We start from the raw sequence: 57,671 nt of genomic DNA, 5'->3' as shown, positions 1-57,671 counted from the left end.
TTCGCTGAAAGAAGAGATCGATTTTGTGACGAAATACATTTACCTGCAGCAAATTCGTTTTGGCGAGGCACTTCAGGTGGATATTATTGCCAACGAAAAGGTGGAAGGGAAAGTTATTCCGCTGTCGGTGCAGGCACTGGTAGAAAACGCCATTAAACACAACGAAATATCAAAAGCCAATCCGCTAAAAATTGTGGTGGCTATTTCCGACAATTACGAGCTGGTGGTAGAAAACAACCTTCAGCCAAAAACGCAGGTGGAAGATAGCAGTAAAACAGGCCTTAAAAACATGGCCGGACGTTATGAATACCTTACCGGGAAAGAAATGATCGTATCGAAGAACGGCGGTTACTTTCGGGTGAGCGTTCCGCTGATAAGGATTGAAGAAGGAAGTTAGTGAATGAGGGAATGAGGAAGTGGGTGATTTTAGATTTTAAAGTTTTCAGTCGCAGTCTCAGTTAGCAGAACGTCATCCTGAGGTGACCTGTCCCGATTGAAGCATCGGGAGTTGAAGGATGGAAGGAAATTAGGGAATGAGGGATTGAGGGATTGAGGTGGTGCGTTAATGGGTGATGAAGGATAAGCTCGCGGCTCGTAGCTCGTGACTCGTCACTGTTAGGGAATGATGATTAACGATTGTAGATTTTGAAAGTTTTCAGTCGCAGTCTCAGTTAGCAGAATGTCATCCTGAGCGGACCTGTCCCGATCGAAGCGTCGGGAGTCGAAGGATGGAAGGAAATTAGGGAATGAGTGATTGAGTTATTGAGTCATTGAGGGATTGAGGGATTGAGGTGGTGCGTTATTGGGTGATGAAGGATAAACTCGCGGCTCGAAGCTCGTGACTCGAAACTATAATGTTGGAATAACTTGAAGCTTGTAACTTGCAACTTGTAACTAAAAAGCAAATGCTTCAATACTGAAAAGAATAATGCTAAAAACAAGCTTATAGCTTGAAGCTAGCGGCTAGTAGCTAAAAGATGAAAATACTGATCGTAGAAGACGAACCATTGGCAGCGGCACAGCTGGCTGCGCACATTTCTGCCTTGCAACCCGAGGCGCAAATACTGGCGGTGTGCGATACCGTGAAAGCTACGGTTGCATGGTTGCAAAACAACGAAGCGCCTGAGTTGGCATTTTTTGATATTCAGCTGGGCGATGGACTGAGTTTTGAAATATTTGAACAAACATCGTTTAACCAGCCCGTCATTTTTACAACGGCCTATGACGATTATGCCATTCGTGCTTTTAAAGTGAACAGCGTGGATTATTTATTGAAACCCATTGAACGCACCGAGCTAAAAAAGGCACTCGATAAGTTTGAACAACTGGCTAAACCCGTAAGGTCTTCTTTTACTCCCGATATTCTGCATGAGGTTATGGCCTCGCTGAAAAAGAAAAATTACAAAGAGCGTTTTTTGGTGAAAGTGGGTACACATCTTAGGGTGATTGAAACCACCGATGTACTGTATTTCTATAGTTTCGAGAAAGGTACTTACGCCAAACTTTCGGATGGTAAGGATTACCTGCTCGACCAGAGCCTGGAGCTGGTGGAAACGATGGTTGATCCGAACCAGTTTTTCCGTATTAACCGTAAATACCTGGTGGCTTTAAAAAGTATCAGCGATGTGATTGCCTACAGTAACTCGCGTTTAAAACTAAAGGTGCAACAGGGCAATGATGATGATTTCCTGGTGGCCCGCGAGAAAGTGAAAAGCTTTAAGAGCTGGCTGGAAGGTGAAGTTTAGTTGGCAGTCACAGTTGGCAGTTTTTGTTCCTGACAATTGAAGTTTTGGAACGCTGATGACGGTGATTTTGCTGGTTACTGGATACTAGATACTGGTAGTGACTAATGACTAGCGACTAAAGACTAGTGACTAATGACTAATGACCAGTGACTGATGACTAGTGGCCAGTGGCTACAATTTTATCAATTTGTGATTTTACAATTGAACACCCGATAAAATACATAATCGAGGAAAATAGTAATTCAATTAGCATTGAGATTAGTATCATCGAACTGGCAAATAAGGCAAGCAAACCGATTACCAGTCCGACTGAGATGGATAAAAACAATAATGCATCCAACTTAACTTCCCAAACTATTCTGATTTTTGTTGTATCAACTCTTTCAATCCGGATCAATCCTTCTCTTACTAATTTCATCGCTTCGATTTTATTCTGTCCGGAATGTGTTGTATTTCTCACCATTCGTTTGAATGTTATCGTATCGTTTTGAATTTCTGATTGGGCTTCAAAGTTTCTTAATCTTTCCTGAATTTTATTCTTGAAAGAATCAATATACAGATCCAAATTTACATGAATCGTCTTTTCTGCTGTGTTCGAATATTTTAGGAAGCTCATATACTTTAGGTTTTTATGATGTTATGATATTTTTCCCATTGTTAGTGCATCCCGAAGTTTCGGGAGGCGCAAGCGAAGAATTGATATTGGAACGCTGATGACATTGATTTTACTGATTTTCGCTGATTCTTTTACCTCGTGTCACGATCTTGTCGTTGCAAACGACTGACTGTTTACCCCTTTTTACAAACGAGGGGGAGTTGAGGCAGATAGTTTTTATTACCTCTTTAGCTCATAGCTGATTAAAACCATGTGTTCAATTTTCTCTAAATTTTCATTTTTCATGTCTCGTCCAATGGCCTGGCCCCAGCAAAACCTACGAATTTTCATTCCCTGTATTTCATCTTCCCATGCCTGTCCATAAAAAAGCAGAGGTATTTTCTTATCATATTCTAATTCACCCTCCTCTATTTCCATCCAGTAATGCGCGTTTCTAAATTCAGGTGCAACATTAATCCGGTCTTTTACCTGCATTTTTGGGTGAATAAGATTTAACCAATAGGTTTGGGTAGTGTCGGAACTTACCTTTGCAATTAATTCAAACTCCTTTTCTCCGAGGTCTTTGTCCCACAAACCAAAATTGAACGGATGAGAACTCAGAAGCGAATCCTTGTTGTATTCTTCAATATAAATGGTTAGGCCGCAGTTCGGTTCAGCATCAGAAAAGTCGTACTTAAAAACTTCCACTCCTAACAATTTTAATGAGGCGCGAAGATCTTTACTGTTTAATTCGCTTATTGATTTCTGAGCAAAACTTAATGCAGGAATCAAACAAATAAAAACAATTGTAAAAATGAGTCTAAATGATTTTCTCATGATTAACGGGTTTAAAGATGTGTGATGACTAGTTTTATACTACGCGAAATCCCTGAAACTTCGGGACTCGGTAACGGAGAAGGCTATTTCGAATCCATTTTTTTGATGATTTCTTTTAGCAACTCGTTATGTTCCTGTTTTAGCTGAATAAATGTATTTACCCATTTAAAAATGAAATACAGAATAGCAACTACCAGGGCTACATAAATAAGAATTGGAAGAAAAATTAATGTTTGCATTTTTATTGTTTTTATTGTTTTTATTGTTTTTAATTTTTACTCGTTATGTTTTGTCGTTACAAACGACAGGATGTTTACCCCTCGTTACAAACGAGGGGGAGTTGGAGGATGAAATTAAGATCTATTTAATTTTATTCTCTAAAAATTGTAAGTCATTTTTTATTAATGCATTCAGGCATTCTATTACATCATTTTCTGTTTGCCCTTGGATGTCGGTTAAATAGTCGTTGTCCATCTTCTCTGTTAATCCAAAGAATTTTTTTACAAGTTTTGGTCTTTTGTAGAAGATATACCATTCGGTTCCATCGATAGCGGAAACAGAAAGTCCATTTTTATTGTCTCTATTTTCAATCTCCAATGATGGAGAATAAAAGATTTCGCTCTGTTTTGCGGTTTTCATCTTTGCCAGTAAATCTGACCATGGAATTTTATGAAAAGTCTCTAAAATTTTCTCTTGTTCTATTTTGCCTATTTCAATTATATCAGGCTTAAATGGGTCGCAGAAGGATGCTCTAAAGTTCATATTTTAGGTTTTATTCGTTATGTTTTGTCGTTACAAACGACAGCTTGTTTACCCCTCGTTACAAACGAGGGGGAGTTAGAGAATTGAATCATCATTCTCTTTTATAATCTTTCTGACGTTTAAGTTTACCGCAACATTATTATACCGACACCATAGTTTTAAATCATTTTGCAACTGTTTGTCGTATAGGTTATCAAACCGGATAAGGCTATTATCTTTTAGTTTTATCTGGTAATAATCTGAATGTTTATCCACTTCTCCTCCAATATAAGCAGCCGCTACACTAAACTCTGTTTTTATCTCGTAAACCAATTCTATACTGTCGATAGAATTCGCATTTATATTCGTTTGTTTAAATCCATTTACCATTTTCCCTAAACAGATATTGTTTCTATCGATTGAAATTGGTTTTGTTGTTTTTAGCGTCTGATAACCAAGGTATGCAAGTGTAAAAAACAGAAGTGCTAAAACTAAGTTCTTTGGAAAAGTTGAGATGCCGACAAGCATTAGAAGTCCAAATACTACCAGAACCCCGGCTACAGTAAGGTGGTTGTAGTTATTATAATACTTCAGCTGATGATATGTTTTTGAGTTGATTCTATTCATTTTAGGTTTTCCCTTGCAGTAACAATATTTTTAGAATTATACCTCATCGCTAATGCTCCATTTCCACCAGATCTTTGCTTCGCCGGTTGAAAATTCGGTATGGCGTTCGGCTTTAATTCCGGGTTTAAACTCGCTGCCAAATCGTTCGTCCATGTTTACAAAACCCATATCACGGTCTTTCATGCTACCGAGTATATTCCCGATCATGGGTATTGCCTTTTTGGCCACAACAAGCCAGGGTAATCCCGATCCCATAAGATCGGTTACAATCTCGAAAGCATCGCCGCCCAGTGTCTTCTGAAGGTTTGAGAGTGCTTCACCTACATTTCGTGTTTTATCTCTGCTTTGCCTCAGGTAAACACGGGCTTTTATTTTTTTATCGGCAGGTAATTCGCGCTCGATTACAAACATTCCGTCGGCTCCCGGACTTCCTTCAGGCTCGAAGTTGATGATATTCTCTTTGTTGGGTTTTAACCTGATATATGGATCGGGAAAAGTAGAAACAATCATTTTATCGTTATCCTCCGGATGTTCGGCAACCACGATAAAATACAGCCGCCATCTTTCTCTGTCTTTTAGAATCTGAAGTTTCGAAAATTCAAGGGTAATTGATTTCATTTGTTTTGTTGTTGGTTTTTATTCGTTGAGTTTTGTTGTTGCAAACTTAGTGGAGTTGAAATATAACGCTGATGACTTTGATTTTACTGATTATCGCTGAATCTTTTACCTCGTGTCACGATCTTGTCGTTGCAAACGACTGACTGTTTACCCCTCGTTCCAAACGAGGGGGAGTTGAGCGAGCGTTGAATCTATTTTTTTATCGCTTTTAAAATTCTTTCTTCTTTAATCAATACATCTTTCATTAACAGCTGATAAGGGAATTGTTTATGTTTAGATTCTCTGAATCCTTCAAGGATATTAACTAAAGACCCTGCCGTTATCAACGATAAATTTATTTCGAATTCTAAGTCACAATCATTTACAAAATCATCACTAAAATCTGGTGCAACAAGTAACGATTTTACAACATTTAAATCGTTCTTCTTTGCTAAATCAACATATGATTTTATCTGTCTTGATACTGAGCTAAATTTATTATATCCACTTTCTTTAATTGTTTTACATTCAACAATTATCACATCATTGTTTCCTAAATTTAAAACAAGGTCTATTTTGTTTTTCGCTGTATTCAGCTTTTTCTTTAGCGATTCATCAACATTGAACCCAAGTTGTTCGAATATTTTTTGCGTAATACATTCAAACTTTAAACCCAACTCACTTTCTTTTATCGTTATTCCATTATCCCTCAATAAATTCAGGTTCCTAAATCCAATTGCAACATAGTTTTCAATTAGTAAGTTTTCAGCATCTTTATATGCATCTAAAATGTTAAGAACGAGGTCTCCTCTTGATTTTAACTCTTTTGCTGCGATAAATGATTTCAAATCTTCAACCGGTAAAATGTCTAAAACATCTCTGGGTTTTATATTGAAGTCCAATAGCGTGGCACTATTTAAGATAGTTTCTTCGGGCATCTCAAATTCATTAAGTACCAATTTCCTAAATGATTTTAATTCATCATTTATTTCTAAAAGCAACTTCTCGTAGCCTTCCACTGAAATCCCGACTTTTTCATCAAGTTCAATTTCATTGAAATAACTTATAATATTTTCAATTTTTTCTTCAACCGTAACCCCTTTTAGATTTGAGGATATTTTTAATCCATTATTCCAAATATCATTAATTGTCTTTTTTCTATCGGTCAAGTTCGTCCCATCTTTATGTATGCCACTTTTAAGTAAAGTGAAAAATGAAATCCCTTCTTTAATTATTTGTTTGATTTTAGACTCATAATCAAGCTCTTTGGTATCAATACTGTGTTTGCGACAAACCAGATTTATTTGCGACTCTTTTAATGTTTTCAGAACACGTCGGTAATATTTATCCGCAATTTCCTTTTTCCTGATTTTTCGTAATACTCTTACAACTTCATCCGCAACATAAATCACATTATTCTTCCTTGAATAAAAGACAACTCCAATATTTTTCAAAAAGGTTGTTATATTCTCAATGTCAGATTTTTCTGGTGGAATTATCAAATAGTTTATCAGTTTTACTTCCTCCTGGGATAAATCCAATTGATTTGTCAGTGTGAGTAAAATTGATAATTCGTCATCTGTTATTTTCGATTCTCTGTTGTTCTCATAATCGTTGTTGTAAGCAGTTTCCACACATGCTTTGTAAATTATATAATCCCGTTTCCTTGTTTCAGGTATTTCGGATTTATCGGATTCCAGTTGTATTTTAAGTTCTTTGGTTCTCTTTTTAATTTTTGCTAATTCCTTTTCGTAAAGCCGCGCAAACCAGTCTTGTTTCAAAATATTGTTACCATCTTTTGTGATGATGTCTATAAGAATATCTAATTGCGAGGTTGTATTAACAAATTCAGCTTTTATAGTTTCTGCAAATTCATCTTTAATAAGATCGAAGACCTTGGCAATATTAATACTGTCAACACTCTTCAAATTATCACTACTTGCAGAAAGAATTTTGTCAATTTCCTTACTGTTTTTGGGATTACCAGACTTTATGTTGTCAATTATTTTTAGGAAAGAATTTTTCTCAAGAGAGTTAACATTATCGAGGATTTTTTCAAGTTTCATTAGTATTGATTTTTGTTAGTATTTCGGTTATTTTAGAATCAAGGTCATCAATTTTTCTTTCTAATTCATCGTTATTGTCACTAACCATTGAATCCACGAAGATGGAATTCACTATTGAAAGACCAAATATTCCTCCTGTTAGCACAACAAAAATGAAATAGAGATAAGTAAAAAAGATACCCGCTTTTGAATAATTCTTTATTATTTGTTCAGGAATTTCAAACCAACCTTCAACTGTGAAAATCTTAAATGTAGAGTACAGAGAAACCATAGGATTTTCAAAATATTCAGAATTGCTGTTTTGAAAAAGGTAAAACGAAAGTACTCCTATAATAAAAATGTAAACAGCGAAACCTAAAAACACAAAAACTGAAGCTTTTAATGCTCGTTGAACACCTGCAACCAATTCTCCAACATTTGGGATGAATTTGAAAAATCTGAAAGCCTTGAAGACCCGCATTATTCGGAATACGAGCAAAAAACTAAAATCAATGATATTTAAATTAAAAATGAAAGTTATCAATGCTGGAATCGAAAGCAAAATGAGAACAAAATCGAGTTTATTCCAATTGGATTCGAAATAACCTTTAATTCCAAATTCATTGCATTTGATAATTAATTCGATAATGAATAATGCAGTAATCGAATTGTCAATTATTGCCAAGATTTGCTTGTCACTTTCCGAGAGGAAGTATGAACCAATAAATAATATTACGGAGTTCAAAAGAATTAGTCCGAGGATAAATCTATCATTTAAGAAGAGTTTTTTAATCATTTCAATTGAGCATCATCGATTCCTATTTACTATTGGTGTAATATAATAGTCACACTCATAGCGCCTATAAATTCTCAATCCCTGGGGTGGCAAAAATCTCTCGCTGCTAATCGTTCTGGGTGTCACCGGATTATGGGGAACTAATTTAACTAAATTATTTTGTTATGAAAATGGTTGGTGGGGATTATTGTAAACATGTGTTGGGAATTGGGTAGTTCTGGGTTGATATAGCCTACCTGGATGCTGGATACTCGATTCTGGATTCTGGATGTCCCGACGCTGCGGTCGGGATTGCGCTTCGCTTAACTGGATACCCCGACGCTGCGGTCGGGATTTTCGCTTCGCTTAACTGGAAGCTTTTTCCACGCGAAAGGATTCGTGTGGGAGCGGTGAGATTGCTTCTCCCGATTCGTTTTACTCATCGGGATCGCAATGACGATTTGGTTGATAAGTATCAGCCGCGGACAAGAAGTATAAAGTGAAAACAAGTTAGTTGCCGTCCGCGGCATTCGTTACTACACACCTTGTCATCACGAGGGAGCTGTCCGGCAACCGACGGACGGGGACCGAAGTGATCTTTTAGATTACAATGCTTGATGTCCTGACGCTACGGTTGGGATTGCGCTGCGCTTAACTTGCGACCCCGACGCTGCGGTCGGGATTTGGCTTCGCTTAACTTGCGACTTGTGGCCCCGAAACTTCGGGACGGTTGTTATTCTTTATCCAGAATATAATAACCGTAAACCATGTCGATTTTTAGTTTGTCGTCGGTGAATTTGTAGATATCGGTACCATCGGCCCAGGCATCGTTTCCTAGGTAAGTGTTAACGGTATCCATATCTTCCGAACCTTTGGCTATAAGCGTAAAACCGTTATCCAAAGCGCTAACATCAAGTGTAACATTTCGTCCCCTCACCGGGCCGGTATATTTGCCGTTATAACGCTGAAGATCGCTGGCTGTGTCTGTTGCTTCCGGTTGTACTTTGTCAAGAATGTTCCAGGTCAACTTGTCGGCAAAATAGCTCGCACCTTTTGGTCCGGCGGTATTTACCAGGCAAATTACATAAAGGTCGGCATCGGGGAAATAACGGGTTTCGGATAGAAAACCATTGATCCCTCCACCGTGAGCTATCATTTCATTTCCCGACAGGCTGAAGTGATCGAGCCCCATAGCATAGCGCAATAAACTGCCGTCGTTTAATGTTCCGGGGGTGGTCATTAAACTGTATCCTTCCTCGTCGAGCACACTGCCTCCGTGAAGCGCTTCCAGCCACGTTAAAAGGTCTTCCTTTGTGCTACACAAGGAGCCCGCTGCATACGGCCAGGTGTGATCGATATACGATTTTTGCATCAAACCTTCCGGAGTGTATTCGTAGCCGTAAACTTTTCCTTTTACGGGTTCCGAAGTACTGCAATAGTAAGTATGATCCATTCCGAGCGGCTTAAAAAACGCTTCGTCGAGGTAATCTTCGTACGACATTTCGCTTACCTTTTCAATAATCAATCCCAGCAGAAAATAACCACTGTTGCTGTAGATCATTGCCTCTCCGGGTTCAAAAAGAAAATCGTGCTGTTCTACCATTCTGAGCAAGGTGTCTTTTTCGTGCTGCTCGATACTCAAGTCCCAAAATTCGGGTATCTCTGTGTAACCGGGAATTCCTGAGGTGTGATAAAGCAAATTACTGATGTTTACTTCTTTTCCTTTTGTATCGAAATCAACGTATTCGGTTAGCTCATCATTCAGCGACAGTTTGCCTTCCTGCCTTAATTTGAGAATGGCAGCGGCGGTAAACTGTTTGGTTACCGAACCAATTTCGAAAGAAGCATTAACCGGAACTGAAGCATTCAATTCGAGGCTGGCCAGACCGTATGATTTGTCCAGTAATTTGTTCCCGTGCTGAGCGATCAGTACAGAAGCTCCGGCAATAAACGAGCTGTCGATATCGGCTTTGAAAAGGGAATCAGCAAATATTTCCAGATCGGATTTTGCTGTTAGCTGTTGTTTTGGGCTGCAGGAAAAAAGAGATACCGTTACCAGGCACAAAAGGAGTATTTTTCTCATTATCGTAGAATTAGGATTTAACAATTTACGAAAATAAGACGATTTAGCTGATAAATAGTTCAATACACCCTTTAATCGCGGTAACGTTTCAAAAGATCGGTGTAGGCATCGATGCGTCGATCGCGGAGGAAAGGCCAGATACGGCGCACATCTTCGGTGCGTTTGCGGTCGATCTCCACCACTTCGATTTGCTCGTCGTGTGCCGACAGTTGTTTAATAAATTCGCCCTGAGGACCTGCAACAAATGAATTTCCCCAAAACTCGATACCGTTACCCATTCCGGTAACATCGGGTTCAAAACCGGTACGGTTAACGCTGATTACGGGCAGGCCATTGGCAACTGCATGTCCGCGTTGCGAAATGATCCATGCATCAAGCTGGCGGGCTTTTTCATCGTCGTTGTCAGCCGGATCCCAACCAATAGCTGTAGGATAAATAAGCATTTCTGCTCCGGCCAATGCCATTAAGCGTGCTCCTTCGGGATACCACTGATCCCAGCAAACCAACAATCCGAGTCGTCCAACCGAAGTATCGATGGGTTCAAAACCCATATCGCCGGGGGTGAAGTAGAATTTTTCGTAAAACCCGGGATCGTCAGGAATGTGCATTTTGCGGTATTTCCCTGCCATCGATCCGTCTTTCTCAAAAACCACAGCGGTGTTGTGGTACAGTCCGGCAGCACGTTTTTCGAAAAGCGAAGTCACCAACACAACGCCATTTTCTTTAGCTGCTGCGGCATATATTTCGGTATCTTTTCCCGGTATCGGTTCTGCCAGATCAAAAAGATCGACATCCTCTACCTGACAAAAATAAAGACTGGCATGCAGCTCCTGCAACACAACCAGTTCAGCTCCCATTTCGGCACATTTTTTAATGGCCTTTAAACTGTTTTGAGTGTTTTCGTCTTTGTTCCCCGAACGTTTCTGCTGTATGATACCTACTTTTAGTTTGCTCATGATCTTTATTCAATTTTTTTGCCGTTTCACTGACCCCCTGAATCCCCCAAAGGGGGACGGTTCCTCCCCGCCAGCTGGCGGAAGATTAGGAGGGGTTTTCGCAATGTATAAAGGCATTCAATTTTATAAGTTTACTTAACTCTTCAATTTTACCGCTTCCGGATACTGCATGGTTACGCAGTGCAGCGACCCGTGTTGCTCGATCAATACCCTGCAATTTATTGGAATTATTTCTTTTTCAGGAAAAATCCGCTGCAAAATATCGACAGCTTCGGCGTCTTGTTTTAATCCGTAAACCGGAAGCAACACCGCACCGTTGATAATGGTGAAATTTGCATAAGTTGCCGGTAAACGGTTCCCTTCGTCATCAAAACAAGGATCTGCAAACGGAAGTTCAACCAGCTTGTAAGGTGTTCCATCTTCGGTAGTAAACTGCTCCAGTTCGGCTTTCATTTTTTGCAGCGCCCCGAAATGCTCGTCTTCCGGGTTGTTACACCCCACGTAGGCAATGGTATTTTCGTTACACAGGCGGGCAATTGTATCGATATGCGAATCGGTGTCGTCGCCGGCCAGGTAACCGCTGTTAAGCCACAAAACACGTTTTGCACCAAAATTCTGTTTCAGAATATCCTCAATTTCTTGTTGAGTATACTGCGGGTTGCGGTTCTCCTCCAGCAAACAGTCGGTGGTGGTAAGAATCGTCCCTCTACCATCGCTTTCAATGGAGCCGCCTTCCAATACAAAATCGAAACTTTTTAATTCGCATTGCTGAAGAAAACCCTGATCAATCAAACTTTTAGTGATTTGATTATCCAGTCCGGCTTCGAACTTTTTTCCCCAACCGTTAAATATATAATCCTGAACAACGGCTTTCCCATTATCGAGAACAGTAATTCCACCATGGTCGCGCGCCCAGGTGTCGTTCGACGGAACTTCAACAAAATAAACATTCGAAGTATTTCGGAAATACGCACGAACACGTTTCACGTTGTCGCAAACCACCAGTACCTTCTGAAAGCGTGCGGCGGCTTCAATGATATCCACAAAACAGGCACTGGCTTCCTCTAATAGATAAGCCCAATCGCTGTCGCAATGCGGAAAGGTAAGTTGTAAAAACGACTGCGGCTCCCACTCGGCGGGCAAACGCAGACTCTGAACTGCTGAATTATTCATGCTTCTTTCTGTAAACTTTCGGCCTCAAAAATAAAACGAAATTACACAGTTTCGTCTTTTGGGTAAAAGTTTCTCCTATCTTTTAGCTGAAGCTTGCTGGAAACTGGATGCCCCGACGCTACGGTCGGGATTTTCGCTTCGCTCAACTGGATACTGGATACTAGTAGCTTGTAGCTCGATCCTATCCTATTTTCAAATGCTTATCGATGAGGCTAAATAATTTCTCTTTATTCAGTGGTTTTGAAATAAAGTCGTTACATCCGTGTTTTATAGCCAGTTGTTTGTCGGAATACCTGGAATAGGCTGTTTGGGCAATAATCGGCAAGTCGGGGAACTCTGATTTTATTTTTGCCGTTGCTTCGTGGCCGTTCATAACAGGCATTTTAATGTCCATTAACACGAGGTCGATTTTTTTGTTTTGCCTGCATAAATCCACTGCCTCCTGGCCATTTTTTGCATGAAGAATATCGAATTCTTTTCCATTTTTTGCTTCAAACAGCGCCTCTATAAACAGAAAATTTACTTCTTCATCTTCGGCAACAAGAATAGTAAAGTTTTTTGCCGGTTTACCAGATGCCCCGTCAGCTGCCCCGGTTTGCAACAGGTGTTTGGTGTTATTGGCCGGTTTAAATGGTATGGTTACATAAAAAGTAGATCCCTTCGCTTTTACCGATTCCAGTGTGATGTCGCCTCCCAATAGAATGGCATTTTCTTTTGATATGGACAGGCCTAATCCCAGTCCGCCGTGTTTTTTCGAAATTTCTTTATCTTCCTGCGAAAACCGTTCGAAAATAAGTTCGAAACTATTGCTGGAAATGCCAATTCCGGTATCCTTCACATAGAAAACGATATTGTTCTGTTCGATTTTATACCCAAATTCGATAAATCCGGAGTGCGTAAACTTAATGGCGTTTTCGAGCAGGTTACTCAGTATTTTATTCAGTTTTGATTTATCGGTACTTATTTCGCATTCATTGTCGTGCAAGGCCTTTTTTAGATAGAGTGGAACATTTCGTTCTTTTGATTTCAGACTGAAAATTGAAAATAGTTCCATTAAAAAATCATTCAGAGAGAATGTTGTTTCATTAATTTTTTTCTGCCTGGTTTCCAATGTTGAAATTTCCAGTATATCATCAATAATCCGGAGCAATTGACGGCTGCTGTTTTGGACAATTTGAGAATAATACTTTCTTTTTTCGTAAGAAAGATCCGGGTTATTAAGCATCTCGGAAAAACCGATAATCCCATTCATTGGCGTACGAATCTCATGAGACATGTTGTTAAGGAATTCGGTTTTTAACTGGTTGGCCTCTTCGGCTTTCTCCTTGGCAAAAACAAGTTCTGCTTTATATTTTTCTTCACCGAGTTTTGCGCGCAACAAAGGTGCGATGTAATTGCAAATATCTTCAAGCATATGTTTGTGGTTTTCGTTAAAACCACCCTCTTTATTTGCTACAACAATTTGCCCGATTAATTTTTCGTGAATCAGAATTGGAACTGCCAGGGCATTTTTTAACTGTATATGCCCCATCGGGAATTTCAGGTTTTCATTTCGAAAGATACTTTTCTTTTTAATCAGACTTGTGCCCCAAATTCCTGACCATACTTCTTCGGGGAATTCGATTGTTTTATGGGGCACCTGGAATTTACCCCAAACACCTTGGGTCATCGTTGGGCAAACCAATGTTTGTCCGTTTTTGTCGGAAATATATCCAAAAAATCCAAATGAGCATTTTAAGGTGTTTAGAATAATATCGAGGATTGATTTAAAGAATTTGTCTTCGTAGCCCAGAATAATGGAATTGGATATTTTGTTTTTAAGCCGGATTTCTTCTTCAGATTGTTTCAGTTGAAGTTCAGACTTTTTTAATTCGGCATATTGTTTTTCTATAAGCAATTCGTTTTGCTCAGCAATTTCTTTTGCGTTTTGCAGCGCCTGTTCGGTTTCTTTAATTTTGGTAATGTCCATATTAAAGCCATACCAGGTAATGCTTCCGTCGGGTAATCTTTCGGGTGTTGATCGGGAATAAATCCATTGAATATTTCTCCCCGGTATTTGCACCCTAAACTCACAGGTAAAATAGGTCAGATGTTCTGCCGAATATTCAATAGCGCTATTTACCCTGGCAACATCTTCCGGGTAAATCACCCTGGCTATCGGGTCAAAATTATCGACAACATCAGCCGGAGAACAACCAAATATTTGCTGTATGCCTTCTGATGCTATGGGAACACAATAGCTGCCGTCGGGTTTCCTGGTAAATTGAAACAGCAGGTCGGGAACATTTGCCGAAAGTTTTCTAAACTCGATATCTTTTTGCCGCACTTTCTCTTCCGTTAACTTTCTTTCGGTATTATCGCGGATAATCATGCTTATCCGGTTAAACCCTTCGTGATCGGCAAAAACCGACGATGAAATCTCAACAGGGAAAACTTCGTTATCCTTTCTCCGCATAAAAAGTTCACCTTTGGCCCGGCCTTTTTGCTTCTCTTCATCAAGAATCGCTGCAAATCCCGGATCATTCGGCACAACTAATCCATTTATACCTACTTTGCAAATTTCTTCTTCCGAGCGTTGAAACATTTCGCATGCTGCCTTATTCGCCGAGAGAATTGCTCCATCGGCTGTTTTAAGGATTATTGCATCCATACTGTTTTCCAGAATAAGCCGGTAACGTTCTTCGCTGGTTCGCAAGGCATCGTTCAAATCCATTAATTCCTGCTTCTGAAAAGTGATATCGCTAATCAGATTAGTCATATCGAGCAGAAATTCCATTATTGTTTTTACTTTCTCTTCATTTATAACCGGTACTTTTTTAAGTGCTTCCAGGTACTTTTCTTCATTAAACCCATATTTTTTGGCTTGCTCCTTAAAATAAACCGGGTCGGGAGATTTAAAAAAGAACTGGCCGGAAAACAAATTGGCAATGTGTTCGCCTTTAATAACTATGGGAACGGCAACATCAATCAAGCCGTTTAAACACCGGTAACAATGGTACTTTTCGCCTTTGTTCATTTGCCCTGCCAACACCGTATCGCTGATGGTGCAGTTTTGAGCAGTTTCGGGATGTACACGATGAAAGTGAGTACATATTTGCCGCCATCCTGATTTTGACAGCACATTGCCCTCGAGGTCTAATATTGCCGTTACAAAACCAGTTGATTTATTAAAACCTTCAAGCAGGGTATTAACCTTCTCAAAATCGATTAATTGCAGTATTTTACTTTTTATCATACTCTCAAGGTTCTATTTTATTGGTTTCAGCAAACAACTTGCAAACAAGCAACTTCAACATAAAGGGCATCAACCTGTCAATTCAGCATACCCAGGTACTCTTACATGGCATTTAACGTTTTTAACGTTGCTGAAAATTAACGATTTAATTCATTTCTTGTATATAATTGGGGGTTGTTTTTATTTGAGCGAAGCGAAGTGCAGAGGAATTTTACCGGCTTTTGCAGCCATTTGGCGAACCATTTTATTGCGTGGCTTTCGATATTAGTTTTTACTGTGCGTATAGATATATGCAGAAGCGGGATTCGCATAGACGGGCAGTTCGTTCGGGCCTGAAGACCGGAACAGGGGGATACAACCAGTGGAATACTTAATTCCCGGTTGTGCTGTTAATGTGTTTTAGTACCAATTGTTCGATGGCCTTTTTGTCAAAAGGTTTCATTAAATAGTCGACTATCTCGCCGTTATTGAGAGCATTTAAAATCTCCGGGCTTTCCTGGTAGCCAGAAAGGATGCTGCAGGGAATATGCGCACACCTGTTTTTAATTTTCCGTATAAACTCCAGCCCGTTCATAACCGGCATTCTCATATCGGAAATTACAAATTTTATGTCCGGATCGTTGTTAAATATCTCCATGCCTTTCACGCCGCTATCGGCAGTTAACACCTCAAAAACTTTCGAGAAGGTTAATTGAAAAACAGTGGTATTTAGTTCTTCATCGTCAACATAAAGAATTTTGGGTTTGTTGTTCATGTTTCACTCCTTTTTTGGTAACATAACTGTTACGGTTGTTCCTTTGTTTACTTCCGACTCAAATTCAAGGCTACCTCCGTGTTCTTTAATAATACCAAAGACAATTGAGAGTCCTAAACCGGTTCCTTTACCCGGATCTTTGGTGGTGTAGAACGGATCGGTGATTTTGGTTATAGCGTCCTTTTCTATGCCCTTCCCCGAGTCGGTTATTTTAATGATTAAATGGTTGTCGTTTTTTGTTGTTTTAATCCAAATTTTTCCTTTTTCGTTAATGGCCTGTTCGGCATTGGAAAGAATATTCAAAAAAACCTGATGAATATTTCCAACATTGCCAAAAGTAACAAATGATTCGTCGGAATAGTTCTTGTAAATCTGAATTCGGTTATTCAACTGGCTTTGGAGCATTACCAGGCTGTCGTCGATTATTTCATGAATGTTACATTCTTCGTTGTCTGCCGGGGTATTTCGGCTAAACTGGTTGAGGCTTTTTACAATGCCCGATACACGCTCTACACCCATTTTAATGGCATCAAGAAGAATTTTGGCCTCCTCGTCGCTACGGTGTATTTCCTTTTGTTTTAATCCTTCGTAGGCCCCAATAATATAGTTTAGCGGATTATTAATTTCGTGGGCAACTCCGGCGGTTAGTACTCCCAACGAAGCCATTTTCTCCGACTGAAACAGTTGCGCCTGCGTTTCTTTTAAGTCGATTAGGGTACTTATCAGCTTCGCGTTCTGCTCGTTAATTATGGTATTTTTTTCGTTTAAAGCTTCATTTTTTGTATGCAGCTCTTCAATGGCCGTCTTTAATTCCAATGTACGCTTATCGACAATGTCTTCCAGATTTTTTTTGTGTTTCTCCAGCTCCAGTCTCGTCAATTTTATTTCAGTAAAATCGCGCCCCTCGGCAATTAAATTAATGATATTGTTGCCCGAATCGAAAATCGGTTTTAAGGAAAGGTCGATATAATGAATTCGTCCATCCTTATCGATATTTGTGGTTTCGTATCGAACGGTTTTTCCTTGCCGGGCCTGCTCAATCGCCCCGGTTAATTTTTTCCGCTCGTCGGAAGAATGTTCCCACCATCTGGTTTCCGGGAAGAATACTTTTCTGTATTCATCGTTTTTATATCCGATAAAATCGCATGCAGTTGAATTGGCTTCTAGCAGTCGGCCCTCACCATCGAGCAAACCAACAAACGAAAACGTTTGGTTGAAAATGCCTTTAAACATTTGCTCGCTTTTTATACGCCGGCGCAGCTGTTCGCCAATAATACTTTCGTAAATAGCAAAAATTATAATGGGCAAAAACAGGATGCTTAAAATCTGTTCAAATTCTTCGGCATTGTCCCATATTGTTGTATGCTGATAGATATTGATAACCGATCCGGACAGCAGAATAATTAATGCAACACCAAATAATATTTTGTATTGAACCCGGTTGCGATAGAGCCGCACAAAAACAATTATTGCCGATATGGAAATAAAAAGTGCCGATATTATATTTACTCCAATAATATAACTTCCCATTACAGCTCCTTTTTTACGATACTAACAAATAGCAGAATACAGGCAATTAAAAAAAATGTGTGCTCGATTACATTAATTTGTGCAGAAAAAATAAGTGTTTCCAAAACACTGTTGACTTTGGAGAATAAAATAAAACCAACGCCCCAAAACCACCAGGTTTTGACGTAGCTGGTGCTCTTGCCTATTAATGATAACAAGTAGAGAAAAAGTAAGGTACTTATTGCCACGTCGAGTATCTCGCTAACATTTTGCATAAAAACCACAAAAATAAAAGCAAAGATATTAAATCTGGCATTATCGGTTTGAATTACGCCGGTTTATTGTCCGCCGGTTTTATTCAGTATCTCCATCATATTACCGGGCTTATTCAAAGGCGCAAACCCAAATTGTTTGTACAATCCGTGAGCATCATCGGTTCCCAGCCCCCAGCGGCGCAAGCCCTGCAGATTATTGTGTGTCATAATGGCTCTTATGAGCTTTTTGCCGTATCCATTTCCCTGGTATTCAGGAAGAATAAAAACATCGAGCAGCCAGGCAAAAACAGCATAGTCGGTGATTACGCGTGCAAAACCAACCTGCCTGTTTTCGAGGTATACACCAAAACAAAGTGAATTTTCTATCGAGCGTTGTACAGTTTCCAGGGTGCGCCCTTTTGCCCAATACGATTCGTTCGCCAAATAACTGTGAATAACCCGGATATCGAGCTTTTCCTTATCGGTTGAAATGTCAATCATCGTTTTCTGCTTTTGCCTGGTTTTAAAATCCCATTAACTTCCGAACCTTTTCAGCGTTCTCCTTGGTGGTTAGCAGCTCAAGCAACAATAAAGCCACATCAACGGCTGTTGAAGGATTCCACGATGTTATCAGCTGATCGTCGAGCACAATGGGCTGGTCTAACACATTTACGCCAAAATTTTGCAGGGCTTCACGTCTGACAGTACTTCGGTAAGTTGTTCCGTTTTTCCCTTTTAAAACACCACTTTTTGCTAAAGGCAATGCGCCCACACAAATGGATGCAATTACTTTATTACCTGTCCGGAATGCCCGAATCAGATCAAGGAATTTATCGCTGTAGGCATCGTTGTAAAAACCATAAACCTCAAAACCTCCGGGAAGCGCCAGAGCGTCAAAATCATTTACATCAATCTCATCAATCCGGTAATCGACCACCAAAGTCTGATCGAACGAACTTTTAACCTCTTTGGTTACCCCGCAGGTGTATAGTTTTGTGGAGTTGTCGCCTTCTTCAAGGTTCCAGCCAATTACATCGATAAATACACTTGCCTCGAAAAATTCGAATCCGTTGGCCAGTAACAGTAATACTTTCTTCATGAGTTTTAATTTTAATACGAATATATTTCAAATTAAGCATTCCATAAATTCCGTGCTGACTTTCGCTCGCTACTAATCCTCATGAAGCACACGGGCACAACTTTAAAGCAACGAATTATTTATTTGTTGCCTGATCGCTCATTTCAAATACCAGTTCGCCACCTTTTATTAAATCGAAGTGTGAGATTTTTGTGCCATCAATTTCGTTTCCGTTTAGCGTAACTTTACTGACGTAAACATTCTCCTCGCTTTGGTTATTGGCTGTTATGCTTAGCTGATTGCCATTTTCAAAAGTTACAACTGCTTTTTTTACGGCAGGACTTCCCAACTCGTAATATTCCGATCCGGGTGCCAGCGGATAAAAACCCAAACTGTTAAAGATGTACCAGGCACTCATTTGTCCGGCATCGTCGTTACCACACAAACTGTTCACTTCGGCGCCGTACATGGTTTTCATAATCATGCGAACGCGGCTTTGAGTTTTGTATGGCTCGCCGGTGTAGTTGTACAAAAACGGAATATGATGCCCTGGTTCGTTACCATGTACATAATTCCCAATCATTCCGTCGCGGGTAATATCTTCGTTCTTTTCAATGTATTTATCGTCCAGTTCCATGGTAAACAATGAGTCGAGCATTCCCGACAAACGTGACTTTCCGCCCATTAGCTGCACCATATCTTCCACCTGGTGCGGAACGTACAATCCGTAATTCCAGGCATTACCCTCAATAAATCCCTGGCCGTGTGTATCCAGCGGATCAAATTCTTTGCGAAACTCGCCATTTGATAGTTTCGGACGCATAAAACCAATAGAAGGATCGTACACTTTTTTGTAAGCATTTGAGCGTTCCAGGAACTCGTTTTCGATAGCTTCATCTCCGGTGTTTTTGGCAATCTGTGCAATACACCAGTCGTCGAAGGCATATTCCAGTGTTTTCGAAACGGAGTACGAACTTTTATCCTCGGGCACATAACCGTATTTCATATAATCGCCAATTCCATGAAAATAGGGAACTTTGGCTGTTGTAACTGCTGCATCCAGTGCCCGTTTCCTGTCGAAATCGCCCACTCCTTTTACTACAGCATCGGCCAAAACGGTGGTGGAGTGATAACCAATCATACACCAGTTTTCGTTGGCATAATGGCTCCAAACCGGTAGCATATGGTGCACACTCTGGTCGTAATGAGCCAACATCGATTTAATCATGTCGTTGTTACGCGACGGCTGAACGAGGTTAAAGAAAGGATGCAAAGCACGGTAAGTATCCCACAACGAAAAAATAGTGTAGTTGGTAAACCCTTCCGACTGGTGGATGTTCTGATCGAGGCCACGATAATTTCCATCCACATCTTCATACACAATCGGACTAAGTAAAGTATGATACAGCGCGGTGTAAAATGTGCGTTTATCCTCTTCCGAGATACTTTCTACCTCTATTTTTGCCAGTTCGTTGTTCCATTTCTGTTGTGTTTCGGCTTTTACCTTTTCAAAATCCCAGTGCGGAATTTCGGCCTCCATATTTTTTAATGCGCCTGCCATACTTACCGGCGACAAGGCAAATTTTACTTTTAGCTTTTCGTTTTCGGTAGTATCGAAATTAAAATAAGCCCTTATATTTCGTCCGGCCATTTCAGGGAAGTTTTTCTCCTGATCGAAATACCGGTAGTGCCCGTCGTAATTATTCTCGTCGTATTTTTTGTGTCCGTAACTCTTAAAAGGTTTAGAAAACTGCATGGCAAAAAACACTTTTCGCGTGCGGCCCCACCCTTTTGTCTGGCGGTAACCGGTAATCAGCGAATCGTTCTCAACGCGCAAAAATGTCCACACGTTTTTCTCATCGTAATGATAAATGTTATAAACCAGGTCGAGAATAATGTGCGCTTCATCGCTTTCGGGGAATTCATACTGGTGAAAACCCACTCGTTCTGATGCCGTAAGTTCCACATCGATATTATAATCATCAAGTTTTACGCTGTAATAACCTGGAGCTGCGTTTTCGTTATCGTGCGAGAAAACCGAATAGAACCCTTTGCTTCCGTCGTTGGTTTTTATCGGATCGAGCACTAAATCGCCGGTGGTTGGCATTACCAGAAAATCGCCCAAATCGGAGTGGCCGGTTCCACTAAAATTAGTGTGTGCGAAACCAATTATCGCAGTGTCGCGATATTGGTAACCCGCACAATATTCGTAGGTCTTTTTGTTGTAGCTGCCATCAGGATTAAAATAAGGCTGCATATCGGTTTGCGGCCCCAACTGCACCATTCCGAAAGGAGCGGTAGCTCCCGGAAAAGTATGTCCCATGGTGCTGGTTCCAACCATCGGATTTACATACTGGCTATAATCTTCAACAGCCATGGTTGAAACCGGGTCCTTATCACTTTGATTTGTACAGGAAATAGAAAGCACCAAGAATACGGCGCAATAAAATAGTGGTTTCATGAATTTAATTTTTGTGGTTTGCCAAAAACAAAAACCCGTTCCATTTTCGGCATTCATCACCGGTTAAGTGGTTTAAATAATTTTAGTTGTTGGTAAAGGCCGCTAAAATAAAAGTTTTCGGGGAGATAAACATGCCATTATTCAATTTGTGCCCTGTTTTATTAAAGCGAATCATATTTAACCGGGATTAAAAACACCATCCTTTGAAAATAAGCACAACACCACAAACCACTATAAAAGCGCTTACAAATGGGGAATGATAAGTAATTAAGAGCTGCTTAGTCCAAAAATTTTGAATAGGTGATTCGCATATCTATACCACCTTGTTTTGCTCCTTTTAATATTACCCGGTTGGCAATATCAGCACGTTGACCGGTTGTAAGGTAGAAACCCTGGTTTCCAACATAGTTAACAGTGTCAGCAGGATCGGGATAATCAATTATTCGCTGAACATGCTGCGTAATATTAAAGGTATAGGTGTAATCACTGGTATCTAAAACTCCACCGTAAAACGTAGGATTAAAGAAGTAATCAATGGGGCGGTATTCTTCTCCGTCGGGTGCCACAAAGGTAAACATCAGCTGGCTTGGCGGTGGATAATTATCGATATTGCTTGCATCCTTATCAACATGAAAGATAATCTCGGCTTTATTAATACCCATATTTGTTGAATCTTTCCAGCTTTCAAGACCGGAAATTGCAATTCGCGATTTTAATCCTCCGGTGGGCTGTACATAAATCAGGTCGCTTTCTTCGTCTTCCTGATCAAGGTCGGCTAAAAACGGTGCATCGGTGTAATCGTGTTTAAATTCGTTAACCCGCAAACTATATTTAGTTATAAGGTAGGCCTGCGATAAGGTATCGGGATCTTCATCATCTTCCAACAACACAGTGTTTTCGTCGTTGTTATAATATACCAATAACGCCGATCCCTGAAAAGTACTGGTAGATGCAGTATGCAAGGTTACCAATGAACCTTCTCCTGATACATCGGCACTTTCGAGCAAAAGGCCTTTAAAATATTGAAGGAAAACATCGTTACTGATCATATCCAGCGAATCGGCTCCGATTAGCTTTTCTCCTAATGTATTATCCAGCGGAATAGTCAGCAACTGGTAGTTTGTATCCTGAGTTGCAGAATCCAGCACCACTTTTGGTGTATAATCAAATTCGGCAAGCGGAACATCCGAAGCCATCGATTTCAAATCAATATCCTGGGTGTATTCAGCATCCGGGTCGAGGTACGTTTCCATTTCGTACACTTTAACATGCTGCGTAGTAATCGTATCGCCGTATATATTTCTATAAAACAAGTACAAACGAACAGAATCAACTACCGGATTGGTTCCAAAATCAGGAAATGAAGTTAAGCGGAACTGCGTTGCATAATTGGCTGTTGTTTTTCCAAAAACCGGATCGTTCAGGGTTCCCAACAGATTTGTTGCACCTTTATTGGTAATAATTCCATCTTCAGTAAATGTATAGGATGCAATTTTATCCGAAACAGAAATATTCCGAACATTAATCAGGTCTTCATCAGGAAGGATGCCCAGCCCCAAATCGTTTTGTTCGCTGTTGCAGGCAACCAATATGTTTACAAGAACGAATAATCCTCCAACTATTTTTAACAACTGCACTGTATTGTATTTCATGTCAATAATTCCAATTTATTTTAGGAAGCTTACCCACTGCGACCAATGCAAATTGGCCTATTTAAACAGCTTGGATTGCCTCTTCAATTTTCTGATTTCCGAAAAATTACACAAACATAAAAAATAACCACGAGAGCGTTTCTGAAATCGAAGTAAAATTGAACTTTTTAAATATAATTTTGATTCTTTAACACCGAAGCCTTACACTTTATCGTAAAACTCGTTGTAGGCATCAATGTATGTTTCTTTTGGTTGGAAATCCAGGAATAACTTTTCGCTATCCTTAATATAATTTTTAACGTCGGCGTTAATCGTTTCGGTTCCCTGTATAACCGCATCCGAATAATCGATAGCCATTTTGCTAACATTGGCAAAAGTTGGCTCTTCTATCATTTTTACATCGTCGGTTGTAATACCTTCAAGCAACAGTTTCTCGTTAAACCTGCTGTCGAGTGTTTGCTTAAAATCGTCGTTATAAACCGAATAAACCAGTTTTGAGTTTTTGAATAACGGATCGTTGTAATAATACTTTTTAATGTATAAAGGTACCAACGAAGTTAACCAGCCGTGGCAATGAATGATATCGGGTGCCCAGCGTAACTTAATTACAGTTTCGAGCACACCACGGGCAAAAAATACTGCACGTTCGTCGTTATCTTCAAACTCTTTCCCATCGTCATCGTGTAATACGGCCTTGCGTTGAAAATAATCTTCATTATCGATAAAATATACCTGCATACGGGCAGCTTGTATCGATGCCACTTTTATGATAAGTGGGTGATCCGCATCATTAATCACAAGGTTCATACCCGATAAACGGATTACCTCGTGCAACTGATTTCTACGTTCGTTTACACAGCCATAACGCGGCATAAAAGTTCTAATCTCTCTCCCTTTCTCCTGAACGCCCTGTGGCAGGTAACGTCCAATCTCCGACATTTCGCTTTCTGGTAAATAAGGGGTAATCTCCTGTGAAATATAAAGGATTCTTTTCTTTTCCATGAACCTATAAGTGCAGTTAAAAAACAGTTTGCAAAAGTAATAAAAATATGCGAATAGTCAAGTTAAGTTCGTTAGTTTCAGTCACTATACTTCTTTTTTATGCTGTTTTACCAATTAAAATTACTTACTTTGCAGCCGCAATTTTTAAGCTATGAAACTGGTTAGCACAGTACAAGAGTTACAGTCTGAAATACAGCACCTTGCCCAAGGTAGAACAGTGGGTTTTGTACCCACTATGGGGGCACTACATCAAGGCCATATTTCGTTGGTAAAACAGGCCGTTTCGGAAAATCCGGTTGTGGTGGTAAGTATTTTTGTAAATCCAACACAATTTAACGATCCGGCCGATTTGGAACGTTATCCGCGCACACTCGAAAACGATATGAAATTATTGGAACCAACAGGTTGTTCAATCGTTTTTGCACCCAATGCAAAGGAGGTTTACCCCGAACCGGATAAACGTAAATTTAACTTTGGAAAATTAGAAGAGGTAATGGAAGGCAAACATCGCCCGGGACACTTTAACGGTGTGGCACAGGTGGTTAGCCGACTTTTCGACATGGTAAAACCTACCAAATCGTACTTCGGATTGAAGGATTTTCAGCAACTGGCCATTGTTAAAAATATGGTGAAACAACTGCAACTTCCTGTGGAAATTGTACCTTGCGCCATTATTCGCGAAGAAAGTGGTTTGGCCATGAGCTCGCGAAACGAATTATTGACGGAAGAACAGCGGAAAAATGCAGCCGTAATTTCGGAGACTTTGTTTAAAGCCAAAGAACTTAAGGGGCAGAAATCCGTACAAGAAATCACGGATTGGGTAACAGAAACGATAAACAAGAACCCATTCCTGGATGTTGAATATTTTGAGATAGTTGACGACGAACAGCTGCAACCGGTAAAAAACTGGGACGAAAAATCGACAAAAGTTGGATGTGTTGCTGTTTTTTGTGGAAAGATCAGGTTAATTGACAATATAGTTTTTTAAGACCGAAATAAGCATAGTTATGCAAATTGAAGTTTGTAAATCGAAAATACACAAGGTTACCGTTACCGAGGCGAACCTGCAATATGTTGGAAGTATTACCATCGACGAAGATTTGATGGACGCGGCAAACCTTATTGAGAACGAAAAAGTACAGGTTGTTAATATTAACAACGGCGAGCGTTTAGAGACTTATGTTATCAGGGGTGAGCGCGGATCGGGAACCATTTGTTTGAACGGACCTGCCGCACGTAAAGTGGCGGTTGGCGATGTGGTAATTATCATTTCGTACGCTTTAATGGATTTTGAGGAAGCCAAAACATTTAAGCCAAGTTTGATATTCCCTGATATCGAGACGAATACTGTAGTATAAAATACATTTACAATATAATTGTGAACCTCGTAGTTTTAACTGCGAGGTTTTTTTATTTGGAAGTTTTTGTCTATCAATGAAACGTTTCTTATAAGGCCTATCTATTCTTTCCTAAAGGAACACCCAAACGAATACCGATTTGCAAAAACTCTGTGTCACCTGAATAATCTTCAAAAACTCCGGTTTCAGCGATGGGCAAGTCATTTAAACTTCTTCCCAAATCAACCTTCTCCCAACCCACATAAAACCACACGGAAAGATCTTCTGCAATAACTTTAAACCCTATATGAAATCCCGGATACCATTTAAAAGAAGACTTTGAACTACCAAGATATTTTTCTTCCTCGGTCTCTTCGTTTCCAAATGTGGCGTTACTTTTTGAGCTCTCAAATCCCAAATTCACATCAGCAAAAAAGAAAATAATATCTGATAATTCCTGGTAAAACCGAGGACACAGGCTGAGCGTATAATAACTGGCTTCGGTAAATAATATATAATCGTTACCATACGGAACGATTTCACCACCGATAGGCTTTTCTTTTTCATGAGAATTCATACCGGCTTGTCCTTTCAACTCAAATGCAAACTTTCTCGACAGGAAATGTTCATATCCGGCCCCGAAATAAAATCCAAAGTCATCATTATCAAGCACAAATGCGTTTGTACCTAAATCGAAATTTAAATGAGCCGGGAATTTTTCGTCTTGTGCATTACTCGCTAAAGGATTGAGCATTTCCGTAAAAACCCAAAATATGATTAAAATAGAAGTGTTGAATATTGAAAATATTTTAGTCATTTGGAATACTATTCAATATAAAAGAAACTGTGCCCAATTTGGACACAGTTAATAAGATCATTTTCTAAGATTATAACCGATGTTAAGCTGGAACATTGGCAAAAATCCATACTCCCCTTTCATGTCAAAATAAACATATGGCCCAACATCAAATAAAACATAAAATTGATTAAAAGCGCGCTGTATTCCCCATGTTGGTCCAAATGCATAATCCAATTCTGAGGTTCTTGAGAAACTGGAAGCTATCTCGGGTCCTCGAACAAGAAGTCTTACTCCAAAGTAATTAGATGAGTTATACTTTACATTTTTACCGGCACTATTTCTTTTCGTTATGTTGTAGTAATTGCGATACTGCATATCGTAAAACGGTGATAACAAATACATAAATCCATCTCCGCTGGTTTTTAGATCTTTGTATGAACCACCATAACCGATGCCAAGATTTAAAGCGAAAGTTGATTTTTCTGACAACTTAAATTCATATTCCATTCCCGGGTTTAAGAAAGTAAGTTTTAATCCACTTTTAGTTAACTGACTCTCCTCTTGTCCGAATGAAATTTTCACAAAAAGAATTAATAGAAATACGAGCGTAATTTTTCTCATTTGAATATGTTTAATTGTTTTCTGAAGTTATACCTAAGTTCTTTTTTACAACTTTTATTTCCTTCACCCTAAAACACCACTGTGTTTTATTTCCAACCTCACTTTATACTATCCTTTTACTGAAAATTTGTGTCGAAGAACAGGGGTTCCTTTAACGACGGCTTAAATTTAATTCAACAAATTCTCTTTTTCAAAATATAATATGTTAAAAATTGGTTTGGGAGGGATTTAGAATGAATAAAAATAATTCACACATCCTTTAAAATGCAATAGTGATACTTCAATTTAATAGTTATTTTTGACAATTATGAATCTCATGTTTAAATCAAAGATTTTTAAGGATTTTGAATCGCTACGTCCCCTGCTTGAAATATGGAAAGGAAGTAACAACACCATCGTTTTTACCAACGGTTGTTTCGACCTTATTCATAACGGACACGTTGATTCACTGCACAAATCGGCAGCATATGGCACCAAATTGATTGTTGGGCTTAACTCCGATATTTCGGTAAAATTATTAAAAGGCGATAAGCGCCCTATTATAAATGAGCAGGCGCGTGCAGAAGTGCTGGCGGCCTTTGGATGTGTTGATGCGGTAATTCTTTTCAATGAAGAAACACCGGCCGACATAATTGCTAAGATCATCCCCGACGTTTTGATAAAAGGTGCCCAATACGAAATTCATGAAATTGCCGGTCACGATACCGTATTAAATAACGGCGGAAAAGTGGAAACGCTGGAATTGATTGATGGAATTTCAACCAGCGAAATTATTGAACGAATAAAAAACCTTTAACAACTCCGTGTAAACCTCAGCGTTCTCTTTGGAACCATTTTTTACCATTGAGATAACAGAGAACCGCACAGAGTAACACAGAAAAGAATGGCACAAACAAAAACCATATACACCTGCCAGAGCTGCGGCGCCCAATCGCCCAAATGGCTCGGGAAATGCTCCGCCTGCAACGAGTGGAACACCTACGTGGAAGAGATTGTAGAGAAAAAACAATCTACCGGAAAACTTTCGGTACAGATTTCGGGCAACCAACCCATTACACTCGAAAATATCGAGATGGCCAGAACACAGCGTATTTCGGTGGGGATTGAAGAATTTAACCGTGTTTTGGGTGGCGGAATCGTTCCCGGCTCACTGATACTTTTGGGTGGTGATCCAGGAATTGGGAAATCAACACTGGCACTTCAGCTGGCGTTGGGATTAAACGGGAAAAAAATACTTTACATTTCGGGCGAAGAAAGCCTGCAACAGATAAAACTACGTGCCGAACGTTTGAGCAATGCAAAAAGTAACTGCCTGTTTTTAAGCGAAACATCGCTGGAACATATTATCGCACAAAGTGAACAGGCAAAACCGGAGCTGCTGATCATCGATTCAATACAAACCATTTCAACAGAATTGATCGAGTCATCGCCGGGTTCGGTTGGGCAGGTTCGCGAGTGTACTTCGGCTATTTTAAAATTCGCCAAAAAGAATCATGTTGCGGTTGTGTTAATCGGTCACATTACCAAAGAAGGCAGCCTTGCCGGGCCAAAAGTACTGGAGCACATGGTCGACACTGTTTTGCAGTTTGAAGGCGATACCAATTACATGTACCGCATTCTACGCTCGAACAAAAACCGCTTTGGCTCCACTAACGAGCTTGGCATTTTTGAAATGCGCAGCGATGGCTTACGTGAAATCACTAATCCATCGGAGCAGTTGATATCAAAAGTAAATGTCGATGTAAGTGGCACCGCCATTGCAGCAACCGTGGAAGGTGTACGGCCATTCCTGATCGAAATTCAGGCATTGGTAAGTTCAGCAGCTTACGGAACACCTCAGCGCTCATCCACAGGTTTTGATTTGCGCCGGCTGAACATGCTTTTGGCCGTTTTGGAAAAACGCGCCGGTTTTAAACTCATTGCAAAAGATGTTTTCCTGAATATTGCCGGCGGACTAAAAATCAATGATCCGGCAACCGATTTGGCGGTTATTTGCTCTATTCTTTCGTCGAATATCGACATTGCCATAAACCACAAAATATGTTTTGCCGGCGAGGTTGGATTAACAGGAGAAATACGCGCCGTAAGCCGCATCGAGCAACGTATTGCCGAAGCTGCCAAACTGGGATTTTCGCGCATTTATGTACCAACGCTTAACAAAGGTTTTGATGCATCGAAATTTAAAATCGATATTGTAAAAGTAAGCCGGGTAGAAGAAGTATTTAAAACCATTTTCGCATAAAAATAATTTCTCTCAGATGGCGCAGAATTACGCAGAAAAATATTTCAGCTCGCTATAAAATCAGCGGTATTTGCGAAATCTGCGAGAAACATTTTATAAAACAGCACAAATAAGCTTTTTTAACGACCTTTTTTTGAAAAACGAATGAACTATTTATAATTTGGCAGCCAAATGAAAAATGCCTTTCTTATACTAATTATTGCTGTATTCGCATTCACTGCGTGCGAAAACGAGATTATGCCCAAACCCGAGCATTTGATTAAGGAAAAGAAAATGATCAATATGCTGGTTGACGTGCACCTGGCCGAAGCGGCTTATAACCATTTTCGATACGACTCGGCCATGTTAAACAGCCAGACAGAAGATTTTTACTATTCGGTTTTGGAGAAATATGAAGTTACCGATTCGTTATTTGAGCAATCACTGGTTTTCTACGAAAGTCACCCTAAAAACTTTGAGAAAATGTACCGCAAAGTAATGAGCCGACTGAGTGAAATGGAGCAGGAACGTTCAGGGCGAAAAGAGGAATTGGAGCCATTTGAAGAAGAATAATTAAATGTAAGGTGAGAAAAATCGCCGCCACATACGTCTTCCCCGGAACAACTTCGCCAATAAAAAACGGAATTTTGGTTTGCGACGATGATGGAACAATAATCGAAATCCTGGAACGGGGCGATTCATTCCGCGAAGAAGCCGGTGTGGAGTTTTACAGCGGCATTTTAACTCCCGGATTTGTAAACGCCCATTGCCATTTAGAATTTTCGCACCTCCACAACAAAATTGAAAAGCACATCGGCTTTAGTGGTTTTCTCAAAAAGATAAACCAGTTAAGAGACGAACCGGCCGACAAAGAAAAGGCCATGCAGATTGCCGACCGAAAAATGTGGGCAGCTGGAATTGCAGCTGTTGGCGATGTTTCCAACTCCGATTTTTCGCTTTCGGTAAAACAAAAAAGCAAAATCGCCTACCACACTTTTGTTGAAGTTTTTGGCTTTCATCCGTCGCGGGCTGAGCGGGCTTTTAACAAAGCGGTTGAAGTGTTTGAATCGTTTGAAAAAGCTAATCTTTCTACCTCCATCGTTCCGCACTCACCGTATTCCGTTTCGCCAGACTTGTTCGAGAAAGTGCAGAGTCATGCACTGAAAAACGGGGGGCTGTTCTCCATTCACAACCAGGAAAGTAAAGCGGAAACGGAATTCTTTTTGTCGGGAAAAGGTGCGATTTCCAAACATTTCAGCGATAATTTAAAGCTGGAAACCCAACATTTTATACCTAGCGGAAAATCGTCGTTACAATCTATTCTCAACTATCTGCCAAAAGAAAATCAATTGCTTTTGGTACACAACACCCAAACCCGGAGAGACGATATTGAAGCATTAAAACGGTACCGCAGCCTCGCTAATACCTATTTTGTTTTGTGTCCCAACTCCAATCTTTATATCGAAAATGAGCTGCCGCCATTTAATCTTTTCCTTGAAGAAAAGCTGCAGATTTGTTTGGGAACTGATAGTTTAGCATCGAATACCGAACTTTCGATACTTCAGGAGATGCTCACCATTCAGGAAAACTTTCCAACTATTTCGCTGGAAGAGTTGTTGTCGTGGGCCTGCATAAACGGGGCAAAAGCCTTAAACATTTCAACTGCTTTTGGATCGTTTGAAAAAGGCAAAAAGCCCGGTGTAAACCTGATTACCGGCATCGATTTCAAAACGATGAAACTCACTCCAAAAGCAAAAGTTAAACGATTGATTTAGTCCAAATTCCCACCCAAATATTTTTAGCTATTTTTGCAGCAATTTCTAATGAATGATTAAGATTGGCAACATAGAACTGGAGGGCACTCCCCTTTTTCTGGCACCGATGGAAGATGTCACCTACAAGTCGTTTAGGATGATGTGCAAAAAATTTGGCGCCGATGTAATGTACACCGAGTTTGTATCGTCGGAGGCATTGGTGCGCGATGTGGAAAAAACAAAACAAAAAATGCATTTGTTTGAGTTCGACCGCCCGGTAGCCATTCAGATCTATGGACACAACATCGACTCGATGGTGCGTGCGGCGCAGGTAGCCGAAGAATTTGAACCCGATTTTATCGATATCAATTACGGTTGCCCCATGAAAAAGATCGTGCGCCACGGCGCCGGATCGGCCATGTTAAAAGACGTGGACAAAATGCAGAAAATGACTGCAGAAATTGTGAAAGCCGTTAAAATTCCGGTTACCGCAAAAACACGACTGGGCTGGTCGGCAGGCAATCAACCTATTGTTAAAGTGGCCGAACGATTGCAGGATGCCGGAATTCAGGCGCTGGCCATTCACGGTCGTACGCGCGAACAGTTGTACACCGGTGAAGCCGACTGGACATTGATCGGAGAAGTAAAAAACAATCCGAAAATTCAAATTCCCATTATCGGTAACGGCGACATCAACAGTGGAAAAAAAGCCAAACAATTGCTTGATGCAACGGGTGTAGATGCTTTGATGATCGGGCGCGGAGCAATTGGCCGCCCCTGGTTATTTCGCGAGGTAAAACATTACCTTCAAACCGGAGAAGAATTAGCACAGCCAACGGTTAACGAAGTGGTGGAAGTATTAAAAGAACAGATGCGGCTAAATCTGGAGTGGCGCGACAATGAACGATCGGGGATTTTAATGATGCGCCGTCATTTCGCCAAGTATTTCCCGGGGTTGCCAAATTTCAGAGACCTAAAAATTCAACTGCTGCGCGCCGAAACGAACGACGAGGTACACGCCATTCTTGAACAAATTACCGAACAATACGGTGCATTTCAGCTCGATTTTTCAACGGCCAGCTTAAAATAGAACAACTATGTACGACAAGTATTCGAAATATTTTTCTGAACAATCGTTGTGGGACAAGCTTAAGAAATTTGGCAAAGCGGCCGGAGCAAAAGTTGTTTATGCTGTTTTGTTGTTGTACTACACTTTCGAAGACAAAGGCGTTGGATTAAAAACCAAACTCAGCATTGCCGCCGCACTGGGTTATTTTATCCTACCCACCGATGCCATTGTTGACCTGACACCCATAATTGGGTTCAGCGACGACCTTGGCGTACTGCTTTTCACCCTGTCGGCAGTGGCGGGCAGCATTACCCCCGAAATTAAGGCCAAAGCACGCGAAAAACTTAATGAGTGGTTTGGCAAAATCGACCCTAAAGAACTTCAGGATATTGACAAAAAAACTTTTTAAGACTTTTTTACAAGCACGTTAACAGAGGTTAAACTATTGCTTTTATGAAAGTTATGGCATGAGCTTTGCATACATCTATTTAGTTAGATATATCGTAACTAACATGTTTTTAAGTTGAGTGATTGAAAGTAAGGCTGAGGCCTTGAACATGGTTTTTGTTTTTTGTTTTTTGAGGAGGTAAGATCTACCTTCGAATTGTTAGCTAGACTGGTCCCGCTTCTGCGGGACCTTTTCTTTTCTACCCTGTTCCATATTTATTACTACATTAGCGACATAACATTTTTGCTATGCTCGAACTTGACTTCTCCACACTTCAATGGATTTTATTAGCAGTATGTGGCATGCTGGTTGGCATGTCGAAAGTAGGTGTTCCCGGTGTTTCAATGTTGGTGGTTCCCACACTGGCGCTAATTTTTGGTGGCAAAGCCTCCACCGGAATTTTACTCCCGATGTTAATGATGGCCGATTTATTTGGAGTTGGGTACTACCACCGTCATGCCGAGTGGAAATACCTGTGGAAACTGCTGCCCTGGGCTTTTGTAGGAATTGGTATTGCGCTTTGGGTTGGCGAAGTGGTAAACGATACCTGGTTTAAAAATATAATCGCCATTTTGGTGTTTCTGTGTATTGGCCTCATGCTTTGGCGCGACCGCAAAAAAGGACAAAATCTTTTCCCCGACACCTGGTGGTTCTCAGCAACTATGGGTGTTTTAGGAGGTTTCGCTACGATGATTGGCAACGTAGCCGGCCCCATCTTTGCCATTTACCTGCTGGCCATGCATTTGCCAAAAAACAGCTTTATCGGCACCGGAGCCTGGTTTTTTCTGATCGTAAACTTCTCGAAATTCCCTTTGCATATTTTCGTTTGGAAAACCATTAACTTGGATACGCTCACACTCGACCTGATGCTTTTACCGGCCATCGCTTTTGGTGCTTTTGCCGGAATAAAACTGGTACAGAAAATATCGGATAAACTGTACCGAACCGCTGTAATAATTGTAACTGCCCTGTCGGCATTTTTACTCTTGATCTGATGGAACAACTACAACAATTTTTTCAAGACAAAACAGTAAGCACCCTTTTGGATGTTGGAACCGGAAGCGGGAATTTTATTTCGGTTTTAAAAGAAGCCTTAAACAATACCAAATTCACCGGAATCGATCCGGATAAGGCATCGCTTGAAGAAGCTGCAAAAGTCCATCCCGATGTGCAGTTCAGTATTATGAGCGGCGAACAACTGGATTTCCCGGATTCCACTTTCGATGCTGCAAGCATTTCAATGGCCATGCACCATTTACCTGATGTTCAGCAAACTCTCATTGAAATGAAACGCGTGGTAAAACCCGGCGGTTGGATTATTGTGAACGAACTGTTTAGCGACAACCTTAATCCTGCGCAGGAAGTACATAAAAGCATGCATCATTTCAGAAGTACGGTTGATCGCCTGAATGGAGTTTGCCACAACGAAACGTTTACGCGCGTCGAAATTCTTGAGCAGGTTGAAAAAGCAGGACTGGAAATTTGTATAGCCTTTAACCAGGAAAAAGAGCGTGTAGAACCAACGCCTGAAGAAATTACTGAGCGTAAAGACAAGCTAACAGAAATGCTTAGTCTGATTAAAGACAGGCCGGAATACCACGTGTTGAAAAAGCAAATCCCGGAAATAGAAAAGGCGTTACAACAGCATGGATTTCAGATGGCCACACAGGTGGTTGTTATTGCGAAAGTTAAGAAGGATTGATGCAGATTGAATAAAGATTGATGTAGATTGTCCTTAAAACTTGCTACTCGCAACTCGAGACTTGTAACTAATTCTATAGCCTGTTATTCACAATATTATTATAAATTGAACCAAACTGTACGCGAATTCCAACATTGGCTCCAACTTCGAATGACGAAGGTAACTGAACCTTATTCAGCAATACATCTTCCAACGAAATGTCTCCTTTAGGCAGGTAAATCTGGTCGTGAACATTCTCTACGGTAAAACCCATACGAACCGATAACCCGCGAATAATACGAACCGACAAATCGGTATCAAAAGTTATCCTGTTTTTGGTCCAGTCGTGCATATAGTTCGTTGCATTTAGTCCGGCCTTTACCTCGCCCCAGGTTTGCACAATCTGCAGATCAAGGCGTAACGACTGCTCCCAAAGGCTTTCTTCCAGTTTGTCATATATCGATTCCTCGTAATATTTCATCCACTCGGGCCCAATATAATAGGCTATGGTAAACACTTTTCGGTCCGACACATCCCATGGGAAAATATTATACTCCACGGCAGGTTTAACCGACATTGAGTATTTCGTGTTGCGGTAATTACTGTTATAGAAACTTCCGAACAAACCTGTTGACCAACGCGATGACAAGCTTTTTACCACGCTCGACGAGCCATATGTTGACGTATTATCCGAACGGTACTCTTCTCCGTCGGTGGTGTATTTCTTGGTATTTACTGAACGACGCGCATTGTTTCGTATCCTGATTTCGTCGGTAACCTTATCGGCACGCCCATAAAACGCATAGTTATAGTTCTTTTTACTTTCTTCCAGATTTACACTACCACTAATGTCGCCTCTAAAAGTCCAGTTGTTCCATGGGTCGTCAACTTCAGCAACCTGAGCCTGCTCTACTTCGCCCCGGTAGCGAAAACTTATCTGATCGGAAGCTTTTGTCTGGTTTACAAAAGGCATCAAACCCAGCGAAAGTGCGTCTTTAATTTTCCGGCGTTCCTCTTCGTTGGTATCGTCAGCAAGGGTAGTACAGGTAATGGTAAAATCGCTGAAATTCTCGAACGTAAGGTTGTTGTACATCAAAGAATAAACCATTCCGCCCGAACCGCTCACCCGGCTATTTATAATGATATGCACATCGGCAACGGCCGGATCGTTTACAAAATCGGCAAAACGCATATTGCGCCGCATATAATCCATATCGAGCCGGGCGCCTTCAATATAAACCTTAATTTTTGCATCACGCTTGTTGTACGATAACGATCCGCGGCTTTTTATACGCACATCTTTTTCGGGGTGTTCGGCTCCCGAAACACTACCAAATACAAAACAAATTAAAACTGTAAAAATGGTGAGAAAGCGCAAAATCATTTTAGTCCTCCTTATCAGGTTTAAATTGGTTTAAATGCAAATAAGTATTAAAAGCAAGCCAAATATAGAACTTCAACTTTAATAATTAAAACTTACTTTCTGATTTTCATTTACTTTGTAGAACTTCTTAATATTGAAAGAGAAACATGGCACGCAGAGAGAAAAAAGCACGTAGCAAAGGTTCGGCCGGGAACAACCGAAAATCGGGTGATGATTTTTTACTTAACAACAGGCAGAAAACCGGTGTTTTAGAAACCGACAGTGGTTTGCAGTATTTAATTGTGGAAGAAAAACAGGGGCCAAAACCCGGACTCTTCGATACGGTTAAAATTCATCAGCGCGCTTTGCTCCTCGACGGTAAAATTCTGGAAGACACTTACCGCCAAAACCAGCCCGACGAAGTTAAAATAGAAGAACTTATTGAAGGACTTCAGGAAGGTTTACCTATGATGAGCGTTGGCAGCCGTTATAAATTCTGGGTGCCTTCGGAACTGGCCTGGGGACGAAAAGGTACCGGAAATAAAATTCCACCAAATGCCGTGTTGAGTTTTGATATTCGTTTGGTGGAGATTTGCTAAACTAACTCCAGTGTAAATTCAGCCACGTTTTTACGCCCGCCATAATCATTTCAATGGCTACCGAACCAACAAACAGCGCAGTAATACGTCCTGCCAAATCGAAATAGCGCTCAATCAATTCTTCCCGTTTTTGGCGAATTACATCGTGCAAAAATTTTAAAACCACCAATACCAGAATACACAGCATAACCGCCACTACAATGGATGCGCACGATATAAGAATGTCGTTACGTTTACCAATAACCACGCTGGCACTAATGGTACCGGGGCCAATTAAAACCGGCATAGCAATGGCTCCGGCAATGTGTTTTGATTCGCCACGCAATATTTCAATGGCAGTTGGCCCGCGAAAAACAAACTGCAGCCCAATAAGCAGGAAAACAATACCACCAAACAACTGAAACGAAGCAAAACGAACCTGAAATACATCGGAGAAAATACGATCGCCCAGCACAGCAAAACTGCAAAATGCAATACACGAAATAAAACCGGCACGAATTAATACCCGCCTAAACTGCTTATTATCGAGCTTCTGAACAATGTCGATTAGATAAACGATTACCAAAAACGGATTTAATAAAACAAGTAATAACAGTATCGATCTTGTAAATTCGGTCATGTCTTTTCCGGTTTTTTATATGTTGTTTGAGCCTCTTCTTCAATATTGATTAAATTATGAAGTGTAGCTGTTGCGATAAATATAAAAATACAAATCAGGAATGCAATAGCTTTCAAACATCAATTCTGTTGAATTGCACTCTGGCTACAATTTGTTATTGGTAAAAGGAAGGTGTGAGCCTTGGTTGGGTTTCCTTTTTTGTATTCAAGGTAAAGTGGATGTTTTCGTACAAAGTGCCAGCTTTAACGTTTATACCGGCCTGTAAGTAAGAAACATGCACAGAATTGATAAAATTTATCGTTGCAATGAAGCCCGACAGCTGTCGACAACAAAATCAGTTGTCAGTTTTTAATCCGACAGTCGTCGGCAACAAAATGAATTTTCAAAATCGATGATTTCTGCTGTCGACAAGCAAAAATATTTCTGATTTTCAACTCGACAGCCGTCGGCAACAAAGAAAACTTTCAATTTTTAACTCGACCGCTGTCGAGTTAAAAATAAACTTTCAAAATCCTTCTCCATCGCTGTGGAAACGAAAAAATATTTTCAAAACACAGCTCTACAGCCGTGGAGAATTAATTCTGCATCCCGAACAGCCCACCACAATTTAAACAGGGAAAAATTCGATTCGCCATTTACTTCCCCAATCATTATCGGCGTATCATGCAAAAAACCGGGGCTGTATTTATATCATTTATACAGCCCCGGTCTCTTACTTTCAGCCTGGATTGGGAAAAATCTTCAGATACTATCTTATTATGGCAGATTAACCGCTACACTTTCTCCGAATACGGTAACACTGACCAAATTATTACAGTCGTCACCCGTATCCGTTGCAGGCCGGTAGTCAATTTCACAACTCAGGTCGTAATCCTCGAGGCCAATGTACAGCACTCCTTCTTTAATCCAACGGCAACAATTACTAATCAGCAGTGGTGATGTTGTAGACATGGTGTAAGCATATCCGTCGGAGCTCGTTCCACTGTGGGTTCCTGTTATTTGGAAATTATCATCGCAAAAATCGGAAGTTTCACCACTTGTTACCATATGTGTATCGTAGCCACTTATCCATTCGCGCTGTGTCTGTTGCTCGAAATAAAACCTTTCACCATTAGGTGAAGTAATTACTCCATCGCTTACGGTACAGGTATATACCGGGTGTTCGCTGGCATTTGGGCCACTGTAGGCAATGGTTTGCACGCCTTCTACTTTATAGTCGTCGTGATAAAAATCGTCGAAGGTGATTTCCCATTCAGCTCCGCTAACTCCCGGAAAATTATCGGCAGTAATAATCAATTTCCCTCTCCGCTCGTGGTTATCTAATCCCAAAATATTTTCAGGGCCATAATCCACAGTTATGGTTTTTGGCCAGGTGGTAAGATCGAGTGGCTCAATAGAAATTTGCGGATAATTTTCGTTTGTAGTTGTTGCGCTTTTCAGCATACCCTCCGATTGAAAACCGGCACTGGTTCCTTCTTCCTGGGTGGAAGTATAAATACTGTAAGCAGTTGCAGCTTCCATTACCAAAACAGTGGCTTCATCGGATGTGATGGTTCTCTTATCAACTTCTTTACAGGCAGTGATTAACAGAATCAACAAGCCCAAAACGACCAATAGTGTATTTCTCATAGCATTGAATTATAAAGGTTTATCGTCAAACTTAACGTTTTTTCCTAAAAAATAGTATAGAATGTGCTTTCTTCTTTTTATTTCATGAAAACATATCTGCACAAATCCAGGTACCTGTTGAGAGGTACAATCAGGGGTAGTCTATAAATTCTGGTGTAGACTTGCGACTAAGAAAAAAGCCGCTCCTAATAAAGGAACGGCTTTAACTATCGTTGTGCGTTATTCTACTAATAGAACTTCGCTCTTTTGTCTTCTATTTCTACCGAGTTACGGAATACATTAAATACTTCCGAACCAACACGGTAAGTGTTTGTTTGCGCCAAACGCATTTTCTCGGCTGCTACATCAACACCGGCACCTTCGCTAACCGAAGTAGGCATTACAACATAAACACCGTTGTTTCCTGCAATTGGTTCCGATACTTTGTCAACATCAAGTGCTGCAACTGTTCCGATTACTGCAGGCTCCAGACCAATTCCGGGAACCGAGAACGAGTTAAAGTTAATTGCATTTGCAGTCTGAACTTCAGTATCAAGAGCTGTAGCGGCAGCGGCTAAATCTGCATTGCCGTTTAAAGCAGCTTCTGCTTTCTCAACCAACAATTCAGCTTTTTTCTCCTTTGTTACTGCTAACTCAACACGTGCTTTTACGTCTTCGAAAGGAGCAATTCCTTTTTCAGTTTTGCTTGCTAAAATGGCAATTACAAAATTGTCGCCCAGTTCGAAGATGCGTGAATCCTGGTTGTTAGTCAAAATATCATTAACCTCAGCTTCGTAGGCAGCTCTAATTAACGGACGGGCATCTTCCAAACCAACAATTGTACGCTGATTTTCGCTAACATTTGCTACCCTTTTTGTAAGGCCTTGCTCAGTTACTGCAGTGTTAAATGCTTCGGCAGTTGGGTTTTCACCTACAAACTGGCTTGCTTTAGAATATACATTCTGGTAAGTTCTTGTACTTGGCTCAACATTGCGGGTAAGGTATGCCACCTGCACCTGACGTGTAAGTTTTCCACGTTTGGTAGTTTGTACCAGGTGAATTCCGAATTGTGTTGCAACCATTGTAACACTATCAGTTGTATTGTTAAAAGCGGCATTTTCGAAAGGTTTCACCATTTGACCACGCTGGAACCAACCTAAATCGCCACCGTTGATTGCAGAACCCTGATCATCTGAATTGGTACGTGCCAGTTCGGCAAAATCAGCACCATTTTCAATCATTGTTTTCAGGCTGTCGGCCAATTGCTGTGCAAGAATAGCTTCGGCCTGATTGGTTACCTGCAATAAGATATGACGCGCCTCAACCGAGTCGGGCATCATTTCCGATTTGTATAATTTTACCAAAGTAAATGATTCACCTTCTTTGTAAGGACCGTAAACTGATCCAACCTCAGCACCTTCGTCGAAAATCCAGTTACCAACGGCTTCCGGAAGGTCGTCTTTTTTATCCCAGGCATCGTTAAAGCTAATGTCCGAGTTGGTGTCAACAAACTGAATGGTATTCTCAGTTTCTTCAAAATCAGCTTTAATATCTGTGATCCACTCTTCAGCGTCAGCAAAATCTTTTTCCGATGGTTCAACCGGATATGCAATGTATTCAACTCTTCTGCTGGCTTCTGCTTCGTAATCTTCTTTATGTGCGTTGTAATAATCTTTCAGATCTGTTTCCGTTACGGTAACATCCTCGTCGGCAACACTACTGTGTGGTAAAGCAATGTAATCGAAATTAACCAATTTGTTTCCGGCGGTTGCACTGGCCTCAGCCTGCTCGCCTGTAACGTACATACCTTTTGCCACCATATAAGTGTATTTGCTTTGTGTACGTTCTTCAACAATTTGTTGCTCGATGTTTAACCATGATGCACGGTCTTCAGGCGATATTAAGCCTGTTTCCATGTTTTTCAGGAAACGAACTACCGAATTACGATCGAACTGACCGGTTTGCGGGTTGCTGAATATCTGACGAACAATTTGGTGTGGATTTGCTCCCTGAAGCATATCGAATAACTCTTCTGAGCTAACTTCAATACCAAGATCTTCGTAGGCTTCACCCATAACAATCTCGGCAATTTTACGTTGCCAGGCCTGTTCACGCACTTGTGCCCAGGTATTATCATCTAACTGATTTTGCCCATAGTTTTGTTTGAATATCTCCCCAAGTTCTTCTACCTCTTGCTGAAATTCAGGATATTGAATTGATTCACCATCAATTACTCCAACTTCTAATCGGTTTCTCTGAAACATCGACGAACCTCCTTGCAATAAATCGCCAAGGATGAACGCTGCCAATGATAAACCGATTACAATTGCTACTAACAATCCTGCTTTCGTTCTAATGTTTTGTAACGTTGCCATTGATTTACAGTTATTTTTTGTCTAAAATCGTTTGAATTTTTCGAGCTACGAAGATAATAATTTTAACTGTTTTACCTCCAATATCGAATATTTTTTACCAATGCCCGAAACAAGCTTGGAATTAGCAGACTACCAGCATTTTACCACCCTAAGTTTTTACAAGATTAATCGTTAAGAAGTTTGAGTTTCACCAATTCGATTTTAGTATTGGTTGCCTTTAGGATTTTAAACTGAAATTTTTCGATTTTTATAACCGAGTTCACTTTTGGTATACTTTCGTAGTTGTAAAGTATAAAACCGGCAAGTGTTTCAAACTCTTCGTTTTCGGGAAGTTCGAGGAAATACTTTTCATTCAGCATATCGATTTCGGCCCGTGCTGAGAAGATGAATTCGTTATCGCCTATTTTCTTTTCAATAATACCTTTAACGTCGTGTTCGTCTTCAATTTCGCCAAATATTTCTTCCAGAATATCTTCGCTGGTTACCATTCCGGCTGTTCCGCCAAATTCGTCAACAACAATGGCTATACTGCGATGCTCCTGAATAAAGGTGCTCAGCAATTTATTTGCAGGCATGGTTTCGGGCACAATCAATACATTTTTGATGAATGGATCGATGGTTTGCGGGTTCTTAAACATCATTGAAGAGTGCACATAACCAATTATATTATCGATACTTTCGCTGTAAATCAGAATCCTGGAATAACCCGTTTCAACAAATTTTTGTCGTAAATCGCTTATTGCTGCACCTGTTTCCATCATTGCTATTTCGGTGCGCGGAATCATGACCTCACGCAGCTTTATTTTCGAGAAATCGAGTGCATTCTTAAACAGTTTGATCTCGGTTTCAACAAGTTCCTTATGTTCTGCACTTGTCCGGTCGTTCTCATTTATAAACTCATCAAGATCAATCCTGCGAAACACCTTGTTTTTATCTTCGTTGCCGGGTTCGGTTTTAAAAACATTTCGCAGTAAAAAGTTGGTAATGCCCATCGAAAAACGTGTTACCGGGAAAAAGATCACATAAAAAAAGGCAAGCGGCAAAGCAAAAACGTTTAACAACGAATTAGGGAAAATGCGAAATAAGGTTTTTGGTAAAAATTCGGCAAACAATAAAATTACAAATGTTGAGATGATGGTTTGCAGCAATAAAACCACTGATTCGGATTGAATTGAGTTGAGCAAAACCGGCTCTAAAACAGTAGCAAAAGCAATACCGTAAACCACAAGCGCAATGTTGTTGCCAACCAACATGGTAGCAATATACTGACCACCATTATGGGTTAAAAACCTTAGTAATTTTGAGCTAAACGGATCGGATTGTTTATCGAGCTCGAGGCGCAGTTTATTCGCTGACACAAAAGCAATCTCCATTCCTGAAAAAAAGGCTGAGAGAATGATCGTTATCAGAATCAGCAAATACGGGTTCATAAATAGCTAGTTAAAGTTTACAGCTTTTTTGGGTGGTGTTTTCGAAATTACCGGATCGTTTATTTCCGCTTTAGGCTTTTCAATTTTGTTTTCTGTTTGGTCGGGCTGGTTTTTATTATCTACCGCAACATAAATAACACCTTTCGGATTTGTAATTTTCCAGTTTAACATATTCTGGTCCGATGTTAACCCTGTTCCGGTAATAATTTTGTCGGCACTAATAATCTTCACATATTCCTCGGTAAAGATTGTTTCGTGTTTTTCGTCCCAAATAAGGTGTTCGGTTTTTAGCGAGTCTCCTTTTTCATTGGTAACTACCACATTATTTTTGGCTTCCCACTTTTCTTCCTTAATAAATTCCTTGGCATAATCTGCCTTAATACTGGAAGTTATTTTATAGTTCTCGTCGTATTCAATAAGCAATAAACCTTCGGGGAATTCGTGAAACATCTGGCCATCGTTTTCGAAGCGAAGTAATTTTGGGGCTTTAAGCGAAAAGCGAACTGTACCAGAGTCGGTATTGAGTGTTTCGAAATTTGTAGCCTCTAAAACCGGCAAATTTTCGGGGGAGCTAAAAGCTTTTATCTTATCAATGTCGTTTTTCTTACAAGCAAAGAAAAGTATTGCAGTTCCCAACACGGGAACTGCAATACGAGACAATTTTATTAGTTGCAATATGTTAGAAGCGAACTTTTGTGTTTTCATTAATCCAACCTCCTACGTGATATGTAGAACCTTCCTGTAGTCCTTCCATAAATGCTTCTTCTTTGTTAGGGAAATAAGCTTTGTATTTTCTAAGGTTTTCTGCTGCATCGATTGCACAGTCTTCGCCGCGACGTGCTTTTGCGAAGTAGTCGCATGCTACCCAGAATACTGCTGATTTCTCCATGGCCGATCCGTCAAATTTTTGTGAAGCAGCAACATAGATGTTTGCAATCAGCAAGTTTGCATCACATAAATCAGGATCCAACTCAAGAGCTCTTCTGGCATCGTTACGTGCTCCAACATAGTTACCGTCTTTTGTAAAACGAACCAAACCGCGCTCGTAATGGTAAGTAGCTTTCAATTTATCATCAGTTTCCTGGTCAATAGCCATTTGGTAGTATTCACGTGCTTTTTCAACATCGTCCTTTTTCAGGAAACGACGAGCCATGTTAAATGCTGCTTCGGCCGAAGGATCAAGTTCGTACAAACGTTCGGTAGCTAAACCAAAAAGTTCAGTTTCAGTACATCCGGCTCTACCCAAACGACGTAACATTGATTTGATAAAATCAGCATCGCTTGAATTATCGTGGTACTGAGGTTCGTAAATGCTAATTAAAGCTTCGCAATCAGCAGCACCTGATTTTCCGAAAATATTTTCGATATAAGGAATAACTGTTTCCTGAGTGAGTTTTACTTTATCTGCATCTTCGTTAGCTTCAACAATTTTATTTGCAATTGCAGTCGACTCTTCGTAATTTTTAACTACCTGCTCTTTTGGAAGTTCACCCAACTTGAACAATGCAACAGTTGTTTGCATGTACAACAGAAGTACAGGTGGTTCAGTTTGGTTGCCTTGCAGCTCAACCGATTCTGACAACCACTCGTAACCCGACTTATGAATTGCTTTTAAAGCGTCACCTTCAGGTGCTTTATCTCTGTTCTGGTCTAATTTGTATTTTAACCATGATGTACCTTTACGTCCTAGCACATAACCACGCTCGCCAAAGTACTTCATTCGTTTGTCGTACAATTTCATGTACAAATCAATGTACTTATCGCGTTCAGCATCAGTTTTGGCAGTTTCAATCTGGTGTTCGTAAATCTTAGAACCGTGAATATACAGGTTCATGGTAGATTTAGGATACTTGTTATACAGCTTTTGCCAGTGTGGAATAGCTGACTTATAGTCTTTTTGTTTGAAGAATTCACCATACAAACTAAGCTCGTTTAAGAAATCTCTATCCTGAGCTTTCATCAGTTCTTCCAAAGTGCTTAGGTTTACTTCTCCGGTTTCTTCTTTTTCGCCATCGCCAGAAGGAAGACTTCCGCTAAATGCAAAATCAAACACATCGCCTGATTTGCCTTCGATGTCTAATTTTTTTGATTCATCGATAAATGTAAACCTGATGTATTTTGATTTTTCATCAGCTTCAACTTCGTATTTACCATCAAAACTGGTCATCATTTCTCCACCCTTATGGGCTTCAACAGTAATACCAGCAGCCGGTTCTCCGTCGATGTAAACAGTTCCTTTAACAACTCTTTGCGCCTGTGCACCTGTAATACCGACCATTACAACCGCCGCGATTAAAAGAGATATGCGTAAAATAGCTTTCATAATGAGTTTTATTTGTTTTTTCTTTTTTTTGAATTCTAGTCAATTTTTCGTTGCATAAACCATAAGTCGTGTAAGCTTACACTCACATTCACTTTTGCATATTTTTCGAGTACCAAATTATATTCTTTTGTTCCTCTTTGCCCGAACTCGGCACTTAGATTAAGTGTTGAGTTAGAGCGATACAGTGGTAATCCAACACCAAAACTTATGCCAAAGTCATTTATGTGCTGTCCGGCGAAGGTATGGTAAGTTTGTTCGTATTTCAAACCGGCGCGATATGCAACACGGTTAATAAAACTTCTGATCGAAAACTTATCCGGAATCCACTCAGCCCCAATCGCAAATTTATTTAAATCTGTCAAGAAATTGCTTTTACCTCCTAAAAATTCGGCGTTGGCCCATCCTTCGTGGTAATAATCCACATTTATTTCATACACATTTTCTTTGGCCAACGATAGTCCACCGCCTATCATCATTGGGAAAGTCAACTTTCCCTCCTCTTCTTCGCGATAGTTCAAGGTATCCTGGTCCAGGGCACCTCCGTACGACAGGTTTTTCTGAATAATATCGGATACAAAGTCGGTATATTCAGGTGAATTGGCGAACACCAATCCAAATGTTAAACTTTTATCATTTTTCAATGGCAGGGTTGCCTGTGCTCCTAAATCCAAACCAAAATCGCGTATACGAACTGTTGAATACCGTTGTACATTATAAAATGTTGGATCGGCAAAAGTTACTTCCGTATTTCGGTTTAATTGCCCGAAACGGTAATTCAGGTTTGCACCAAACGACACGTTTTTAATGGGTTCGATAGCAATTCCCCAGCGGGCATTCGAAATGGTTCCCGCTCCGTAGTATGTGTTGTAAACGTTTCCAACATTTTCAATGTCCGCGGTAGATGTTACGTAATAACCTACGTCAGAATAGGGTGTTAAACTTAAGCTTGTTGCCGCCCAGTCGGTTATCCGGAAGCTCATGGCAAAATACTTGAAGTTTATATCATTCGTCTTCATACTTGTGCTTTCGGTTTGGTTATTGGCAAATTTGCCTTCCAAACCAAACTCAAAAATAAAGTTGAGCGAATCAAGCGATGTGTAACTGGCGGGGTTGGCCGCATTTATCTGCATTTTGTATCTGCTTGCAAGGCTTGCTCCTCCCATTGCCGACGAACGTCCTAGCGAATAGGGTTGCAAATCACCAAGACCATAACGCGAATACGGCGATGTGGTGTTATTATTAAACTGTGCAAACAATACAGCCGGGACAAACAGTAACCCGGCGATCAAAAAACTTACTCTATTTAGTCTCCCCATTATGTTGTAAAATGCGGTTTAAACCAATGCTGGTTAAATTAAAGTGTACAAAGAAAGAATTTTTTAATTTGTTATCAAAAAATTCGGCATCGCCCCCGGTCATAATAACTTTTAAATTATTATAATTTTCCTTAAATGAGGTAATTGCATGGTCTACTTCGAATACCATACCGTGTTGTACTCCGGCTCTAATTGCCTGCTCGGTTGTTTTTCCAATTAGTTGTTTAATAACTCCCTTTTCTACTTTAGGAAGTTTTCCAGTAAACTGGTTTAATGCCTTAAAGCGCATCTCCAAACCAGGTGAAATATTTCCGCCCAGGTATTTACCTTCGGCGGTTAACAAATCGTAGGTAATTGCTGTTCCGGCATCAATAACCAAAACATTTGTTTTGGGATACAGCTCGAAAGCTCCTACAATCGCCGCAATGCGGTCTTTTCCCAATGTCTCGTTCGACTCGTAACAGTTTTCAACAGGCAAGGGCGTTGTGGCGTTCAGCTCAATAAACGGATCGAACTGCCCGGTCAGCGCAACTTTCAATTCATCGGGATAATCTTTTACCGACGACAGAATTGCACTATCCAGCCCCTCGTATTCTTGTTTTAATGTACTGATCAAAGCAGTAGAAAAGGTATCAACCGATACCGTTTTTACCACCTCGTTTTCAGTACAAACCGAATATTTTGTTCGCGTATTGCCTATATCTATTACAAGATTCATTAGTCAATTATACGCTGACTGATGTCGAGTGCTTTTACCGAATGAGTTAATGCACCAATCGAAATATAATCAACTCCGGTATGCGCCACTTTGCGAATACGTTTGATGGTCATATTTCCCGACGCTTCAATTTTTGCACGACGATCGATAATATCAACACACTCTTTCATCATCGACGAGCGCATATTATCGAGCATGATAATATCAACATCGGCAGCCAGGGCTTCTTTTACCTGGTCGATGGTTGTGGTTTCCACCTCGATCTTGATACTTTTTGGAATTTTCTTACGAATGGCTTCAACAGCTTTGGTAATGCTTCCGGCCACCTGAATGTGGTTGTCTTTAATCATTACCATATCGTACAATCCAAAACGGTGGTTCGAAGCGCCTCCCATCCTAACCGCATACTTATCGAGGTAACGGTATCCGGGTAAAGTTTTTCGGGTATCCAGAATCTCAACTTTCGTACCTTCAATTTCTTTCATACAAAGGTTGGCATAACTGGCAATACCTGATAAACGCTGTAAAAAGTTCAGGGCTTTTCTTTCGCCGCTTAACAAAGCACGGTAGTTTCCTTTAAACTCGGCAATTACATCGCCCGGTACCACGTGGGATCCGTCGGGAATAAATACATTCCATACCAGATCTTTGTCGAATTTTCTGAAAACCATTTCTGCCACCTCTAAACCGGCAACAACACCCTCTTCTTTAGCAACAAATTGTGCCGTTTTTATAACATTGTTATCAATCAGGTTATTTGTAGTTATGTCTCCGTCGCCAATATCTTCGGCATACGCCATGTCGAACAGAACTTCGGCCGATTTTAATGTTTTCTCATCCATCATAGCTTTACTTTCTTATGGGTTCAAACTCAATGTTTTTGTTTTTTTGTTGAATAATATGTGTTTTAAAATCAGGATTCTCCTTCTGAAAATCTTCCCGGATATGCCCGCCGCGGCTCTCTTCGCGAATCAGTGCCGATTGCGCAATGAGTTTGCTGATGAGCGACATGTTCCTGATTTTAATTAAATTATATTCGTGTTGATCGATGTCGAATTCTGAAACAATTTCAGAAAGACGGCTGAGTGCAGCTTCCAGGTCTTCCCGGTTTCTGACAATCCCCAGCTTTTTCGACATAATTTGCGCCAATTCATTCTGGTACTTCAGAAATAGCTGCTCATTACTGGCATCCAGCGTTACCGGCTCGGGCTTTTCGAGCAAATACTCCGGGGCCACCAGTTTTGCTGCTTTTTCGCTGGCACGTTTCCCGAAAACCAAACATTCGAGCAGGGAATTACTGGCCAAGCGATTGGCTCCCATCACTCCGGTTGATGCCGCCTCGCCGCAAACAAAAAGTCCCGAGATATTTGTTTCGGCATCAAGATTGGTACGGATTCCGCCAACCATATAGTGAGCCGCCGGAGCAATTGGCAAATTATCTTCGGTTAAATCGAAACCAAATTCCCGTAAATGCCTGTCGATATTCTTAAAGCGGTTCCTGATCTTTTCCTTATCCAAATGTTTTAACGACAAAAAGATATGCTCCTCATCCGATTTTTGAATCTGCCGGAAAATACTGTAGGCAACCACATCGCGTGGTGCCAGTTCGGCCAGCGGATGAATATCTTTCATAAAACGCTCGCCCTTCGAATTCAGCAACCACGCGCCTTCGCCACGAACTGCTTCGCTAATCAGGTACGCTTCTTTTCCCGGCAGGTATAAAGCCGACGGGTGAAACTGAACAAATTCGAGGTCGGCCAGTCGCGCTCCGGCATCGTAAGCCAGTGCAATTCCATCGCCGGTTGCTGTGTGCGGATTTGTTGACCGGGCAAAAACCCGCGACATACCTCCCGTTGCAACAATTACGGCTTTGGTTTTGAATATGATATTTTCGTTGGTTTTAAAATCGTAAGCCTGAAGCCCGACAATCGCATTGTTGTGCTTCAGCAGTTTTACGGCCACTACATACTCAAAAGCCTCTACATTCTTTTTTTGCTGAATAAGATGCAGTTTAAACAACGTCAATTCTTTTCCGGTGGCATCGCCGCCTGCATGTAAAATGCGTCGTTTGGTATGTCCGCCTTCAAGCCCCAGTACAAATTCGCCGTTTTTCTTATCGAACTGCATACCCAAATCGATGAGTTCCTGAACACGTTCGCGACCTTCGTTCACCAAAACCTCTACCGCATCGTGGTCGCAAATACCACGTCCGGCAACCAATGTGTCGTGTGCATGTTGTTCAGGCGAATCTTCTTCAGCAATGGCTGCTGCAATTCCTCCCTGCGCATAATACGAATTACTGACATCAAGCTGCGACTTGGTAACTATCGCAACGCGTCCGTATTTTGAAGAGTGATAAGCAGCCGACAAACCTGCCAGCCCACTTCCTATTACAATCGTATCAAATTCAAGTATTTGCATCTGTTTTCTATGCTTCCAGCAAACAAGCCTGCAAAGTTAGCATTTCTTTTAAGCAAATACCTATATTTTATCACTTAGGTTTTTCATTACGGCAAAGGCAATCCCTCGCCTCAAAAAATGATACTTGATTTCCAAAAAATCTTAGAATTTCCTCACCTTTCTTTTTCATCCGGCAAATAATCGGGACGAATTGGGGTAAAAACCTCCAAAACCTTGGCATCTTCCAACACTTCAACCTGGTGCTCAATAGTTGAGGGGATACACCAACTGTCGCCGGGCTCGGCAATTACCCACTCATTGTCGATACGAAAATTCAACCTCCCGGAAAGAAGGTAACCGGTTTGTTCGTACGGATGGCTGTGCGGCGGCAATTCACTCCCCTTTTGTAATTCAAATTCACACATAATCGATTGCTCTTCAAAAGCCAGTGGCCTCATTTTTACACCGGGCAATAAGCTTTTATACGATCGGAAATTGCTCTTGGTAAACATCTTATATACTTTTGTGTTTTTGCTAATCTAAAATAGTTATTATTCAATTAAACCAAGCATTAATAAAAAGGTCTTTTAGGTACTTGTATTGAGACGGTAGAGGTTAAATATAGGCGATTAATGTGTCGTTTTTACAAAATAAAATTTGTTACATTAAAAAATTAATGATTTTTGTGCTCGCCATTAAACCTATGTTGAGTATAAATTCAAATAAAATAAAATAGCCATGAGTTGGAGAAAGACTACGTTCATTGTTGTTGCCCTTATTGTTTTGTTAGGAGGAGCAGCAGCATTATCAAAACTGTTCGTTTCAATGAAACCGGAGCAACCCAAAAGGCCCGATGTTGAGATGAAACGATCGGTAAAAGTGGAAACAGTTAACTATTCAGAAATTACTTCGCCACTTTCGCTTCCGGGAGGCCGCGCCGTATCGGGCAGCGAAGTATTACTGGTTGCCGAAGCATCAGGAAAAATCGAACCGGGCGCCGTTGTTCTTCGTAAAGGCACATCCTTTAAAAAAGGGCAGTTGCTTGCCGAAATTTACAAAGATGAGGTAGAGTTGGCTTTAAAAGCGCGCAAAGCAAAATTTTTAACAACAATGACATCGTTGTTGCCCGACATGAAAGTAGATTTTCCGGATCAGCTAAATGCCTACGAAACATTTTTCAGAGCCATTGATCTGGATGGCGAACTACCTGAAATGCCGGTGGTAAAAGATGAAAAACTTAAAGTGTTTTTAGCCAGCCAGGGCGTACTAACCGAATATTACGGTATAAAACAGGATGAGAAAAAATTGAAACGCCATACGCTTTATGCGCCTTTCGACGGAACATTCACCCAGGTAAATTACGAAACCGGATCGTATGTAAACACCGGCGGACAAATTGCACGAATGATTCGTACCGACCATGTGGAAATTGAAGTGCCTGTTCCGAACGAAGACAGCGAGTGGATAAAAATTGGCGACAAAGTGTTTATTCATTCCAATCTCGATGATTCACAAATTACCGGCAAGGTGGTGCGAAAATCAAATTTTGTTGAAGCAGAAACACAATCACTTAGCGTTTTTGTTCAGGTGGGTCAAGCCGACTCTGACAAGGTTCTTCCGGGACAGATTTACGAAGTAACTTTCCCCGGACAAAAAATTGCCGATGTCATGGAAATCCCACGCGGTGCAGTTTTTAATTCAAGTACTGTTTATGTTGTCATCGATGGCGAACTGAAAAAACGTGAAATAAACGTGATAAAACGCAACGAAACAACACTGATTTTTGATGGTTTGCCGACAGGAAGCAAAGTGGTTTCGGAACCACTTATCAATGTAAAAGAAAATACTCCGGTTAATATTCTGGGCGAAGAAGGCAACAACAAGCCAAAACACGGAAACCAGGCTAAACCTCAATAGAGAAAGGAGACAGATCAATGAAGAAGATAGTTGAACTATTTGTAAAATTTCCGTTTTACGCCAACCTGATCCTGCTTTTCCTTATCGTGGTGGGTAGCATAAGTTTTCTTTCGATGAAGAAATCTTTCTTCCCCGAGCGCGAATCGCATATGATCACCGTTCGTGTAGCCTATCCGGGTGCATCGCCGGTTGAAATGGAAGAAGGGGTTACCTCGCGCGTTGAGGAAGCAGTCCGCGCAATTCCCGGCATATACGAAATCAATTCGGTATCGGCAGAAAACAGTGCCAGCATACGAATTGAAATTCAGCCCGGATACGATATTGACGAAGCTCTTATTGAAGTAAAAAATGCCGTTGACGGAATTTCGGCACTGCCAACAGCTGCCGAACGCCCTATTGTGGCCAAAACACGGACTACCTCGCCGGGAGCACGTTTGCTGGTTACCGGCGACGTTGATTTAATGACCCTAAAATCGTATGCCCAACAGGTGGAAGAAGATTTCCTGGGATCGGGAATTATGAGCCAGGTTACCATCTCAGGTTTCCCAAGCCTCGAAATTTCGGTTGAAGCAGAGGAGGAAGACTTACTGCGCTACGGGCTAACTTTCAACGATTTACAAAATGCAATTACCAATAACAACCGCGACGTTTCGGGCGGACAACTAAGATCGAAAGATGAAGAGTTGTTGATTCGTTTGCGCTCGCGGAGTGCTGATCCGAATAAAATTGGCAACATTATTTTACGTGCCAATCCCGATGGAAGCGTGCTTCGGATTAACGATATTGCCACGGTAAAAATGAAATTCTCGGATGTGCCCAACAAAGCACTGGAGAAAGGAAATCCGCTGATCAACATCAACGTAATGAAGCTGATTACGGAAGATCTTGACGAGATTGACCAATATATCCGGGAATATGTGGAAGAATTTAATGCTGAAACACATGGTGTTAAATTGATCTACTCGCGTTCGTATCTCGAATTATTAAAATCGCGTCTCGACCTGCTTTACAGCAATGGTGGAATGGGATTAATTCTGGTCGTTCTTATTCTTGGAATCATGCTTAGCACCCGCCTTTCATTGTGGGTTGCCTGGGGAATTCCGGCGTCGTTCCTTGGAATGTTTATCGTGGCCAATTTAATGGGAGTTACCATTAACATGATGTCACTTTTTGGAATGATTCTGGTTATTGGTATCCTGGTTGACGATGGAATTGTAATCGGGGAAAACATCTTCCAGCATTTCGAACGGGGCAAAAGCCCGATGCGGGCCGCCGTTGACGGAACAGTGGAAGTTATTCCAGCTGTAACTTCATCGGTATTAACTACGGTTATGGCTTTCTCGCCGCTAATTTTTATTACCGGCCGTATGGAAATGATGTATGAAATGGCAGTAATTGTAATTGCCAGTTTGCTCATTTCGTTAATTGAAGCCTTCCTCGTTCTTCCGGCTCACCTCGGAAACGAAAAAGTGTTAAACCGAAAAACATTACACCGAAAAGCAAAAGGCTTACGAAAATATACCGAAGGCTTTTTTACCTGGTTGCGCGATTATGCCTACGACCGGGTTATAAAACTGGTTCTGGAATGGCGTTACATTGTTTTAGGTATTCCGGTGGCAATGATTGTAATTACATTGGGGTTAATTGGCGGACAGCTGATTAAAACAACGTTTTTCCCGCGAATGGAATTCGACTCGTTTAACATTAACATTGCTTTTACCCCAGGTTCCGGCGAACGCCAAACCATGGAATACCTGGAGCGTTTCGACAGCATTGTTTGGGTGGTAAACGAAGAAATGATGGCCGAATACAACGACACGCTGCCAATTATCGAAAACAGCATTATCAATCTGGGATCGGCATTTAGCCGCGATGAAAGTGGCGCACACTGCGGAAATATTGATGTATCGCCACGAAACTCGGAAGAAACAGGAATCAGTTCTTATGAAATTATCCGCCGGCTGAATCAGAAAATTGGTAAAGTTCCCGAAGCAGAAAAATTTACCATTGGCGCCAGCAACCGTTTTGGAAACCCGGTTTCTATCGGTTTAATGTCGAGAAATACAGAAGAGCTGGAAGCTGCACGCGATTACCTTATGGACAGACTATTGTTATACCCGCAGTTAAAAGATGTGGTTAATTCAAATGCCTTGGGTAAACAGGAAATTCTTTTGCAGCTAAAACCTAAAGCGTACATGCTTGGCCTGAACGAAACATACATTGCCGGCCAGGTGCGCCAGGCATTTTACGGCGGACAGGCACAACGCCTGCAGGTTGGCCGCGATGAACTTCGTATTTGGGTGCGTTACCCGGCCGAAGGACGCGAGCGAATTGGTCAGCTGGAAAAAATGAAAGTTAAAACGCCACAAGGAGAATACCCATTAATGGAACTGGTTGATTACGATATGAAACGTGGTCCGGTAAACATTAATCGTTTTAACGGAAAACGCGAAATCAGGGTAAATGCCGACATGGTTGATCCGGATGCTTCGGTTACCGAAACTCTGGATCTGATTAAAGCAGAAGTAATACCCGAACTGGAAGTGCTTTACCCGGGAATTACGGTAATTTTCCAGGGTCAGCAACGCGAAAGTGAACGAAACATGAGCGACCTGGCTTTCCTTTTCCCTATGGCTTTCCTGGCTATTATCTTTATCCTGATGATCAGTTTCCGTTCGTTCGAGCAACCGATGATCATTATTATTATGATTCCGATATCGATACTGGGAGCTGTTTGGGGACACGGTATTCACGGCAAACCGCTTTCAATTTTAAGTTTGTGGGGAATCGTGGCACTTACCGGTGTAATTGTTAACGATGCGGTGGTACTGCTTGCCAAATACAACCTTCTTATCGAGGAAGGATTAAAAGTAAAAGATGCCATTGTTGAGGCCGGAAAATCACGGCTTCGTCCTATTATTTTAACTACGCTAACCACTGCTTTCGGACTGTATCCGCTTATTCTCGAAACCAGTTTCCAGGCGCAGTTCCTTATTCCAATGGCCATTTCGCTGGTGTATGGAGTAGCTTTCGGTACTATGTTCATTCTATTGTTTTTCCCGGCACTTATTTTGGTGCTGAACGATATCCGAAAATTTGTTCGCGAACAGTGGTACGGCAGAACATTTGAACGCGAGCACGTGGAAGTTGCATGGCAAAATGCACAACGCAAAATCGATAACAGCATTTATCACGAAGAAGATGAGGAGGAGGATACCAATGAATAAGATCATTACACTACTATTAATTATGGCTATGGGTTTGTTTGCACAGGCCCAGCAGCCACTTACACTTACCGATGCCATTAGCAAGGCTTTGGAGAATAACTACGACATTGTTATTGCCAAAGAAAACCAACGGATTGCCGGGATTGAAAACAACTGGGGAACAGCAGGCCGCTATCCATACATCAATCTGTCGCTGGGCGACAATAATTCGCTGCGGGTAGTTGATGGCGACAACACCACCACCATTGGCTTATCGGGCGGAGCTTCGGTAAACTGGACAATTTTTGATGGTTTTTCAGTGAATATTACCAAAACCCGCTTGGAAGAGCTGGAAAACCTGTCGAAAAACAATACGGCGGTTATGGTTGAAGGCACTATTCAATCGGTGATTCTTGCCTACTACGATGTTTTGTTACAGAAGGAAATTCTGGCAACTTATAACGAGGTAATGGCACTTTCGCAAGACCGGTATCAGAAAGCTGAGCAGCAAAGAGAATACGGATCGGCAGTTACTTACGATGTTTTACAGGCGCAAAATGCCTACCTGGCCGACCGGGCAGGATATCTGCTGCAGGAAGTGGCCTATAAAAACTCGAAAAGAAATCTGGCTTATTTAATGGCCGAAAAAGAAGCTGTTGACTACGAGTACACCGATAAATTTGAAGCAATAACCGAGGATTACGCACTGGCTGATTTAAGAGCGCAAATGATTGAAAACAATAAAAGCTTGCAAAACCAGTACATTAATCAGCGCCTGCTTAGCAATGCCATTGCTTCGGCAAAAAGTTCTTTTTCTCCATCCTTAGGATTTACAGGTGGAGTTACCGGATCACGCTCCGGAATCAAAATTGGAGATGCAGATATGGACTGGGCGAACTCGGCAAACTTTTACGGAAACTTTACGCTTAGCTGGAACTTATTTAGCGGAGGAAACCGTAAACGTGCATTACAAATTGCGGAGATCGACAGCGACATTTCTGAAATTCAGCTAAGCGACATGCAACATGATCTGGATAATAGTCTGGCCAATCTGTTCGAATTTTACCAGGTTCGCAAAGAGTTGCTGATGGTTGCCGACGAAAACCTGGCAGCAGCACAACTTAACCTGCAAATTTCGCGCGACAAGTTTGAAGCAGGTGCCATTAACTCGTTCAATTTCCGCGATGTACAGGAAATTTACCTGCGCGCTTCGCAAGGGAAACTGGAAGCGATATACAATTTTATCAACGCACAAACATCCCTGTTACGCTTAACCGGCGTAATTGTGCAGGAATACGAATAAATAAGATATAACAGGCGGACACTAGTTCGCCTGTTCTTTTTCCCTAAATCACACTACCCAGTTATTCAGAGATTGATTTTCAATAAGATTTTGTCCTTACAACGCAAAAAAGAGCGAAATACTCATTGAAACCTGCCATTTAATCATTCCCTTCCTTTTTGTAGTATGATTCGTCACACATTTGTCGTAAAAAAATCATGTTAAACATTAATTTTATTGCGATGAAGAAAATCAGCCTAATTCTAACTTTTACCTGCATTTGTTCCCAAATGCTTTTTTCAAACATCATCAGCGATGATGAGTCTCCCCAATTAAAAAAAGGGGATTGGTTTACGATTGAGTTCACCAATCGATTAGAAGATTATTCCACTCCGGTAGATTCGATCAATTATTGTGCTCCGATTGATTTAAAGAAACTTGCGTTAAAATGTGAGGTAGCCGAAATATCCAATAAGAATTTAAGATTAGACTTTCGGTTTGAAAGAGTATTTGATCTTTCTGAAGATGGAAGATACTACGACTCCTATTTTGAAAACGAAACGGTCGTTAAAAATGATGTGGATCTTCAGGATATCGTTTTTAAGGTGGAGGCTAATCTAAGAAACGATCCTATTCAGTTTTTAAATGCTGGCATATCAGATTCTGATGTATATAGTTATGCTACGTTTTCACGAATGGTAGATATTAAAGGGATGTCCATGTCATCCGCTACTTATGGCGAGGCAGTCGTTTTAAAATTTGTGAGATACTTGATAGAAGGTTATTTAAAAGACTGGCAAAAACAAGATTATAATATTCCTCTTCCGGCGAGTGGAGATATTGATGTGGCAGATTACAAAAAGTATCGCATATTAGAATCTAATCTTCCGGCTGAGCATAATTTTCAGGTGGTAATTAATGTTCCTGATAGTTTGATCGGGGAAGAAATGGAGATCTTTGAAACGACATTAATTTCCTTTCCTCAGGATATAAACAAAAAGATATTTAGCCAAAGAGCGAAGAAGGGGGAAAATTATTTAAGTCTTTATTTACCAGAACAAAGACTGTTAAAACTCAGGTTCGGAGCCCGGGAAATAAAGTTTATAGCAACTCCCAATGATAGTCTTCGCGTTAATTTTGATGCAGATAACGATGAACTTTACAATAGTTTAGTGTCTAATTTCCAGGGAGATCAGGAATATCTTTCGCACTTGATAAAAGAGCCCAAATATGATCGGCTCTATCCCAAAGGCATGGAAAAAATAAACTCGATGGATTCCGTTATACAATTTCTGAATGAGTACATGGAACAACTCATTACCACTTTGGATAGTTTTAAACATGAATTAAGTGCCAACTTCTACAAAAAGCAGTTAATGTCTATTTATTACTGGACTGCAGACGGGATCATCTATTGGTGTGAGAAAAGAGAAATGCCCTCCAATTATTCTGAAATTAACAAGATAGGAGCTTTTCAGAATATTCATCCATTGTATGATTATGTTTTTCTGCCTGTTACTTACGCGAAGTATGCAATGCCTGATAATTACACAAGGTATTTAACACATGTAACGTACAATAGTTTCAGGCCAGATTTTGAATCTGTATCTACAAATCAGTGGTTTACAAGAATTTATAATCATATAGATAATTATGATATTTATGACGTGATTTATTGGGGATATCCTAAATATCTTACACTTAAAAACATTGTATTGTCAGACCTGGAAAATAATGGTATAAAAAGCGCACAGGAGAATTACGATAAGTTTCTGGCGAACTGCAAATATCCACCTCTTTTGAATGAAATTAAAGAGTATTACAATGAAATCCAAAAAATTGAACCGGGTGCCTCTCTATTGGATTTCCCACTCAATTTCATAAAACACAAAAATTTTGATAGAGATAACGGAAAATACAAGGTTGTTCTTTTCCATGGCTATATGCACGAAGATGAAAAGGAGCAATTAGTTAAAAATATTTCGTTTGCGACAAAAAAGCTAAACCTGAAAAATGGACTTGAATTTATAGTCGTGTATAATGAAGAGAGGGATAAACGTTTTACAAATATAGAGTTTCCAAAGTCTGAACACTTTAAAACGACGTACATTGGAATTAGCTCATTCGAAAAGTATTGGGAAGACCGGAATACTTTTAGAGTATTTGCAGGAAGATTGATTGTTATTTCTCCCGATAACAAAATAGTAACCAGAAGTAGCAATGGCTGGGATATATATAATGTAATTCCCGAATATATTAAAGCCCAGAACCAACCCCAATCGCACGAAAACAGGAAAGCGATGATTTTAGGGGCGCTAATTGCGTTATTCGGGAGTGCGCTTATTGCCTGGACGATTATTAAAATAAACAACCGGCGTATAAAAAAGCGTGAGTCGGCGCGCCGAAAACTATCAGAGCTGGAACTAAAAGCTATCCGGTCGCAAATGAATCCGCATTTTATTTTTA

The 57,671-nt window shown here is 40.6% G+C and carries 50 protein-coding genes (2 of these 50 only partly in view); 17 read left to right on the top strand and 33 right to left on the bottom strand.

All coding sequences use genetic code 11. The annotated features are described in order from the left end of the window. Together LH29_RS15395 and LH29_RS15390 are read left to right on the top strand one after the other, a co-directional pair. Positions 1–397: the 3' portion of a sensor histidine kinase gene (locus tag LH29_RS15395; RefSeq protein ID WP_045031954.1), read on the top strand. It extends 641 nt beyond the left edge of the window; 397 of the gene's 1,038 nt are visible here — the last part of the coding sequence; the start codon falls outside the window, past its left edge; the stop codon is at positions 395–397. Between the two features lie 580 nt (positions 398–977). Continuing rightward, the gene (locus tag LH29_RS15390) at positions 978–1,745 is read left to right on the top strand and encodes a LytR/AlgR family response regulator transcription factor (RefSeq protein WP_045031405.1); all 768 of its coding nucleotides are present in this window, start codon (positions 978–980) and stop codon (positions 1,743–1,745) included. Between the two features lie 157 nt (positions 1,746–1,902). Here the strand turns inward: LH29_RS15390 and LH29_RS15385 are convergent, their stop codons facing one another. The 19 genes from LH29_RS15385 to LH29_RS15295 form a co-directional block, all read right to left on the bottom strand. After that, entirely contained in the window at positions 1,903–2,361 is a 459-nt protein-coding gene (locus tag LH29_RS15385) for a hypothetical protein (RefSeq protein ID WP_045031403.1), read from the bottom strand. A gap of 219 nt (positions 2,362–2,580) precedes the next feature. After that, positions 2,581–3,177, bottom strand: coding sequence for a DUF5041 domain-containing protein (locus LH29_RS15380; RefSeq protein WP_045031401.1), 597 nt, complete (start codon positions 3,175–3,177; stop codon positions 2,581–2,583). 83 nt (positions 3,178–3,260) lie between these two features. Continuing rightward, positions 3,261–3,416 (bottom strand): hypothetical protein, encoded by a 156-nt coding sequence (locus LH29_RS24800; protein ID WP_198152474.1) that lies wholly within the window; start codon positions 3,414–3,416, stop codon positions 3,261–3,263. Between the two features lie 121 nt (positions 3,417–3,537). After that, positions 3,538–3,939, bottom strand: coding sequence for a hypothetical protein (locus LH29_RS15375; RefSeq protein WP_045031398.1), 402 nt, complete (start codon positions 3,937–3,939; stop codon positions 3,538–3,540). A gap of 75 nt (positions 3,940–4,014) precedes the next feature. After that, the gene (locus tag LH29_RS15370; RefSeq protein WP_045031395.1) at positions 4,015–4,545 is read right to left on the bottom strand and encodes a hypothetical protein; all 531 of its coding nucleotides are present in this window, start codon (positions 4,543–4,545) and stop codon (positions 4,015–4,017) included. A 36-nt stretch (positions 4,546–4,581) separates the two neighbouring features. Then, positions 4,582–5,163 carry a hypothetical protein gene (locus LH29_RS15365; protein ID WP_045031393.1) on the bottom strand — a complete coding sequence of 194 codons (582 nt, stop codon included), beginning with the start codon at positions 5,161–5,163 and terminating at the stop codon, positions 4,582–4,584. A 191-nt stretch (positions 5,164–5,354) separates the two neighbouring features. After that, complete coding sequence (locus LH29_RS15360; protein WP_045031392.1) at positions 5,355–7,208, bottom strand: hypothetical protein; 1,854 nt, start codon at positions 7,206–7,208, stop codon at positions 5,355–5,357. Then, complete coding sequence (locus LH29_RS15355) at positions 7,198–7,983, bottom strand: ion transporter (RefSeq protein ID WP_052671003.1); 786 nt, start codon at positions 7,981–7,983, stop codon at positions 7,198–7,200. Before LH29_RS15355 ends, LH29_RS15360 begins: the two co-directional genes overlap by 11 nt. A 712-nt stretch (positions 7,984–8,695) precedes the next feature. Then, positions 8,696–10,045: a serine hydrolase domain-containing protein gene (locus tag LH29_RS15350; RefSeq protein WP_045031390.1), complete on the bottom strand. Its 1,350-nt coding sequence runs from the start codon at positions 10,043–10,045 to the stop codon at positions 8,696–8,698. A 71-nt stretch (positions 10,046–10,116) separates the two neighbouring features. Next, complete coding sequence (locus LH29_RS15345; protein ID WP_045031388.1) at positions 10,117–11,001, bottom strand: carbon-nitrogen hydrolase; 885 nt, start codon at positions 10,999–11,001, stop codon at positions 10,117–10,119. A gap of 135 nt (positions 11,002–11,136) precedes the next feature. Next, positions 11,137–12,174 (bottom strand): agmatine deiminase family protein, encoded by a 1,038-nt coding sequence (locus LH29_RS15340; RefSeq protein WP_045031386.1) that lies wholly within the window; start codon positions 12,172–12,174, stop codon positions 11,137–11,139. A gap of 181 nt (positions 12,175–12,355) precedes the next feature. Further along, entirely contained in the window at positions 12,356–15,409 is a 3,054-nt protein-coding gene (locus LH29_RS23935; RefSeq protein WP_052671002.1) for a PocR ligand-binding domain-containing protein, read from the bottom strand. A 370-nt stretch (positions 15,410–15,779) separates the two neighbouring features. Further along, a complete protein-coding gene (locus LH29_RS15330) occupies positions 15,780–16,163 on the bottom strand; it encodes a response regulator (RefSeq protein WP_045031384.1) in 384 nt (127 codons plus the stop codon). 3 nt (positions 16,164–16,166) lie between these two features. Then, on the bottom strand, positions 16,167–17,693 hold the full coding sequence (locus LH29_RS23930; RefSeq protein WP_052671001.1) for a PAS domain-containing sensor histidine kinase: 1,527 nt from the start codon (positions 17,691–17,693) through the stop codon (positions 16,167–16,169). A gap of 317 nt (positions 17,694–18,010) precedes the next feature. Further along, complete coding sequence (locus LH29_RS15315) at positions 18,011–18,427, bottom strand: GNAT family N-acetyltransferase (RefSeq protein ID WP_045031380.1); 417 nt, start codon at positions 18,425–18,427, stop codon at positions 18,011–18,013. 22 nt (positions 18,428–18,449) lie between these two features. Next, positions 18,450–19,025: a DJ-1/PfpI family protein gene (locus LH29_RS15310; RefSeq protein WP_045031379.1), complete on the bottom strand. Its 576-nt coding sequence runs from the start codon at positions 19,023–19,025 to the stop codon at positions 18,450–18,452. 115 nt (positions 19,026–19,140) lie between these two features. Continuing rightward, positions 19,141–21,465, bottom strand: coding sequence for a GH92 family glycosyl hydrolase (locus tag LH29_RS15305; protein WP_082063798.1), 2,325 nt, complete (start codon positions 21,463–21,465; stop codon positions 19,141–19,143). A gap of 278 nt (positions 21,466–21,743) precedes the next feature. Continuing rightward, entirely contained in the window at positions 21,744–23,117 is a 1,374-nt protein-coding gene (locus tag LH29_RS15300) for a DUF4270 domain-containing protein (RefSeq protein WP_045031378.1), read from the bottom strand. Between the two features lie 201 nt (positions 23,118–23,318). Next, on the bottom strand, positions 23,319–24,119 hold the full coding sequence (locus tag LH29_RS15295; RefSeq protein WP_045031377.1) for a glycogen/starch synthase: 801 nt from the start codon (positions 24,117–24,119) through the stop codon (positions 23,319–23,321). A gap of 151 nt (positions 24,120–24,270) precedes the next feature. Between LH29_RS15295 and panC the strand changes: the two genes are divergently transcribed. After that, complete coding sequence (panC, locus tag LH29_RS15290; protein ID WP_045031376.1) at positions 24,271–25,107, top strand: pantoate--beta-alanine ligase; 837 nt, start codon at positions 24,271–24,273, stop codon at positions 25,105–25,107. A gap of 19 nt (positions 25,108–25,126) precedes the next feature. Further along, a complete protein-coding gene (gene panD / locus LH29_RS15285) occupies positions 25,127–25,477 on the top strand; it encodes an aspartate 1-decarboxylase (RefSeq protein WP_045031375.1) in 351 nt (116 codons plus the stop codon). Between the two features lie 97 nt (positions 25,478–25,574). Here the strand turns inward: panD and LH29_RS15280 are convergent, their stop codons facing one another. Both LH29_RS15280 and LH29_RS15275 read right to left on the bottom strand, forming a co-directional pair. After that, positions 25,575–26,273, bottom strand: coding sequence for a hypothetical protein (locus LH29_RS15280; RefSeq protein ID WP_157493723.1), 699 nt, complete (start codon positions 26,271–26,273; stop codon positions 25,575–25,577). 57 nt (positions 26,274–26,330) lie between these two features. Then, a complete protein-coding gene (locus LH29_RS15275; protein WP_045031372.1) occupies positions 26,331–26,876 on the bottom strand; it encodes a hypothetical protein in 546 nt (181 codons plus the stop codon). A 316-nt stretch (positions 26,877–27,192) separates the two neighbouring features. Between LH29_RS15275 and LH29_RS15270 the strand changes: the two genes are divergently transcribed. The 8 genes from LH29_RS15270 (at position 27,193) to LH29_RS23925 (ending at position 34,070) form a co-directional block, all read left to right on the top strand. Beyond that, complete coding sequence (locus LH29_RS15270; protein ID WP_045031370.1) at positions 27,193–27,672, top strand: adenylyltransferase/cytidyltransferase family protein; 480 nt, start codon at positions 27,193–27,195, stop codon at positions 27,670–27,672. An 87-nt stretch (positions 27,673–27,759) separates the two neighbouring features. Beyond that, complete coding sequence (gene radA, locus LH29_RS15265; protein ID WP_045031368.1) at positions 27,760–29,118, top strand: DNA repair protein RadA; 1,359 nt, start codon at positions 27,760–27,762, stop codon at positions 29,116–29,118. A gap of 171 nt (positions 29,119–29,289) precedes the next feature. Next, positions 29,290–29,670 (top strand): DUF4296 domain-containing protein, encoded by a 381-nt coding sequence (locus LH29_RS15260; protein ID WP_045031366.1) that lies wholly within the window; start codon positions 29,290–29,292, stop codon positions 29,668–29,670. Positions 29,671–29,681: 11 nt separating this feature from the next. Then, entirely contained in the window at positions 29,682–30,872 is a 1,191-nt protein-coding gene (locus LH29_RS15255) for an amidohydrolase family protein (RefSeq protein WP_045031365.1), read from the top strand. Positions 30,873–30,924: 52 nt separating this feature from the next. Beyond that, positions 30,925–31,941 carry a tRNA dihydrouridine synthase DusB gene (gene dusB, locus LH29_RS15250; RefSeq protein WP_232302853.1) on the top strand — a complete coding sequence of 339 codons (1,017 nt, stop codon included), beginning with the start codon at positions 30,925–30,927 and terminating at the stop codon, positions 31,939–31,941. A 7-nt stretch (positions 31,942–31,948) separates the two neighbouring features. Then, on the top strand, positions 31,949–32,329 hold the full coding sequence (locus LH29_RS15245; RefSeq protein WP_045031364.1) for a YkvA family protein: 381 nt from the start codon (positions 31,949–31,951) through the stop codon (positions 32,327–32,329). Positions 32,330–32,616: 287 nt separating this feature from the next. Further along, positions 32,617–33,363: a sulfite exporter TauE/SafE family protein gene (locus LH29_RS15240; protein ID WP_045031363.1), complete on the top strand. Its 747-nt coding sequence runs from the start codon at positions 32,617–32,619 to the stop codon at positions 33,361–33,363. Continuing rightward, a complete protein-coding gene (locus tag LH29_RS23925) occupies positions 33,363–34,070 on the top strand; it encodes a class I SAM-dependent methyltransferase (protein ID WP_052671000.1) in 708 nt (235 codons plus the stop codon). The genes LH29_RS15240 and LH29_RS23925 overlap by 1 nt, the downstream gene beginning before the upstream one ends. Before the next feature lie 73 nt (positions 34,071–34,143). Here LH29_RS23925 and LH29_RS15230 read toward each other — a convergent pair whose 3' ends face one another. Next, positions 34,144–35,433: a hypothetical protein gene (locus LH29_RS15230; RefSeq protein WP_045031362.1), complete on the bottom strand. Its 1,290-nt coding sequence runs from the start codon at positions 35,431–35,433 to the stop codon at positions 34,144–34,146. A gap of 146 nt (positions 35,434–35,579) precedes the next feature. Here LH29_RS15230 and LH29_RS15225 point away from each other — a divergent pair, with 146 nt between their 5' ends. Then, positions 35,580–36,011 carry an FKBP-type peptidyl-prolyl cis-trans isomerase gene (locus LH29_RS15225; RefSeq protein WP_045031361.1) on the top strand — a complete coding sequence of 144 codons (432 nt, stop codon included), beginning with the start codon at positions 35,580–35,582 and terminating at the stop codon, positions 36,009–36,011. A 1-nt stretch (position 36,012) separates the two neighbouring features. On the opposite strand, the gene LH29_RS15220 is transcribed toward LH29_RS15225, so the two are convergent. The 11 genes from LH29_RS15220 to LH29_RS15170 form a co-directional block, all read right to left on the bottom strand. Next, on the bottom strand, positions 36,013–36,630 hold the full coding sequence (locus LH29_RS15220) for a MarC family protein (RefSeq protein ID WP_045031360.1): 618 nt from the start codon (positions 36,628–36,630) through the stop codon (positions 36,013–36,015). Positions 36,631–37,386: 756 nt separating this feature from the next. After that, a complete protein-coding gene (locus LH29_RS15215) occupies positions 37,387–38,259 on the bottom strand; it encodes a hypothetical protein (RefSeq protein ID WP_045031359.1) in 873 nt (290 codons plus the stop codon). Between the two features lie 227 nt (positions 38,260–38,486). Continuing rightward, positions 38,487–40,613: a peptidylprolyl isomerase gene (locus LH29_RS15210; RefSeq protein WP_045031358.1), complete on the bottom strand. Its 2,127-nt coding sequence runs from the start codon at positions 40,611–40,613 to the stop codon at positions 38,487–38,489. A 164-nt stretch (positions 40,614–40,777) separates the two neighbouring features. Continuing rightward, positions 40,778–42,043, bottom strand: coding sequence for a hemolysin family protein (locus LH29_RS15205; RefSeq protein WP_045031356.1), 1,266 nt, complete (start codon positions 42,041–42,043; stop codon positions 40,778–40,780). A 6-nt stretch (positions 42,044–42,049) separates the two neighbouring features. Further along, positions 42,050–42,703, bottom strand: coding sequence for an LPS export ABC transporter periplasmic protein LptC (lptC, locus tag LH29_RS15200; protein ID WP_232302852.1), 654 nt, complete (start codon positions 42,701–42,703; stop codon positions 42,050–42,052). Positions 42,704–42,722: 19 nt separating this feature from the next. Then, positions 42,723–44,366, bottom strand: coding sequence for a tetratricopeptide repeat protein (locus LH29_RS15195; RefSeq protein WP_157493722.1), 1,644 nt, complete (start codon positions 44,364–44,366; stop codon positions 42,723–42,725). A 35-nt stretch (positions 44,367–44,401) separates the two neighbouring features. Continuing rightward, complete coding sequence (locus tag LH29_RS15190) at positions 44,402–45,682, bottom strand: hypothetical protein (protein WP_157493721.1); 1,281 nt, start codon at positions 45,680–45,682, stop codon at positions 44,402–44,404. Next, the gene (locus LH29_RS15185; RefSeq protein WP_045031348.1) at positions 45,666–46,400 is read right to left on the bottom strand and encodes a type III pantothenate kinase; all 735 of its coding nucleotides are present in this window, start codon (positions 46,398–46,400) and stop codon (positions 45,666–45,668) included. The genes LH29_RS15190 and LH29_RS15185 overlap by 17 nt, the downstream gene beginning before the upstream one ends. Next, a complete protein-coding gene (gene nadC / locus LH29_RS15180) occupies positions 46,400–47,245 on the bottom strand; it encodes a carboxylating nicotinate-nucleotide diphosphorylase (RefSeq protein WP_045031346.1) in 846 nt (281 codons plus the stop codon). Before nadC ends, LH29_RS15185 begins: the two co-directional genes overlap by 1 nt. 4 nt (positions 47,246–47,249) lie before the next feature. Next, positions 47,250–48,821 (bottom strand): L-aspartate oxidase, encoded by a 1,572-nt coding sequence (gene nadB / locus LH29_RS15175; RefSeq protein WP_045031344.1) that lies wholly within the window; start codon positions 48,819–48,821, stop codon positions 47,250–47,252. Positions 48,822–48,973: 152 nt separating this feature from the next. After that, positions 48,974–49,312, bottom strand: a complete 339-nt coding sequence (locus LH29_RS15170) for a cupin domain-containing protein (RefSeq protein ID WP_045031342.1) — start codon at positions 49,310–49,312, stop codon at positions 48,974–48,976. Positions 49,313–49,538: 226 nt separating this feature from the next. Between LH29_RS15170 and LH29_RS15165 the strand changes: the two genes are divergently transcribed. The 4 genes from LH29_RS15165 to LH29_RS23920 all read left to right on the top strand — a co-directional run. Next, positions 49,539–50,717 carry an efflux RND transporter periplasmic adaptor subunit gene (locus LH29_RS15165; protein WP_045031341.1) on the top strand — a complete coding sequence of 393 codons (1,179 nt, stop codon included), beginning with the start codon at positions 49,539–49,541 and terminating at the stop codon, positions 50,715–50,717. Between the two features lie 17 nt (positions 50,718–50,734). Further along, on the top strand, positions 50,735–53,944 hold the full coding sequence (locus tag LH29_RS15160; RefSeq protein WP_045031340.1) for an efflux RND transporter permease subunit: 3,210 nt from the start codon (positions 50,735–50,737) through the stop codon (positions 53,942–53,944). Continuing rightward, positions 53,919–55,226, top strand: coding sequence for a TolC family protein (locus tag LH29_RS15155; RefSeq protein WP_232302851.1), 1,308 nt, complete (start codon positions 53,919–53,921; stop codon positions 55,224–55,226). Before LH29_RS15160 ends, LH29_RS15155 begins: the two co-directional genes overlap by 26 nt. 221 nt (positions 55,227–55,447) lie before the next feature. Then, a protein-coding gene (locus tag LH29_RS23920; RefSeq protein ID WP_198152472.1) for a sensor histidine kinase crosses the window boundary here: on the top strand, positions 55,448–57,671 show its 5' portion. Its footprint extends 551 nt past the window's final position; the window shows 2,224 of its 2,775 coding nt (coding positions 1–2,224); it begins with the start codon at positions 55,448–55,450; its stop codon lies beyond the right edge, outside the window.

Origin of the sequence: Draconibacterium sediminis (genome assembly GCF_000949475.1) — a bacterium.
GTDB lineage: Bacteria > Bacteroidota > Bacteroidia > Bacteroidales > Prolixibacteraceae > Draconibacterium > Draconibacterium sediminis.
The sequence above is the reverse complement of the archived record's forward strand: the minus strand, read 5'-3'. Positions and strand labels throughout refer to the sequence as shown.

What these genes read in the sequence shown, in the direction of transcription:
- LH29_RS15310 (WP_045031379.1), bottom strand. Translation starts at nt 19,025, where the DNA reads ATGAAGAAAGTATTACTGTTACTGGCCAACGGATTCGAATTTTTCGAG.
- LH29_RS15300 (WP_045031378.1), bottom strand. Translation starts at nt 23,117, where the DNA reads ATGAAATACAATACAGTGCAGTTGTTAAAAATAGTTGGAGGATTATTC.
- LH29_RS15260 (WP_045031366.1), top strand. Translation starts at nt 29,290, where the DNA reads ATGAAAAATGCCTTTCTTATACTAATTATTGCTGTATTCGCATTCACT.
- LH29_RS15185 (WP_045031348.1), bottom strand. Translation starts at nt 46,400, where the DNA reads ATGAATCTTGTAATAGATATAGGCAATACGCGAACAAAATATTCGGTT.
- LH29_RS15165 (WP_045031341.1), top strand. Translation starts at nt 49,539, where the DNA reads ATGAGTTGGAGAAAGACTACGTTCATTGTTGTTGCCCTTATTGTTTTG.
- dusB (WP_232302853.1), top strand. Translation starts at nt 30,925, where the DNA reads ATGATTAAGATTGGCAACATAGAACTGGAGGGCACTCCCCTTTTTCTG.
- LH29_RS15355 (WP_052671003.1), bottom strand. Translation starts at nt 7,983, where the DNA reads ATGATTAAAAAACTCTTCTTAAATGATAGATTTATCCTCGGACTAATT.
- LH29_RS15240 (WP_045031363.1), top strand. Translation starts at nt 32,617, where the DNA reads ATGCTCGAACTTGACTTCTCCACACTTCAATGGATTTTATTAGCAGTA.
- LH29_RS15340 (WP_045031386.1), bottom strand. Translation starts at nt 12,174, where the DNA reads ATGAATAATTCAGCAGTTCAGAGTCTGCGTTTGCCCGCCGAGTGGGAG.
- radA (WP_045031368.1), top strand. Translation starts at nt 27,760, where the DNA reads ATGGCACAAACAAAAACCATATACACCTGCCAGAGCTGCGGCGCCCAA.
- LH29_RS15215 (WP_045031359.1), bottom strand. Translation starts at nt 38,259, where the DNA reads ATGAGAAATACACTATTGGTCGTTTTGGGCTTGTTGATTCTGTTAATC.
- LH29_RS15245 (WP_045031364.1), top strand. Translation starts at nt 31,949, where the DNA reads ATGTACGACAAGTATTCGAAATATTTTTCTGAACAATCGTTGTGGGAC.
- LH29_RS15390 (WP_045031405.1), top strand. Translation starts at nt 978, where the DNA reads ATGAAAATACTGATCGTAGAAGACGAACCATTGGCAGCGGCACAGCTG.
- LH29_RS15210 (WP_045031358.1), bottom strand. Translation starts at nt 40,613, where the DNA reads ATGGCAACGTTACAAAACATTAGAACGAAAGCAGGATTGTTAGTAGCA.
- LH29_RS15385 (WP_045031403.1), bottom strand. Translation starts at nt 2,361, where the DNA reads ATGAGCTTCCTAAAATATTCGAACACAGCAGAAAAGACGATTCATGTA.
- panD (WP_045031375.1), top strand. Translation starts at nt 25,127, where the DNA reads ATGCAAATTGAAGTTTGTAAATCGAAAATACACAAGGTTACCGTTACC.
- LH29_RS15350 (WP_045031390.1), bottom strand. Translation starts at nt 10,045, where the DNA reads ATGAGAAAAATACTCCTTTTGTGCCTGGTAACGGTATCTCTTTTTTCC.
- LH29_RS15375 (WP_045031398.1), bottom strand. Translation starts at nt 3,939, where the DNA reads ATGAACTTTAGAGCATCCTTCTGCGACCCATTTAAGCCTGATATAATT.
- LH29_RS15270 (WP_045031370.1), top strand. Translation starts at nt 27,193, where the DNA reads ATGTTTAAATCAAAGATTTTTAAGGATTTTGAATCGCTACGTCCCCTG.
- LH29_RS15160 (WP_045031340.1), top strand. Translation starts at nt 50,735, where the DNA reads ATGAAGAAGATAGTTGAACTATTTGTAAAATTTCCGTTTTACGCCAAC.
- LH29_RS23935 (WP_052671002.1), bottom strand. Translation starts at nt 15,409, where the DNA reads ATGATAAAAAGTAAAATACTGCAATTAATCGATTTTGAGAAGGTTAAT.
- LH29_RS15170 (WP_045031342.1), bottom strand. Translation starts at nt 49,312, where the DNA reads ATGTTTACCAAGAGCAATTTCCGATCGTATAAAAGCTTATTGCCCGGT.
- LH29_RS15345 (WP_045031388.1), bottom strand. Translation starts at nt 11,001, where the DNA reads ATGAGCAAACTAAAAGTAGGTATCATACAGCAGAAACGTTCGGGGAAC.
- panC (WP_045031376.1), top strand. Translation starts at nt 24,271, where the DNA reads ATGAAACTGGTTAGCACAGTACAAGAGTTACAGTCTGAAATACAGCAC.
- LH29_RS15275 (WP_045031372.1), bottom strand. Translation starts at nt 26,876, where the DNA reads ATGAGAAAAATTACGCTCGTATTTCTATTAATTCTTTTTGTGAAAATT.
- LH29_RS15305 (WP_082063798.1), bottom strand. Translation starts at nt 21,465, where the DNA reads ATGAAACCACTATTTTATTGCGCCGTATTCTTGGTGCTTTCTATTTCC.
- LH29_RS15315 (WP_045031380.1), bottom strand. Translation starts at nt 18,427, where the DNA reads ATGATTGACATTTCAACCGATAAGGAAAAGCTCGATATCCGGGTTATT.
- nadB (WP_045031344.1), bottom strand. Translation starts at nt 48,821, where the DNA reads ATGCAAATACTTGAATTTGATACGATTGTAATAGGAAGTGGGCTGGCA.
- LH29_RS15230 (WP_045031362.1), bottom strand. Translation starts at nt 35,433, where the DNA reads ATGATTTTGCGCTTTCTCACCATTTTTACAGTTTTAATTTGTTTTGTA.
- LH29_RS24800 (WP_198152474.1), bottom strand. Translation starts at nt 3,416, where the DNA reads ATGCAAACATTAATTTTTCTTCCAATTCTTATTTATGTAGCCCTGGTA.
- LH29_RS23925 (WP_052671000.1), top strand. Translation starts at nt 33,363, where the DNA reads ATGGAACAACTACAACAATTTTTTCAAGACAAAACAGTAAGCACCCTT.
- nadC (WP_045031346.1), bottom strand. Translation starts at nt 47,245, where the DNA reads ATGATGGATGAGAAAACATTAAAATCGGCCGAAGTTCTGTTCGACATG.
- LH29_RS15205 (WP_045031356.1), bottom strand. Translation starts at nt 42,043, where the DNA reads ATGAACCCGTATTTGCTGATTCTGATAACGATCATTCTCTCAGCCTTT.
- LH29_RS15225 (WP_045031361.1), top strand. Translation starts at nt 35,580, where the DNA reads ATGGCACGCAGAGAGAAAAAAGCACGTAGCAAAGGTTCGGCCGGGAAC.
- LH29_RS15190 (WP_157493721.1), bottom strand. Translation starts at nt 45,682, where the DNA reads ATGGGGAGACTAAATAGAGTAAGTTTTTTGATCGCCGGGTTACTGTTT.
- LH29_RS15360 (WP_045031392.1), bottom strand. Translation starts at nt 7,208, where the DNA reads ATGAAACTTGAAAAAATCCTCGATAATGTTAACTCTCTTGAGAAAAAT.
- LH29_RS15365 (WP_045031393.1), bottom strand. Translation starts at nt 5,163, where the DNA reads ATGAAATCAATTACCCTTGAATTTTCGAAACTTCAGATTCTAAAAGAC.
- LH29_RS15280 (WP_157493723.1), bottom strand. Translation starts at nt 26,273, where the DNA reads ATGACTAAAATATTTTCAATATTCAACACTTCTATTTTAATCATATTT.
- LH29_RS15220 (WP_045031360.1), bottom strand. Translation starts at nt 36,630, where the DNA reads ATGACCGAATTTACAAGATCGATACTGTTATTACTTGTTTTATTAAAT.
- LH29_RS15330 (WP_045031384.1), bottom strand. Translation starts at nt 16,163, where the DNA reads ATGAACAACAAACCCAAAATTCTTTATGTTGACGATGAAGAACTAAAT.
- LH29_RS15370 (WP_045031395.1), bottom strand. Translation starts at nt 4,545, where the DNA reads ATGAATAGAATCAACTCAAAAACATATCATCAGCTGAAGTATTATAAT.
- LH29_RS15155 (WP_232302851.1), top strand. Translation starts at nt 53,919, where the DNA reads ATGAGGAGGAGGATACCAATGAATAAGATCATTACACTACTATTAATT.
- LH29_RS15295 (WP_045031377.1), bottom strand. Translation starts at nt 24,119, where the DNA reads ATGGAAAAGAAAAGAATCCTTTATATTTCACAGGAGATTACCCCTTAT.
- LH29_RS15380 (WP_045031401.1), bottom strand. Translation starts at nt 3,177, where the DNA reads ATGAGAAAATCATTTAGACTCATTTTTACAATTGTTTTTATTTGTTTG.
- LH29_RS23930 (WP_052671001.1), bottom strand. Translation starts at nt 17,693, where the DNA reads ATGGGAAGTTATATTATTGGAGTAAATATAATATCGGCACTTTTTATT.
- LH29_RS15195 (WP_157493722.1), bottom strand. Translation starts at nt 44,366, where the DNA reads ATGAAAGCTATTTTACGCATATCTCTTTTAATCGCGGCGGTTGTAATG.